The organism is Shinella yambaruensis, assembly GCF_050859155.1.
GTDB lineage: Bacteria > Pseudomonadota > Alphaproteobacteria > Rhizobiales > Rhizobiaceae > Shinella > Shinella yambaruensis.
Genome location: NZ_CP150638.1, coordinates 2,086,191 through 2,142,533 on the forward strand (window position 1 = coordinate 2,086,191; position 56,343 = coordinate 2,142,533).

Consider the following 56,343-nt stretch of genomic DNA (forward strand, 5'->3'; position numbering starts at 1 on the left):
GAGGAACTCGGCGACAACGCCACCCAGGGCCTGAAGAACGAGGTGCGCGACATCCACCTCGTGCAGGGCGACATTGCCGAGGCCTGGCGCGAAGGCGCCGAGGAATACGCCACCGTCGCCATGCGCTACGAGAGCATCGACGTGATGCGCGACCGCGCGACCGGCGCGCTCGTTTCCGGCGATCCGGACAACCTGACGGAAGCCGTCGAGATCTGGACCTTCGTGCGCCGCAACGGCGGCGACTGGAAGGTCTCGGCCATCCAGGGCGTTCACGACGCTTGATCGACTGAGGGGTTTTGCATTGTAAAGCCCCTCATCCGCCTGCCGGCACCTTCTCCCCGCAAGCGGGGCGAAGGGGGTGTGGCACCGACTTCCGCGAGCAAGAAACGACATTCCTTCGTGGCGAAGGTCGACCGTCTTGCTCCTTCTCCCCGCTTGCGGGGAGAAGGTCGCGGCAGCGGGATGAGGGCTTTCGCACCCCCGCATCACCGACAGAAATGCATCAAGAAAATCAGATCGACGCCAGCGTCCAGCCGACGATATCGGCCGTGACCGCGGCAAAGGCCGCGTCGAGCGCCTTCACGAAGGCCGGGTTGCCGGTTCCGCCGACCGGAACCGTCGCGCGAAACACCTTCTGCGCCCGCACCGTGCCGTTGCGGTCATTGAGCAGCTTTGCCGAAATCTCCACCACCGCCGCATCGGCGCCCGCCGTCTGCACCTCGAAGGCGCGGATGTCGGTGACGATCTGGTAGTCGATCGCAAGGCCCTGCCCCGGCATGCCGACGCCGCCGAGGCGGCCGGTGTTCTCGAAGGCCTGCACGAGCTTGGCCTGCACCATCTTGCTCAGGCTGTCGCTCCACTGCGCGCCGGCAAGATACTGGATTTCCGAGGCGGACGGGCGGATGACGATCTGCTCGCCGTCGAGCGCCTTCAGCGCCGAGGGTGGTGGCACGAGGATCTGCCGGCTCCTGGCCGAAGGGCCGTCGGCGGTGGCGACGGAGGTGAGCGCGAACGTATCGTTCTTGGCCTGCGTGCTGCCACAGGCGGCGAGCATTGCCGCCAGAACGGCGACGAGCGCGGCGCGCGCCGCAGTCCCGTTCCGCAACAAACCCTTACCCGAACCCGTCATGTCGTCCTCAAACCCTTGTAACTGCCTGTGTAGCAGCGGCACGACAGGCTGTCACGGCTGCGCGGACGGACAAATTTGCCTTGGACCGCCAGCGGTTGGCAGTTGTGGGGATAGGGCCACACTTTCCGGCCGGTTCAGCGCCGGTTGCGGCCGTCATACTGCTTGACCGTCTCGCCGCCGAAGAGGAGGCGCTGCGGATTGCGCTCGAAACCGGAGATCGCGCTGTCGAGATTCTGGATCGTGCGGCGCGTGTCGAGCACCAGCGCCTCGACGTCACGCAGGCCCGAGCCGGAGAATCGCTGCAGCCCGTCGGCAATCGGGCCGATCCGGCCGTTCAGCGTATCGGCGGCCTGCTTGATCGACTGCAGCGTCGCCTTGGCCTCGGCGAAGAGCGATTCGGAATCCCCCTCGCCCAGGAAACCGTCGAGCTTGGCGAGCACGCCGTCGACGCGCGTGGCGGCCGCGTTCAGCTTGTTGCTCATCTGCTGCACGTCGGTGATGATCTGGTCGATGTCCTCCTCGCGCGCGCCGATGCGGTCGGCAACGCCGGTGACGGAGGCGATGGCCTTGCGGGCATCGGCGGTCGCGACCGAAATGTTGTCGATCGCGCCGCCGACCTTCTGCGTATCGACCGCGGCGATGAGGCTGTCGACCTTGTCGAGCGTCACCGTCGCCTGCCTGCCGAAGGCATCGAAGGTTTCGGCCGTCTTGCGGAAGCCGTCGACGGTGGCCTTGATGTCGCCGGACGCATCCGCGATGTCCTTGCTGATCTTGTCGACATTGCCGACGAAATCCTCGACCTTCTTCGGGTCGACCGCCTTGATCAGCTCGTCGACCGAGGCGAGCGTCGAATCGAGCCGGCCGGAAAGGTTGCGGAAGGTCTCCGAAAGGCCACCGACGCTTTGCAGGAACTCGTCCACCTTCTCGCCGTTGCGGGCGAGCGCGCCGGAGAACTGCTCGGCGTTCTGGATCGTCGTCGTCAGCGGCCCGCGCGCATCGGCGACGAAGCCCTGGATGTCGGTGATCGCCGCGTCGGCCCGCTTCAGGATCTTGTCGGCGGTGGACAGGATGTTCGTCACGCTCGACTGCTCCGCCTGCAGCACGGCCGGAACCTCGCTGTCGACGGCCTGGCGCAGGATGTTCGGATCGCCCGCGCTGCCGCCGGAAAGCTCGATATAGGCCGCGCCCGTCAGGCCCTGGACCTCCAGGACCGCGGTCGTCGACTGCTTGACCGGCGCGCTGGTCGAGACCTCCGTCATGGCGACGGAGAAGCGCGGGTCGTCGGCATCGATGGCAAGGCTGCGCACGGAGCCGACCGGAATGCCGTTGAAGCGCACGGGCGAACCGATGCTGAGGCCGTTCGCCGAGCCCGGGATGCGGATGGCCAGCTGCGCCATCTCGCCGCCGCGGCCATACTGCGACATCCAGTAGACAAAGGCGAAGGCGGCGGCCATGACGAGGACGGTGAAGAAACCGACGAGGGCGTAGTTGGCTTTGGTTTCCATGCTTCGGGCTATCCTGCTCGCAGTTCCATCCGCCGGAGCCTGCCGGCCCCGGACACGTCCTTACGTTTTCCGCACGATCGCTCGCGCGCGCTTGCCCCGGAAATAGGACTGCACCCAGGGATCGTCAAAGGCCAGCATGTCCTCGATCGTGCCTTCGACCATGACCTTCTTCTGCCCGAGGACGGCGATGCGATCGCAAACCGAAAACAGGCTGTCGAGGTCGTGAGTCACCATATACACGGTCAATCCGAGGGTGTCGCGCAGTTTGGCGATCAGCTCGTCGAATTCCGCCGCGCCGATCGGGTCGAGGCCCGAGGTCGGCTCGTCGAGGAAGACGAGGGCCGGATCGAGCGCCAGCGCGCGGGCCAGCGCCGCGCGCTTGATCATGCCGCCCGAAAGCTCGGAGGGATATTTGTTCGCCGCCTCCGGGGCAAGGCCCACCAGCTCGATCTTCAGCCGCGCCAGCTCGTCCATCATCGCCTGCGGCAGGTCGAGATATTCGCGCATCGGCACCTGGATGTTCTCCTTGACCGTCAGCGAGGAAAAGAGCGCGCCATGCTGGAAGAGCACGCCGAGCTTCATGTCGAGCGCCAGGCGCTCTTCCTCGCTCGCCTTGTCGAAATCCAGGCCGAAGATGCGGATCGTACCGGAGCGGCGGCGCAGCAGGCGCAGCACCGTGCGCATCAGCACCGACTTGCCGGTGCCGGAGGCGCCGACGAAGCCGAGGATCTCGCCGCGGTAGATGTCGAGATTGAGCTTGTCGAGCACGATGTTGCTGCCGAAGCCGACGGTCAGGTCCTTGACCGAGAGCATCACATCGTCCGTCTTTGCCGAAACCTGCTCCATGGATGTCCTCAGAAATCGATCGCGGCGTAGAACATGGCGAAGAGGCCGTCGACGAGGATGACGACGAAGATGGACTTCACCACGGCGGCGGTGACGTGGCGGCCGAGCGATTCGGCGCTGCCGCCCACCTTCAGCCCCTCGACCGAGGCGACGATGCCGATGATCAGCGCCATGAACGGCGCCTTGATCATGCCGGACACCACGGTCGACAGGTCGATCGCCTCGCGAAGGCGCGACAGGAACGTGTCGAAGGTGATGCCGGAATAGGACCAGGCGACGAAGGCCGCGCCGCCGAGGGCCGCGAAGTTGGCGATGATGGTCAGGAGCGGCAGCGCGACGGTCAGCGCCACGAGCCGCGGGAAGACGAGGACGCCGACCGGGCTGAGGCCCATGACCTTCAGCGCGTCGATCTCCTCGCGCATCTTCATCGAGCCGATCTCGGCCGTGATCGCGCTGCCCGAGCGGCCGGCGATCATGATGGCGGTGAGCAGCACGCCGACCTCGCGCAGCTGGAGAATGCCGACGAGATCGACGACGAAGACTTCCGCGCCGAAATAGCGCAGCTGGAAGGCGCCCTGCTGGGCGATGATCGCGCCGATGAGGAAGGACATCAGGAGGATGATCGGCACGGCGCGCACGCCCATATGGTCGATATGGTGCACGATCGCCGAGGGCGACACGCCGCTGCGCCGTCCGAGCTTCAGCTGGGCGCCGCGCACCGCCGAGCCGAGGATGAACATGGCGGCGACCGCATCGTCCCAGATCTCCATCACGTTGCGGCCGATCGGCTCGAAGACGCGCTCGAACAGCGTGCCTTTCCCGCCGCTCTCGTCGCGCGGCTCGGCAAGCTTTTCCGGCAATGCCGAAATCAGGTCGGCATAGTGCGTCCCCTCGCGGTCGGTGAAACTCACCGCGCCGCCCTCGCCCTGCCGCTCGGTGATGGCCCGGCGCAGCAGCCAGGCGCCGGCCGTATCCATGGCCGTGACGCCGCCGAGGTCGATTTCCAGCGCGCCGCCCTGCCCGCGGCCGATATCCGCAAGCCGCTTGCTCGCGGCAACCGCGGTCGTGTTCACCCATTCGCCGGAAAGGCGCCAGACCTCCCCGTCCTTGCCGGGCAGCGTTTCGATCGCGATGTCGAGGGGGGAACGGGCGCCGGTCAAGTCTCTTGCATCTTCCCGTGCTTGGGCCAACATGCGCCTGTCTTACCGGCTCGCCGCCCGTCTGTCACCGAACGAACCCGCAAAAGCGGCCTTCCCGCCTCGATTTTTTCAAGCCTGCCAGGATCACTCCCATGCGCCGCACATTGCTCGCCACCACCGAAAGCTTCCCGATTGCCGGCACTTTCACCATTTCCCGCGGCGCCAAGACGACGGCGGAGGTGGTGACCTGCACGATCGGCGGTTCCGGCCTTTCCGGGCGCGGCGAGTGCGTTCCCTATGCGCGCTACGGCGAATCGGTCGCCGGCGTGCTTGCCGCCATCGAGGACATGCGCGGCGCGGTGGAGGACGGCATGGGCCGCGAGGAACTGGCGCGGATCATGCCCGCGGGCGCGGCGCGCAACGCCATCGACTGCGCGCTGTGGGATCTCGAAGCGAAGCTTTCCGGCGTGCCGACCTCACAGGTGATCAACGCCGCGCCGCCGCGGGAGCTCGTCACCGCCTACACGCTCTCCCTCGGCGAGCCCGAGGCGATGCAGCGGCAGGCGGCGCAGGAGGCCGGCCGCCCGCTGCTCAAGGTCAAGGTCGGCACGGCAGACGACGCCGCCCGCATCCGCGCGGTGCGCGCCGGCGCGCCGGAAAGCGCCATCATCCTCGATGCCAACGAGGGCTGGATCCCGGAAAACCTCGCCCGTCACTTCGCCATCTGCGCCGAGGCGCGCATCGCCCTCGTCGAGCAGCCGCTTCCGGCGGGCAACGATTCGGCGCTGCGGGGCGCGGCCCGCCCCGTCCCGGTCTGTGCCGACGAGAGCGTGCACCAGGCGCAGGACGTCCGGGCGCTAGCCGACCGCTACGACGCCATCAACATCAAGCTCGACAAGGCCGGCGGACTGACGGAGGCGCTGGCGCTGCGCGAGGCGGCGAAGGAGAACGGGCTGAAGATCATGGTGGGCTGCATGGTCGGCACGTCGCTCGGCATGGCACCGGCCGTTCTGCTGGCGCAGGGCGCCGATTTCGTCGATCTCGACGGCCCGCTGCTGCTCGCCCGCGACCGGGAGCCGGGTCTCACCTACGAGGGCTCGACCGTCTATCCGCCGGATGCCGCGCTCTGGGGCTGAGCGCGCGGCGCGACGATGCGGCCGGCGACCACCGAGACGAGGCCGGCCGCGGCGACGAACGACATCAGGTAGAAGCCGTGAACGCCGTACCAGCTGAAGGCATAGCCCGAAACGAAGGTGGCGAGCGCCGTGAAGACGCCGGTATAGAAGAAATAGAGCCCCTGCGCCGCCGCTTCCTGCTCCTCCGCCACGCGCTCCACGAGCCGGCTCTGCGCGCTCATGTGGATGAGCGCATAGGTGAAGGCGTGCAGACATTGCAGCGCGAAATAGCCGGAAAAGGACATTTCCATCGGGAAGAGGATCCAGCGGCCGACCGCCACGGCACAGCCGACCGTCATCATGGACCAGAGATTGAAGCGCCGCCGCAACTGGACGGCGAAGAGGAAGAAGACCACCTCGGCAAGCACGCCGGCGCTCCACAGGATGCCGACGTCCACGCCGCTGAACCCCATCTTCTGCCAGTAGATCGCCGAGAAGGCGAACAGCATGGCGTGGCTCGCATTGACGAGCGAGACGCCGATCAGCATGAGCTGCACATCCGCCTGCCGCAGCGTGCTCTTCGTCGGCATGGTGGCGATCGCGGCGATCGGCGACGGGCGGCGCGGCTTGCCGATCCTGGGGGCGATCACCGCGCCGAGCACCGTCAGCACGAAGGCCACCGCCATCGCCGGCAGCACCATGGCACCCCCGTAGAGCCCGGCAAGCCAGCCGCCGATCATCGTCGCGACGATGAAGGCGAGCGAGCCCCACAGGCGCATCTTGCCGTAATCGAAATTCCAGCGCCGTACGCCCGAGAGCATGATCGCCTCGGTGATAGGCACATAGGGCGAATAGACCGCGCCCTGCAGCGTGTAGAGCAGCAGCACCGGCCAGAAGGACCCGGTCGCAAAGAGCGCGAGCGCCGTCGAAAGCGACAGCAGCGCCGACCAGAGCAGCACGATCGAACGCTCGCCGATCCGGTCCGCGATGATGCCGGCCACCGGCGCGGTGAAGACGCGCACGAACATCGGCACGGCAAGGACGATGCCGATCTGGAAATCGCTCATCGACAGCGTTTCCAGCCAGACCGGGAAGAACGGCAGCGCAATGCCGTTGACCATCATCGGCGCGCAGAAGACGAGAGCGATGCGCGCGGCGAAGAACGGCGGCGCGCCGGCGGTCACGGTAAACCCGGAAGGGGCATTCATTGGCGGGGAACCTGCGTTGGAACGCCCCGGCTCTAGCATGCCGACGTACGTACGCCAATGCGCTATTTCTACCCGCGGGCCGGAAGGCCGAACAGGTGAAAGCCGGCTTACGCCGCCTCCGGCTCCCGGGCTTCGATCGCCAGCATCCGGCGTGAGACCGGAACCACCTCGGCAGGGCTCGATGCGAGCATCTGCCAGGTGATCAGCTCCATCTCGCCGTCGTGATGCTCGGCGATCGCCGTGCAGCTCTCCACCCAGTCGCCGCTGTTGATGTAGCGGATGCCGTCGATCTCGGTGATGACGGCGTGGTGGATGTGGCCGCAGATCACGCCGTCGGCATCGTGGCGCCGCGCCTCCTCGACCACCACCTTCTGGAACTCGCCGATGAAGTTCACCGCCGTCTTCACCTGCTGCTTGGCCCAGGAGGAGAAGGACCAGTACGGCAGGCCGAGGCGGCGGCGGATGGCGGCGAAGACGACGTTGATGGCGATTGCCGCGTCATAGGCCCAGTCGCCGAGATAGGCGACCACGCGGGCGTGGCGCACGACGACGTCGAACTCGTCGCCATGCAGCACGAGGTAGCGCTTGCCGTCGGCAGCCTCGTGGATGATGCGGTCAGCCACTTCCACGCCGCCGAAATGGGTGCCCGGGAAATCGCGCAGGAACTCGTCGTGGTTGCCGGGAATGTAGATGATGCGCGTGCCCTTGCGCGCCTTGCGCAGGAGCTTCTGCGTGACGTCGTTGAAGGCCTGCGGCCAGTACCAGTTGCGCTTCAGGCGCCAGCCGTCGACGATGTCGCCGACGAGCACGATCGTCTCGGCTTCGTGATGCCGCAGGAAGTCGATCAGGAAGTCCGCCTTGGCCGCCTTCGATCCCAGATGCACGTCCGAGATGAACAGCGTGCGGAAATGGCGGACATTCGGGTCGGCGAGGGTCGCGGTCATGCGTCTGTCTCCGGGTGGCCGGCCGCCGCGGTGGTCGTCGTAAGGGGCGGCTTTCACCCCGTTGAAAACCAGACTCCTGTTTCAGATTGATGACACACCTATGCCTTTTTCGATGGCAAATAGGCATTGCACAGGCCGCTGATTGCGGCTTTATGGAAGACTCGGAAAACCTCACGTCGCGGCGGTTTCGTGCAAAGAAGGGCCGCAACGAAAACAGCATATGGCAAGGAGCATCATGAGCACGGGTGACAAATCGCGGACGCAGGACGGTCCGGCAAGCGGCGACATCGACCAGCAGGCCCTCTTCTTCCACCGTCACCCCCGCCCCGGCAAGCTCGAGATCAACCCGACCAAGCCGCTCGGCAACCAGCGCGACCTGGCGCTCGCCTATTCGCCCGGCGTCGCCGCGCCCTGCCTCGCCATCCGCGACGACGCCAACACGGCCGCCGACTACACGGCGCGCGCCAACCTCGTCGCCGTCGTCTCCAACGGCACGGCCGTGCTCGGCCTCGGCAATATCGGCCCGCTCGCCTCCAAGCCCGTGATGGAGGGCAAGGCGGTGCTCTTCAAGAAGTTCGCCGGCATCGACGTCTTCGACATCGAGATCGACGCCCCGACAGTCGACGAGATGGTCAACGTCGTCTCCGCGCTGGAGCCGACCTTCGGCGGCATCAACCTGGAAGACATCAAGGCGCCGGAATGTTTCGAGGTGGAGCGCCAGCTGCGCGAGAAGATGGACATCCCCGTCTTCCACGACGACCAGCACGGCACGGCGATCATCGTCGCCGCCGCGGTCCTCAACGGCCTGGAGCTCGCCGGCAAGGCGCTTTCCGACGCCAAGATCGTCGCCTCGGGCGCGGGCGCGGCCGCGCTTGCCTGTCTCAACCAGCTCGTCTCGCTCGGCGCGAAGGTCGAGAAAATCTGGGTGCACGACATCGAGGGCCTCGTCTACAAGGGCCGCGAGGCCCTGATGGACCAGTGGAAGAGCGTCTATGCGCAGGAGACCGACAAGCGCCAGCTCTCCGAGACCATCGACGGTGCGGACGTCTTCCTCGGCCTGTCGGCCGCCGGCGTTTTGAAGCCGGAGCTGCTCGCCCGCATGGCGGAGAAGCCGCTGATCATGGCGCTCGCCAACCCGACGCCGGAGATCATGCCCGAGGAGGCGCGCGCCGCTCGCCCGGACGCGATGATCTGCACCGGCCGCTCGGACTTCCCCAACCAGGTCAACAACGTCCTCTGCTTCCCCTACATCTTCCGCGGCGCGCTCGATTGCGGCGCGCGCACGATCAACGAGGAGATGAAGATGGCCGCCGTGCGCGCCATCGCCTCCCTCGCCCGCGAGGAAGTGTCCGACGTCGCCGCCCGCGCCTATTCCGGCGATACGCCGAGCTTCGGCCCGAACTACCTCATCCCCTCGCCCTTCGACCAGCGCCTCATCCTGCGCATCGCGCCGGCCGTCGCGCGCGCGGCGGCCGAAACCGGCGTGGCGATGCGCCCGATCACCGATTTCGACGCCTATCTCGACCAGCTCAACCGCTTCGTCTGGCGTTCGGGCTTCATCATGAAGCCGATCTTCGCCGCCGCGAAGAACGCTGCCCGCAAGCGCGTGATCTTCGCCGAAGGCGAGGACGAGCGCGTGCTGCGTGCCGCCCAGGTACTGCTGGAGGAGGACATCGCCAAGCCGATCCTCATCGGCCGCCCGCAGATCATCGAGACGCGTCTCAAGCGCTACGGCCTGCGCATCCGCCCGCAGACCGACTTCGAGGTCGTGAACCCCGAGGACGATCCGCGCTACCGCGACTATGTCGACGACTATTTCCGCATCGTCGGCCGCCGCGGCGTCATCCCGGAAGCCGCGCGCACCATCGTGCGCACCAACCAGACGGTCATCGGCGCGCTGGCACTCAAGCGTGGCGAGGCCGATGCGCTGATCTGCGGCGTCGAGGGGCGTTATGCCAAGCACCTGCGCGACGTCAGCCAGATCATCGGCAAGAAGGAGGGCGTGCTCGACTTCTCCGGGCTCAGTCTGCTGATCTCGCAGCGCGGCGCCACCTTCTTCACCGACACCTATGTCACCTTCGACCCGACGGCCGAGGAAGTGGCGCAGATGACGGTGATGGCCGCGCAGGAGATCCGCCGCTTCGGCATCACGCCGCGCGCCGCCCTCGTCTCCCATTCGAACTTCGGCTCGCGCGATTCCGACAGCGCCTTCAAGATGCGCCGCGCCATGGAGATGGTGCACGAGATGGACCCGACGCTCGAGGCGGACGGCGAAATGCACGGAGACGCCGCGATCTCCGAGGCCCTGCGCCAGCGCGTCATGCCGAATTCGACGCTGTCCGGCGAAGCCAACCTCCTGGTCTTCCCCAATCTCGACGCCGCCAACATCACGCTCGGCGTGGTCAAGACCATGACGGACAGCCTGCATGTCGGCCCGATCCTGCTCGGCGCCGCCATGCCCGCCCATATCCTCTCGCCGTCGGTCACCTCGCGCGGCGTGGTGAACATGGCCGCGCTTGCCGTGGTGGAAGCCTCCAACCCGGCCTGACCGATCTAGAGCAATTCCAGCAGAAGTGCGTAGCGGTTTTGCGTCCGGAATTGCGTAAAAACAAACAGATAGAGCGTTTTCGCGATTCGAAGAGAAGCGGAAATGCTCCAGCCTTACGAAACGGTCGCCGCCTCGGCGGCCGTCTTCATTTGCGGCGCCGGGCGCCCGGCATCCCGCGCCTCCCACCAGTCGCCGAGCGCGTCGACCAGCGGCAGCAGCGTCAGGCCGGATGGCGTGAGGTCGTATTCGACCCGCAGCGGATAGCCGTCGAACACCGTCCGCCGCACGATCCCGGCCTTTTCCAGCTTGCGCAGTTCGAGCGTCAGGATGCGGTGCGAGACGGTCGGGTTGTCGCGCCTGAGGTCGCTGAAGCGCTTCGTGCCGTCCTTCAGGTAGTAGATCAGCAGGGTCGGCCAGCGGCCGCTCAAGACCTGCATGACCTCCTCGATCGGGCAGCGGGAAACGAGATCCTTCATGGCGGGCTCCGGCATGGTGACAAAAATGTGCGTAATTTACATGGGGGCAGGCAAGGCTTAGGTCCAGTGTCGCTGCGCAGCGTGGTCAACAGAAATCACGGAGAAGAACATTGGAACCGATCCTCGTCTACGGCTTCCCCGCCGGAAGCTCCATGGGCCTCGTCGCCGCGCTGGAATGGCTGGGAAAGCCCTACCGCCTCTGCCGCGTCGACATGCTGGGCGAAATGCGCGACCCCGCCTATGCCCGTCTCAACGCCCGGCACGAAACGCCCGCCCTCGTCACCGATGACGGCCGGGTGATCACCGAGACCATGGCCATCGCCCACTGGATCGCCGCGCGCGACACCGAACGGCGCGTCAGCTTCGATCCCGCAACGCCGGAGGCCGACCGCATGGTCCAGCTGATGGCCTATCTCAACACCGGCTTCACCGGTGCCTTCAGCCCGCTCTGGGCGGCGCTCGAACTGGAGACGCCGGACCCGGTGCTGGAGGAGTCGCTCCGCCGCTGGGGCCGCGAGGGCGTCATCGAGCGGCACGACAAGCTGGAGGCGATGCTCGGCCACACGCCCTACCTTGCCGGCGACCGCCCGACGCTTGCGGACGGCGTGCTCATCGGCGTCGCCCGCTGGCTCGATTACCACGCGGTCGCCCCGGCAAGCCGCTGGCCCCGCATCGCGGCCATCCGCGGCCGGCTGGAGGCCGACCCCGCCGTCGCGTTCGCCACCGCGGTGGAAAGCGGCGAGACACCGGCCGGCTCGGGCGCCTTCAAGGGCCATGTGTCGCTTGCCGATGTCATCGCGCGTTTCGGCCGGAGCTAGGCGGAACGCGACATCAAGACCGGGTTGAGGACTGCAAGGCCTTCCCCCCGCACGCCTTCGTCATCCTCGGGCTTGCCCCGAGGGTCCACGCTCCGGGCGCGGCGTGGATGGCCGGGTGAGAACCGACCTGACGGAGGAATGGGTGGCGGCCCGGCATCATCTCATATCGCCGAAAGCGCCAGCCGGCGCGTCATGCCGATCGCCGCAAGAAACGCCTCGTCGTGGCTGACGACGAGGAGCGCGCCGTCATAGGCCCGCAGCCCCGCCTCCACCGCCTCGATCGAATCGATGTCCAGATGGTTCGTCGGCTCGTCGAGGATCAGCAGCGCCGGCGGCGTGTCTCCGCCGAGCACGCAGGCAAGGCCGGCGCGCAAGAGCTGCCCGCCCGAAAGGCTGCCGGTGACCTGCAGGGCGGCATCCGCGCGAAACATGAAGCGCGCCAGCGCCGCCCGGCAGGCATTCTCGCCGGCCTCGGGATTGATCCGGCGAAAATTGTCGCGGATCGACAGGGCCGGATCGAGCAGGCTCACCTTCTGGTCGAGCATGGCGGCGTCCGCAAGGAGGCGCACGCTGCCCCGCCAGGGGGCGAGCGCGCCGGTGACGAGCGCCAGAAAGGTCGTCTTGCCCGAACCGTTCGGCCCCGTCACAGCCACCCGCTCCGGCCCGGTCATGGTGAAGGACAGGTCGCGGATGACCGGGTGATCCGCCCGGTAGCCGGCGGTGACGCCGTCCATCCGGAGCACCGTCCTGCCGGCGGAAAGATGTGTCGGCGGCACGGCGACGGTCAGCGGCTGGAGGATCTCGATGCGCTCGCGCGCCGCCGCCACCGCCTCGCCCGCCTGCGCCTGCCGGTCCTCGGCAAGCCGCGCATTCGCGCCGCCCGTCAACTCGCTGCGCTCCTTCATGGCGCCCAGCATGATGCGTGGAATGTCGCCGCGCGCCCTCTTGCGGCGGCCGGCGCTGTCCTTGCGCGCCTTGCGCTCGGCGACGACCTGCATGGTGCGCGCCACCTCGGCGGCGTGCTTTTCCGCATCCGCAAGGTCGCGATGGGCGGCGGCGAGCTCCAGCGCCTTGCGTTCGCGATAGGCGCTCCAGTTGCCGCCATAGCGGGTCGCGCCGAGCGTCGTCAGCTCGACGATGGCATCCATGGTCTCCAGCAGCGCGCGGTCGTGGCTGACGACGATCGCCCCCGCCCGCCAGCCGGCAAGGAGATCGATGACCGCCTGCCGCCCGTCGCGGTCGAGATTGTTCGTCGGCTCGTCGAGCAGCAGGAAGTCGGGCTCGCGGAAGATGAGGGCGGCGAGCGCCGCGCGGGTGCGCTGCCCGCCGGAAAGGGCGGCAAGCGGCGTCCGCGGCTCCGCCTCCAGCCCGACGCGGGCAAGCGCGGCGGCAAGCCGCGCCTCCAGCGTCCAGTCCGCATCGGCAAGGGCGTCGGCGTCCGCCTCCCCGCGCGCGGCGCGGGAAAGCAGGTCGAGCGCCCCGGCGATGCCGAACAGGCTGGCGACGGTTTCCTGCGGGCTGACCTGCACGCTCTGGCGCAGGAGCCCGAGCGTGCCGTTCACGGTGACGCTGCCGGCCTGCGGCACCAGCGCGCCGGCCACGAGCTTCAGCAGCGTCGTCTTGCCGACGCCGTTGCGGCCGATGAGGCCGGCGCGCTCGGCGCCGAAGGTCAGGTCGAGATCGGAAAGGAGGGGGTGGCCGTCAGGCGTGGACCACCGGATTTTCGAGAGGGTGATGGAATGCGGCATGGATACGGATTTCCCCGAGGACAAAACGAAGTCGGTTTGCGGTCGGGTTGAAATCCATGGTGCACCATCCGGTCGGCATTGCGTTGCCGGAAATCTAGGGACGAACCGGCCGCGTTGCAAGGGCGGCAGCCGGGTCGTCCGGTCTTAAGGCTCAGGCCGAGGGCTGCTTCAGCCGCTTCGACCACTCATCGGCCTTGCCCTGGCCGGCATCCTTCCAGGGCGAGCCCTTGAGGCCGAGCTTTGCGCGAAAACCCATGGCGGAGATGATCAGCCGGTTCATGCCGGAGGCGATGAAGGGCAGCGAGGCGATGTGCAGGCCGGTGAATGGCAGGAAGGGGTTGCGGCGCAGCGAGCCGTAGATCTCGATGCGTGTCGTCGTCTTGTAGCTCGGGCTGCGGGCATGGAAGCCGTGGGTGTCGGCGACGACCAGGGTGTTCGCCTTCACCGTCATCTTGACCGGCTGGCCATAGCCCAGCGCCGTCAGCTCGTCCGGCATGATGCGCAGCGAGCCGCGCGCAGAATACTTGTTCTCGATCGCATCGGCATTCTCGCTGATGCGGCGCTCCCAGGCAAGGCGCTGCGGCGTCATCTCGTGCGAGCCCGGCACATAGGCGAACGGACCGTCCTCCTCGCCGACATCGCGCAGGAAGAGCCATGCCTTGGCCGTCGGCTGGAACGTGTCGCTGTGCAGCGCGGTCTGCGGATCGGTCGAGCCCTGCGTGACGACGGACGGCAGCGCCATCACCACCTGCACGACGAGCAGCGGCTGGCCGGCATGGGACGAGACGTAGCGCAGGAGGTTGGTGATGCGCGGGTCGTTGCGCGCCGCCTTGAAGCCCGGCAGGCTTTCGAGGTCGCGGTCGTCGATGATCGCGCGGCGCGTGACGGTATCGCCCTGCAGCATGTCGTAGCGCTCGAAATCCCGCTCGGCGATCTCGCGGGTGACCGCCTCGAAGACCTCCGGCGACAGGAAGTTCTCGATCTTCACGAACCCGTTCTCGGCATATTGCCGGCGGTATTCCGGGGCGACGAGGTTCTCCAGCTTCCTGCGGCGCCAGGCGGCCATGCGCATGGCGAGCGAGACGCGCTTTTCGTGCAGGCCCTTCCGGTTCAGCCATTTGCTGCCGATGATGGGATTGTCCGCGAAGGATTTTGCGCCGGACGCGAGCTGGAGCGCGTACCAGGGGCTGAGCAAGATGGACGAAATGCGCATGATGACCTGCCTGCAAGGGCCGGTTTCCGCCAGGGGCGGTTGCGCGGCAAGGGCGCAGACCGGCTGTTGAGTTTGACGAGAGTGCTACACCAAGGCCCAGGGGAGATCAATTGCGGGGCACGGCCAAAAAGATGAATACGCAACTCATATTTTATGACCGGCGTTAATCACAAATCCGGGAGCGCGTTGCGCTTCCCCCGCCACGGCCTATGATAGGGCCGTACGTGCGGCCGATCGCGGCCCATCCACATTCACGGGATCGATGATTTGAAAGGGTCTGTCCGCCTCCTCCTTGCCATTGCGACCGGGCTGACGCTCGCCTTTTCGGGCGGCCCGGCGGCGGCGGGCGTGTGCGAGCGGCTTCAGGCGGAGCTTGCCAACCTGCCCAAGGTGGTGGTCGACACTGCAAGCGCCCGCAAATATGCCGGCGCCATCGCCCGCCAGAACATCCAGCTGCGCAAGGCCAGGAGCGACCAGCGCCGTCTCGGCTGCTCGAGCGGCAGCATCATCGTCATCGGCGGCGCGAATGCCGAGGCCTGCGGCACGCTCGCGACGGTCATCGGCAAGATGGTGCGCAACCTCGAAATCCTCGACAAGAAGCGCCGCGAATTTGCCGGCGGCACGTCCTCGCAGAGCAAGCGCAACCGCCTCACCGCCCTCCTGGAAAGCAATGGCTGCGGCGACGAGGCAAGGGTCATGCCGGTCGCGGCGACGGAAACGCTGCGCACGCTCGACGACAGGCGCACCCTGCCGCTCGGCACCGCCCCGGAAGGCAGCGAGCGCCTGCAGCTGCGCACGCAAGGCGGCAGCAACGGCCATGGCAACCTGCGCACCGTCTGCGTGCGCACCTGCGACGGCGGTTTCTTCCCGATCTCCTCCGGCGCGACGCCGCTCGACTTCCGGCGTGACCAGAAGGTCTGCGCGATGATGTGTCCGCAGACCGAGACGGAGTTGTTCTACCAGTCGATGACCAGCGGCCAGGAAACCGAGCAGATGACCTCCACCGTCACCGGCCGGCCCTATTACGAGATGCCGAACGCCTTCTCCTACCGCACGCGCGACCTCTCCAAGCCCGGCACCTGCGGCTGCAATCTTTCTGCCTATTACCAGGAGATGATCAAGCGCGAGAAAGCGCTGAAGGGCGAGGGCGAGACGGCCCGCGCCGGCGCGGGAGACGAGGCGGAGACCGGCTCGATCACCACCATCCGCACCCTGCCCAAGAAGGTGGAAACCCCGGTCAAGGTGCCGGCGAAGGTCGAGGAACGCGACTACGACCCGGCGAACAGCAAGGTGCGCACGGTCGGCCCGGTCTTCCTGCCGGCCAACGAATCCGCCATCGACCTCGGCCGCCCGGTGGATGCCGGCGTCAACTGACGCCCTCCCCCGGCCAGCGCTCCTCGAACACCAGCTCTTCCAGCGGCAGGCGCTGCCGCCATCCCTTCACCGCCAGTTCCGGCTCGCCATAGAGCCGGTCGACGAAGCCGACGCAGAGCCAGGCAACGATCTCCACATGCTCGGGGATGCCGAGGATCGAACGGATGTCGCTGTCGTGGAAGATGCTGACCCAGCCGACGCCCACGCCTTCCGCCCGCGCCGCCAGCCAAAGGTTCTGCACGGCGCAGACCGTGGAATAGACGTCCATGCGCGGATTGTGCGTGCGCCCGAGCACCACCGCGCCGCCGCGGGTCGGATCGCAGGTGACGCAGATCGACAGCGGCGCCTTCAGGATGCCCTCGAGCTTCAGCGCGCGATACTGCGCCTGCCGCTCCCCTTCGAACATCGCCGCCGCCTCGCCATTGGCCTTCAGGAAGGCCGCATGCACCGCCCGCCGTGTCTCAGCGCCGCGCACCAAAAGGAAGTTCCACGGCTGCATGAAGCCGACGGACGGGGCATTGTGGGCGGCCTGCAGCAGGCGGCCGACGAGATCGTCCGGCAGCGGATCGGGCAGGAACTGGTCGCGCACGTCGCGGCGCGTTTCGATGGCACGGTAGACGGCCTGCCTTTCCTCGCGGGAAAAGGCGCCCGCCCGGACCAGAGGGCCCAAGGGTTCGCTTCGCATCGTCATCTCCCCAACAATGCGTCACGACCTGCCGCCGTCCGCGCGGTTCGGTCTATCGTGCCAGGCCGGTCTTCTGACTTCGGGTCACGCGGCCGACGCCTGCCTTCCCGGTTGAACAACCAGTGGCAAAAGCCTGAATCGATTCAGGCTTTCATGGCGCAGACCATCCCCGTCACAGCGTTGGGCACGTTCCGGACCTGGGCTTTCCGCCCGCACCGGATTCCCGATTCTCCCGCCGGAGCGGGCACCTGACGCGGAGGATATGCGCACGACGCGCGGGCGCGATCAAGCCCGTCCGCGCCACACGTCGCCGCGTCTGCGCCTCAGAGCGGCGCCTCCGGATGGGGCGAGCCGTCATAGGCGCCCCAGACCGACTGGTCGAAGCAGATCACCGAGCCGGTCATCAGGCCGGATTCCGGCGAGGAGAGATAGGCGCTGGCCCGCGCCACCTCGGCCGGATCGACGAGCCGCCCGAAGGGCTGGCTTGCCGCGGCCTTGGCCAGCCAGTCGTCGGCCGCGCCGTGGAATTCGCGCTGGATGCGGTCCTCGCCCTCCGAGGCCATCCAGCCGATATTGAGGCCGTTGACACGGATGCGGTTGCGCAGCACGGCATAGGCCGTGTTCTTGGTCAGCGTCTCCAGCGCGCCCTTGGAGGCGCAATAGGCGGAAATGAAGGGCTGGCCGGCCTTGGCCGACATCGAGCCGATATTGACGATGGTGCCCTCGGTCTTCTCGCGCCGCATCACCTTGATCGCCTCCTGCATCAGGAAGAACGGCGCACGCACATTGACCGCGAACATGCGGTCGAAGAGCTCGGGGCTCGTATCGAGGATCGTGCCGCGGTCGGTGATGGCCGCGGCATTGACCAGCGCATCCACACGGCCGAAGGCCTCGTCGCAGGCGGCAATGACCGCGCGCGCATCCTCGACCGCGCCGAGATCGGCCTTCACATAGAGCGTCGCCACGCCCGTCGCGCCGGAGATCTCCCTCGCCTTCGCCTCGCCCTTGGCGGCATTGCGCCCGCAGATGACGAGGCCCGCCGCGCCCCGCTCGGCAAAGAGCCGGGCGATCGTCGCGCCCAGTCCCTGCGTCCCTCCCGTGACGACGGCGATCTTGCCGTCCAGCCGCGCACCCTCGCTCATGCCATGCCTCCCTCGCAAACCGGCCGGCGCTTCCCGGCGAACCGCAAGAAGCCGACCGGCACCTGACTCACTTCAGCAAGCAAAGCCTCTATCCAACTGTTTCTCAACTCATTTCTGGAGGCCGAAGCGAGCTGGCCCGATTGCCTTTGCCGAAGGTCAGCCGCGATGTGAGAGACCCCTGACCAGAAAACCTGTGGAAACAAGGCGCTAGGGAGCTTCAGCACAAGCGGCCTCAAGCCGCGCGCGCCGTGCCGGCCTCGGCAACCGCATCGCGGCCCATATCGCCCGCATGGACGGCGCGGTTGCGCCCGCCATTCTTGGCCGCATAGAGCGCGGCATCCGCCATCACCATCACGTCATGCAGGCCGCTGCCGTGGTCGGGGAACTGGGCGATGCCCGCGCTGCCGCCGATCGCCAGAAGCTGCCCGTCATGCGCGATCGGCGTCTGCGCATCCCGCACGAGGCTTTCGGCGAGATCGAGGAGCGCCTCCCGGCTGAAGTCGCCGGTGAGCAGCACGGAAAACTCGTCGCCGCCGAGGCGCGCCACCGAGCCGAGCGTGCCGATGCGCTCGGAAAAGCGCCGGGCGACGGTCTGCAGCACCGCATCGCCCGCCGCATGGCCGTACCGGTCGTTGACGGCCTTGAACCGGTCGAGGTCGAGCGCGAGGATCGAGAAGGGCCTAGCCTCGCCCTTGCGGATCGCGCGGCGCACCTCCTCGTCGAAGCCGCTGCGGTTCTTCAGTCCCGTCAGCGGATCGTGCCGCGCGAGGAAGGCGTTCTGCGCCTCGCTGCGCTGCAGCGCCTTGACGAGCGCGGAAAAGCGCAGCGTGACGAAGAGCATGACGCCGGCAAAGACCAGCACGAACATCGCGATCTGCGGCAGCGCCGATTTCCACACGAAGGTGCCGGGCATGTTCGGCCGCCAGGAGGCGACCATCGGATTGTAGGTGTCGGCGCCGACCGGCGTCATCACCAGCCCCGGCTCCTGCGTCACGATGGGCGTGAAGCCGAGATCGTGCACGCCGAGCCGCCGCTCGGTGTTCAGAAGCATCTTCTGCGAGACGGGCTTGACCGTGATCAGCAACGTCGGCTGCATCCGGCTTGCGGGAATGTAGAGCGACTTCGGAATGACCGCCTGCACGACGACGATGCTCATGACCCGGTCGATGAGGCGCATGCCGGAGACGTGGATTTGCGGCAGCGCCGGCGTCAGGAGGTCGGGATCCTCCCTGGCACCCTCGACCTGCCAGCCGCCGCGGTCGGGCGACAGCGCCTCCCGGTAGGCCCGCTCCGCCTTCAGCGTGAGGTCGCTCACCCAGTGCAGCTTCTCGCGTGCCTTGCGTTCGGAGACCTTGTCGCCGCGATGGACGCCGAGCACCTTCTCGCCGCCCGGCGTGGTGAAGATCATCCAGGAGAACCCGAAGTCGGCCCACATCCAGTCGCGGATCTGGTCACGCACGAAGGCATCGCCCGGCATGCCGTCCTTCAGTTCGTCGAAGGTCTTGTCCCAGAAGGAAATCTGGCTCTGGTACTGCACCACCTGGTCGATCTGGTGGCTGAACTCGTTGCGTACCAGCGTGCGCTCCGTCTCGGCGACGAAGCTGTCGGCCCGCTCGATCGCATAGTCGAGCACGAGATAATTGGCGGCCCCGAAGAGCAGGACGATCATCACCGCCGCCGTGCGGATCGCCAAACCAACCCCGCGTCGCCGCGTCGCGCGGCCCCCTTGCGCCTTGCCCGTCATTGTTTCCCTGCCTGTCCCCCGCCGGTTTGCCCGGCTTTGTTGAACGAAGGCTAGCTGACAGACGGCAAAATTCGCTTAAGCGGGCTGGTGAGCGAAAACTTAACTCCGGCTGGCCGGATCTGGGAAGCCCGCCGGCTCCCTCTCCTCGCCCGCCGAGAGTTTCCGGCAGATCGACTGCATCAGGACGAGGTTGCGCTGGTCGCGCCAGGTGGTGACGAAACCCCAGGCGAGGAGAAGCAGGATGGAGAGGAAGGCGACGCCGAGGACGACGAGGCCGCCGGTCGCAAGGCCGTAGAGGCCGAAAACCGCCGGCGTCGCGAAATAGGCGATCTGCGCCGAAAGCTGCCGTCCGGCCGAAAGGTCGCTCAGCGACCACAGCCGGATCAGCCGGATTTCCTCCTCGGTGAAGGCCGGGCGAGCGGCCGGCGCGTCGGCAGGCCCGTCCACGCCCTACCCCCGGTCGCGATAGCGGTTGGTGATCGGGTAGCGCCGGTCGCGACCGAAATTCTTCTTGGTGATCTTCACGCCCGGGGCGGACTGGCGGCGCTTGTATTCGGCGATGTAGAGCAGGTGCTCGATCCGGTGCACGGTCGCCGCGTCATGCCCGCGGGCGACGATCTCCTCGGTGCTCATCTCCAGCTCCACCAGGCATTCGAGGATGTCGTCGAGCACCGGATAGGGCGGCAGCGAATCCTGGTCGGTCTGGTTGGGGCGCAGCTCCGCGGACGGTGCCTTGTCGATGATGTTCTTCGGGATCACCTCTCCCGTCGGCCCGAGCGCGCCCGGCGGCACATGTGCGTTGCGCCAGCGCGAAATGGCGTAGACCTGCATCTTGTAAAGGTCCTTGATCGGGTTGAAGCCGCCGTTCATGTCGCCGTAGAGCGTCGCATAGCCGACCGACATCTCCGACTTGTTGCCGGTCGTGACGACCATCGAGCCGAACTTGTTGGAGACCGCCATGAGGATGGTTCCGCGCGCGCGGCTCTGGAGGTTCTCCTCTGTAATGCCTTCCTCGGTGCCCTCGAAGAGCTCCGAAAGCGAGGAGAGGAAGCCGGTCACCGGCGCCTCGATCGGCACGATGTCGTAGCGGCAGCCGAGCAGCCGGGCGCAATCGGCCGCGTCCTTCAGCGAATCCTTCGACGTATAGCGATAGGGCATCATGATGCAGCGCACCCGCTCCTCGCCGAGCGCGTCGACGGCGATCGCCGCGCAGATCGCCGAATCGATGCCGCCGGACAGGCCGAGCACGACGTTCTTGAAGCCGTTCTTGTTGACGTAGTCGCGAAAGCCGAGCAGGCACGCACGGTAGTCCGCTTCCTCCTTCTCGGGAATGCGCGACGTCGGCCCGCCGTCGCAGACCCAGCCGTCCGCACGCTTCTTCCAGGTGGTCAGCGCGATCGTCTCCTCGAACTGGCTCATCTGGAAGGCGAGCGACTTGTCGGCGTTGAAGGCGAAGCTGGCGCCGTCGAAGACCAGCTCGTCCTGGCCGCCGAGCTGGTTGGCGTAGATGAGCGGCAGGCCGGTCTCGATGACCTGCTTCAGGGCGACCTGGTGGCGGATGTCGACCTTGCCGCGATAGTAGGGCGAGCCGTTCGGCGACAGCAGGATTTCCGCGCCGCTCTCGGCCAGCGTCTCGCAGACGCCGAGATCGCCCCAGATGTCCTCGCAGATCGGGATGCCGAGGCGCACGCCGCGGAAATTGACAGGACCCGGCATCGCGCCCTGGTCGAAGACGCGCTTTTCGTCGAATTCGCCGTAGTTCGGCAGGTCCACCTTGTCGCGCACCGCGATCACCTTGCCGCCGTCGATGACGGCGACCGCGTTGTAGCGCCCCGTCTCGTCCTGCCTTGGAAAGCCGATGATGACGCCGGGGCCGCCCCTGGCGGTATCGGCAGCGAGATCGTCGACGGCGCGCCGGCAGGCCTTCAGGAAGGCGGGCTTCAGCACGAGGTCTTCCGGCGGATAGCCGGAGATGAAGAGTTCGGTCAGGAGCAGCAGGTCGGCGCCCTGCCGGGCGGCGTCCTCGCGGGCGGCGCGCGCCTTGGCGAGGTTTCCGGCGACGTCGCCGACGGTCGGGTTCAATTGCGCAACCGCGATGCGCAGCGTCGCCCTGCCCTGATCTGAGGTCATGTCTTGATCGGAAGTCATGTCTGCGGACCCATCTCCTGCTGGTGCCCGAGCCTGCGGCCGCGCGTCGCTGTCGCACTCTCGAACGGTCGACAAGCTCTTTAGAGCATGACGGGCGTTTTGGGAATGAAGGGCGGAACCTTTGCCGGCGCTTTCGGCGGAAATGTCCGGTTTTCAAGGGGTTCGGCGCGCCACCGCAGCCCTGCGACGCAGGAACCAAAACAGGGGAAGAACGTTGCAGAAAACGTTCATCTCCTGTTCAAGATGACAACCGTATGACAGATACACGAAACTTTCATGAAATCTGGAGACGGCCTTGGCCCTGCTCACCTCCGCCACCGTGGCGATCAATGCAAACGAAGAGATCGCCGCCGAGGCAGGCTTCTTCGCGCGTCACGCCAAGGCGCTCGCCGTCCTGCGTTCGCTTGCCGTTTCCGGGCTTCTCGCGCTCCTCACCGTCGTCGTCGTCGAATTCGTCACGCGCGGCTCGCTCGACCAGACATGGAGTTATTTCACCAATCCCGGACAGCCGGCCTGGACGACGACCGGCGTCTTCTTCCTGCTCTACCTCGCCATCGACGCACTGATCGGCCGCCAGCACAAGGCCGTCCTGCTCGTCTCGCCGCTCGTCGTGCTGATGGGCGTGATCTCCCAGCAGAAGCAGGTCTTCCTCACCGATCCGCTCTATCCGACGGACCTGCTCTTCGGCCGCCAGATCCTGGAGCTGATGCCGGTGCTGGTGCAGGACCGGCCGTGGACGGCCGCCCTTCTCGCGCTCGCCGTCCTCGCCTCGGTCGTCGGCCTCGTCAGCCTCTGGGTCTTCGCCTGGCGCCGTTTCCGGCCGCTGACGAAGAAGGAGCGCCTGACGCGGCTTGCCGTCGCGCTGCCGCTTCTGGCCGGCTTCGTCTCCGTCATGGACTACAACGAGTTCTCCTGGGTCCGCGACCGGCTGAAGGTCTTCCCGATCATGTGGGACCAGGCGGAGAACTATCGCCACAACGGCTTCGTCATGGCGTTCGCCATCAACCTGCCGATGGCCAACGTGCAGACTCCTGCCGGCTACATGACCGAGGCGATCGACAAGATCCCGTCAAAGCCCATGCCGGTCGGCACGAGCCACCGCGGCAAGCCTGACGTCATCGTCGTCATGAGCGAATCGCTGTGGGACCCGACACGCCTTGAAAGCGTGAAGCTCTCGGCCGACCCGATGCCGGTGATCCGCGAGAACCAGGGCGGCGGCGTCTTCTCCCCGGAATTCGGCGGGCTGACCGCCAATGTCGAGTTCGAGGCGCTGACGGGCTTTTCCAACGCCTTCCTGCCGATGGGCTCGATCCCCTACCAGCAATATGTGCGCAAGCCGATCCCTTCGCTCGCCACCTTCTTCCGGGCGGAAGGCTATACCGCGCGCGCCATCCACCCGTTCTCCGGCTGGTTCTGGAACCGCACGAGCGTCTACAAGGCCTTCGGCTTCGAGACCTTCAAGGACGTCGAGAAGATGCCTCCGCTGGAAAAGCGCGGCAACTTCACCTCCGACGAGGCGCTGACGAAGGAGCTCATCCGCCAGGCGGACATGCAGGATGACCCGTTCTTCTTCTTCACCGTCACCCTGCAGGGCCACGGCCCCTATGACGACGGCCGCTACGCGAAGACCGACATCAAGGTCGACGGCAGGCTCGACGCCCGCGACAACCGCATGCTGGCAAGCTACGCCCAGGGCGTCAAGGAAGCCGACAGCAGCCTGAAGATGCTGATGGACTGGGCGAAGGAACGCGACCGCGAGACGATCATCGTCGTCTTCGGCGACCATCTTCCGCCGCTCAACACGGTCTACAGGAATTCCGGCTACATGAAGGGCATCACCGCCTCGCGCAAGGGGTCTCCCGAGCAGATGAAGAAGGAGCACGAGACCCCGCTCGTCATCTGGTCGAACAAATCCGGCGCGCAAAAGGAGATCGGCACGATCAGCCCGGCCTTCCTGTCCTACTACATCCTCAAGGAAGCCGGCTTCGAGCATCCCTACTACACCGGCTTCCTCGGCGCGGTGCACGACAAGCTGCGCGTCATCGACCGCTACATGCTGATCGACGCCAAGGGCAACGGCACGGCCGGCTGGGCGCGCAAGAAGACGATCGACCCGCTGGTGCGCGACTTCCGCTTCCTGCAGCACGACATCATGTTCGGCAAGCAGTACGGTCTCGAGCGCTTCTTCAATTCCCATGCGGAGCTGATGGCGGCAGGCTCCTGATTTCCCGGCCAATCGGCTTTCAGGACGATCGCTGAACGAAAGAGGCGCCCGAAGAGGGCGCCTCGCATTCCATTCCCGGGAAGGATCCGCTGAGTTGAAGCGGAGGGCTCGGTCAGCCCTCCGCCTGCCGCGCCTTCTGCGTGGCGGCAAAGGCCTTGCGCATGTAGCTGTCGCGGTCATAAACGTCGTCGAAATACTCGACCACGCCGTCCTTGTTCGGCCAGGCGGTGAAATAGGCGATGTAGATCGGGATATCCGCCTTGACGTTCAGCGCCTTGTTGCGGCCGGCAGCGATTTCCTTGCCGACCTCCGCCTCGCTGATGCCCAGCACGGCGGCCGCCATCTTGCGGGGCTCGGCAAGGCGCACGCAGCCATGGCTCAACGCCCGCATGTCCCTCTTGAAGAAGCTCTTCGACGGCGTGTCGTGCATGTAGATGGCATGGCTGTTCGGGAACAGGATCTTCAGTTCCCCCAGCGCATTGTCGCCGCTCGGCGGCTGGCGAACGGAAACGCCGGCGGTCGATCCGTACCAGTTGACCGAGGACGAGGCCACCGCGCGGCCGCCGACGGCAACCTCGTAGCCCATGCGGTCGAGATAGGACGGATCGTTCCGGAGCTTCGGCAGCATCTCGTTGATGATGATCGACTGCGGCACGCCCCAATAGGGGTTCACCTCGACGGTCTGCACCTTGTCCTCGAAGAAATAGGTCTGGTTCGATTTCGAGCCGACCACCGTGCGCATCGAGAACTTCTCCGCGCCGTCCTCATGGTAATAGACCTGGAAGGCCGGCTGGTTGATGAAGACGTGGCGGACGCCGAGATCGACCGGCAGCCAGCGCGCCTGTTCCAGCGCCACTTCCAGCTTGGCGATCTTGTCGGCGACCGAATCGCCGCCCGTGAGCTTGCGGATCGATGCCTTGCCGACGACGCCGTCCGGCTTCAGCCCGTTCTCCTTCTGGAAGGCCTCGACGAGCGCGACCAACTCGGGCGTGTATTCCGGCGTGTCCTTGTAGGTGGCGATGGCAAGCGAATGATCGGTCTTCAGCGCATCCGAGCCGTGCTTGACGATGCCCTTGACGACATTGGCAAGCTCCGGGTTGCTCTGGCCCGGCTTCAGCAGCGTGTCCTCGGCGATGACGACGCGGTCCTCGCCCGACGTCTCGGCCCTCAGCTTGGCGAGCTCCGCCTTCAGCGCCCGGAAATCGCCGCTCGCCGGCGAGCGGCTTTCGAGATAGCCCCTGACATTGCTGCTCATCGCCACGTTCTTCAGCGCCGCGACGAGGTTGACCTCCTTGCGCTTGAAGTCGTGGTAGCCGGAAATCCGGTTCGGATCGATGCGGCCGCGCACGGCGTCCTGCACATAGGTGGCGACGGCGGCGGAAAGGCCGACCTCGAAGGCGGCGAGCTCGCTGTAGCGCGCATTCATGGCGGCGCCGTCGAAGCTTTCCGCCGGAATCTTGACCGCATAGTCCCAGGGGTCGAGGCCCACGGACGCCGCATCGGCCAGCACCGCGATGGCGGTCTTCGCCTTGTCGTTGATGCCGGTGCCGTCGATCCAGACGAATTTCCTCTGCGTGCCGTAGAAGGTCTCGACCGCCTTGGCGGCATCCGGCGTCGCACGCACGTCGACGGTGGAGAAGGCGGCGCGCACGCCCGCATCGCCGGCCGGCGCGACATCGGCCGAAATGGAGCTGGTGACGACCGGGTCGGCGAGCGTATCGACGGCGACGCGCTTCAGGGCGTCCGCCTTGTAGGTGTAGTAGCGCGGGCCGGTGACGCGCGGCAGCGGCTTTGCCGCCTGCTTCGTCTCGGCGCCGGGCAGCGCCACGCCGGTCGTGACGCCGGGGAGCGGCTCGGCCTTCTGCTTCTTCTTGCCGTTCAGCCATTCCATGACGGTAAGGGCGTTGGCGGGTGTCGCATGGAGCGAAATGGTGGCGCAGGAGAGAGCCAGCGTGGCGGCCAGCATGGCAGTCTTGGTAAGCTTCATCTGTATTCCATTCCCCGAATGAACCGTACGTCACGGTCTCTGGCGGCGCCCGAACCAGCAGGCCGGTAAGTTATAGGAAAGGATGGTTGATGAAAAGGAAACGCCCCTTCCCGCCCTCTCCGCAAAACCTCACGAATCCGTGACGCCTGACCTGGCAAGCCAGACGGATGAGGCCCCGTAAAAATTTGAATTGCCGGCGATTTTTTCCGCGGGAAGCGCAAATCCCCGAGGACGCGCCCGGAGCGCGAAAAAAACGAGCGGACGATTGTGATGGAAAAGGCACAGCGCCGGAAGCCCCGGCCGGGCCTGCCGGCGACCGCGCGCCGGCCTAATCGATTTTAACCGAAAGTCTCGTCCCGCACGGTCATTCCGCCCCTTGCAACCCCGTCGCAGATGGGCCAGAGATTTGCGCGATTTTTTCGCGCCAGCGCGGGGCCTTGGGGGCACGCGCGTGCCCGGCCTGCCGCCTCCCATGCGGCGGCATCGCCGGCGGCTCACCGAAGCGCATGGGTATTTAGCGGGAAGCACAATGACATCGACGCGCACGGAAACGGATACATTCGGCCCCATCGAAGTGGAGAACAGCCGCTATTGGGGCGCGCAGGCCCAGCGCTCGCTCGGCAACTTCAAGATCGGCTGGGAAAAGCAGCCGCTGTCGGTCGTGCGTGCGCTCGGCATCGTCAAGCAGGCCGCCGCCCGCGCCAACATGGAGCTGAACCGCCTCGACCCCGCCATCGGCAAGGCGATCACGGAAGCGGCCCAGGAAGTCATCGACGGCAAGCTGAACGATCATTTCCCGCTCGTCGTCTGGCAGACGGGCTCGGGCACCCAGTCGAACATGAACGCCAACGAGGTGATCTCCAACCGGGCGATCGAAATGCTCGGCGGCGTCATGGGCTCGAAGAAGCCGGTCCATCCGAACGACCACGTCAACATGAGCCAGTCGTCGAACGACACCTACCCGACGGCCATGCACATCGCCTGCGCCGAGCGCATCGTCCATGACCTGCTGCCGGCGCTGAAGCACCTGCATGCGGCCCTCGAAGCCAAGGTGAAGGCCTTCGACCATATCATCAAGATCGGCCGCACGCACACGCAGGACGCCACCCCGCTGACGCTCGGCCAGGAATTCTCCGGCTACGCCGCGCAGGTCGCCTCCTCCATCAAGCGCATCGAGATGACGCTGCCGGGCCTGTGCGAGCTCGCCCAGGGCGGCACGGCCGTCGGCACCGGCCTCAACGCCCCGGTCGGCTTCGCCGAAAAGGTCGCCGCGCACATCACCGCGATCACCGGCATCGACTTCAAGACCGCGCCGAACAAGTTCGAGGCGCTGGCCGCCCACGATTCCATGGTGTTCTCGCACGGCGCGATCAATGCGGCCGCCGCCGCGCTGTTCAAGATCGCCAACGACATCCGCTTCCTCGGCTCCGGCCCGCGCTCTGGCCTCGGCGAGCTGGCGCTGCCGGAAAACGAACCCGGCTCATCCATCATGCCCGGCAAGGTCAACCCGACCCAGTGCGAGGCCCTCACCCAGGTCTGCGCCCAGGTCTTCGGCAATCACGCCTCCCTCACCTTCGCCGGCAGCCAGGGCCATTTCGAGCTGAACGTCTTCAACCCGCTGATGGCCTATAACTTCCTGCAGTCCGTCCAGCTCCTCTCCGACGCCGCGATCTCCTTCACGGACAATTGCGTCGTGGGCATCGAGGCCCGCGAGGACAACATCAAGGCCGCGCTCGACCGTTCGCTGATGCTCGTCACCGCGCTCGCCCCGAAGATCGGCTACGACAACGCCGCCAAGATCGCCAAGACCGCGCACAAGAACGGCACCACGCTGCGCGAGGAAGCCGTGGGCGGCGGCTATGTCACGAACGAGGAATTCGACGCGGTTGTACGCCCGGAAAAAATGATTATGCCGGGTTGAGGCAGAATTTTCGAAAATTCTTCTACAAGGGCCGCAAATCATTGAATCTGCGGCCTTTTTTGATGTCCGCCTGCCGTTGCGGCACCTGCAACCGTTAATCATTCCCAAAGCATTTATGTCTAATTTTGCGGGTCGGGAGCCAACGAAGGAAATCAGGAGCAGCCGACATGAACACGGCCGTTGCGCAAAAGGTCCAGGTGCCGGATATCGCCGCGCAAGTGACCTATGCGATGCGCATAATGGGGGTCTCTCCCATCCCGCGGAACTACGAGCTGTTCTATGAGGCCTATATCGGTTCCAACCCCAAGCTGACGCGGGAGCTCGCCGCGCTCGGCAGCAAGGCCTCGCAGGAGGAGCTGGACGAGATCGGCGCCCAGTATTTCGGCCATCACCACGGCGCCACCGCCATCGACGGCGTGCACACGCGGATCGCCGGCGAGCTCGAGGGCCTGCTGCGCCTCCTCAAGCAGGAGCAGACCTCGCTCGAAAGCTACAACAAGCTGCTCGACGAGACCTTCGTGCGCATCAGCGGCAAGAGCGCCACCAGCGTCGACATCATCAAGAGCGTCATCGGCGTGCTGACGGAGGCGACCGGCGACACCATCAGCCAGGGCAAGGAGATGGTGCAGAACGTCGCGCAGAAGTCGATCGAGATGGACATCGTGCGCAAGGAACTCGACGAGTACAAGCGCATCGCCAACACGGATTCCCTGACGCAGCTTTCCAACCGCCGCGCCTTCGACGACAAGCTCTCCGCCATCTACAATTCGACCTTGTCGCGCAACGTCACCGCGCTGATCCTCGCCGATATCGACCATTTCAAGAAGATCAACGACACCTATGGCCATCCCGTCGGCGACAAGATCCTCGCCTCCGTCGGCAGCCTGATCCGCGCGAACGTGCGCAAGGACATCCTCGTCGCCCGCACCGGCGGGGAGGAATTCGCGATGATCGTCGAGGGCAATACCGAGGAAGAGGCGATGGCGATCGCCGAGCGCATCCGCATCGCGCTGGAGCACACGCCCTTCAAGAACTCCAAAACCGGCGTCAACTACGGCCCGATCACCATATCGCTCGGCTTCTGCATGGCCTCCTGGGCGGAGGGCCCGGGCGAGCTCTACTCCAAGGCCGACATCGCCCTCTATTGCGCCAAGAACGGCGGGCGCAACCGCACCATGCCCTTCGAGGACGGCATGAAGAAGGATTTCACCAAGAGCTGGCTGATCTACCGCAAGTAGGCGGCCCGCACCTCCCGAAAACGGCGCCTGCGGGCGCCGTTCCGCATTCTGGCCTCCCGGTTGGAACCGCCGCGCCCGCCACGCGTTCCAGGCGCGGGAGGAACACGCCATGCAGACCGGATTTTTCGAACTGACGATGCTGACCGTCCTGATGCTGAGCAGCCTCATCTGGATCCAGCCCTTCTGACAGGGCGAGAGGCCTGTTCCCGCCGGAACATCGCGGCCGGCACCGCTGTCCTACAACGTCCCCATCAGAACAAGGCGCCGGGCATGAAGCCGCCGGCCGGAAACAGGGACCAGGACAATGAAAACGCTCGCCATCGCACTCTTCGCAGGCCTCCTTTCCACCGCAGGCGCTGCCGTCGCCGCCGACAGGGCGGTTGATCCGGTCGAGGTCGCCTCGCTCTCCTCCTCCACCCAGAAGACGGGCTGGCTCCAAGTCCTTTCGGGCGGCAAGCCGGTGAAGTCGGAGAAGAAGATCGCCGCCGTCTCCCGCGCGCCGATCGCCCGCGAGCTCGTCGCCTTCGGCGAGAAGGTCGCGCCGGGCACGATCATCATCGACAATTCGGAGCGCCGCCTCTACCACGTGCTCGGTTCCGGCCTCGCCATGAAATATGCCGTCAGCGTCGGCCGCGAAGGCTTCCTGTGGACCGGCTCGGAAAAGGTGACGCGCAAGGCCGAATGGCCGACCTGGACGCCGCCGGAGGACATGCGCGCCCGCGAGGCGAAGAAGGGCAAGATCCTGCCGGTCTCGATGAAGGGCGGCCTTGAAAACCCGCTCGGCTCGCGCGCCATCTATCTCGGCTCGACCATCTACCGCATCCACGGCACCAACCAGCCCTCCTCGCTCGGCAAGGCGCAGTCGTCCGGCTGCATCCGCATGGCGAACGAGGATGTCGAGCACCTCTATGCCCAGGTCACGACGGGCACGACGGTCATCGTCCGCGATTGATGTCCCGGAAGAGGTGGGCGCCCCCCACGCCCCCCCTCAGCGGCAGGCGGAAGCGCTTGCCGCTTTCGCGATGGCGATGAGGTCCGGGCGATATTCGAAGTGCATCGTATCGTAGTGATACCAGCGCCCGCCCCAGACGAAGCCGTGCCGCTCGAAGATCTCGACGATCTCGAGCGGATATTTGTTGGCGTATCCCGGCACCTTGCCGGGCTTGCCGCCCGACCAGACCCAGTAGTCCGCGAATTTCGTGTTGAGATCGAGCGCCGCGCCGAAACTGTGCACGGACATGTTCTTCGCGCCGGAGACCTTGCGCCAGTTGAAGACGCCCGCCGAGGGCGAGAGATAGCGCTTCAGCTCCGGCCTTGCGGCAAGCGCGTCGCGCACCTTTTCCAGCGCCGCCGCAGCCCCCTGGCGCTTCGTCACGCGCAGCGTCTCGCCGAACCATTCCACCGGCACGAGATCGGCCGAGACCGCCTTCGCCGAGGCCCCGTAGAGCCGCATCATCAGCGCATCGCTGCGGATGCGGCCGGGGTCGAAATCGACCTCCGGCGTCCTCTCGCAGGCGCCGAGCGGGTAGATCTGCCGAAGGCTGTCCTCGACGTCGCCGGTGGCCAGCGCCGTCTGGTGGTCCTTCGTCCTGCCGTCGTCGATCTGAAGCGGCGGGCCGCCGTCCTTGAAGAGGAGCGTGTTTCCCTCGACCCCGGCAAGGCTTTCCGGATAGGCGGCCACCAGCAGCTCCAGGCGGGCCGCAAGATCGGGCTCCGCCGCACCGGCCGGCGACGCGGCCAGCAGAAGCATGGCCGCAGCGAGGCGGCGGCTGGAGCATTTCCAGCAAAAGTGCGAAGCGGTTTTGCGTCCGGAAATGCGGAAAAACAAAGGGTTAGAGCGTTTTCGCGATTCGGAGAAAAGCGGAAATGCTCTAGTTGACCGAGATGTTGATATAGTCGCCTCCCGCGCCGCGCCAGATTTCGACATGGATCTGCACATCGCCATCGAGCAGCCGGCGGGCGGCGCTGCGCTCGATGCGACCGGCGCGGATCATGCGCTCGGCAAGCTCGCGGTTGCGCGGGGACGCGAAGAAGCTGTCGAGGTCGTCACCCGGCTGGCGCACGCCGAAGCGGTGCACGTTGGCGCGGTCCTGGCGGATGACCTGCCAGGGCTGCGTCAGCCGCTCGTTGCTGGAATTGTAGAGATCGTCCTGGCCGATATAGGCACCGTAGCTCTCGATCAGCTCATCCGCCCTGGCCGCGCCGGCCGAAACCGCAAGCACAGCGGCAAAAGCCGCCGCAAAAAGTCCTTTTCGCATTCCCTGCTCCACTTTCCGGCCGAGGCCGATCATTGTCGAAGACAAGACGGGCGACGATGGCTGGATATTCGCCGGCGTTCACCACATGGACTTGGCGGCGCGGCCCGGCCATTCCCGGTCATAGGCAGCGCCGTCAAAACCCTTCTTGGCCGACGCGAGCATCTGCCCGACCGTCGGCAGGCACGCCGTATCGCGGAACTTTTCCGGATTCCAGAGGTCGGCGCGCAGCACGGCGCGGGCGCATTGCGAATAGACCTCCTCGATGGTGATGACGACGACGGAGCGCGGATGTTTCCCGTCCATCACGAAGCGCCCGGTGATCTCCGCATCGATACGCACCACGGCGCGGCCGTTGAGGCGCATGGTCGTGTTGGAGCCGGGAATGAGGAACATCAGCGCGACGCGCGGATCGCGCACGATGTTGGAGAGCGAATCGATCCGGTTGTTGCCGCGCCAGTCGGGCAGCATCAGCGTGCGCTCGTCCTCGATATGGATGACGGCGCCGGCATCGCCGCGCGGCGAGCAATCGAGCCCTTCCGGTCCGACGGTGGCGAGCGCCATGAAGGGTGAAGCCTCGATCATCGCGCGGTATTCCGGCAGCAGGTAGTCCGTCACCTTGACGAGCGAGGCCTCGCCCGGCGCGCCGTAGAGCGCGTTCAGTTCCTCGACCGAAGTGACGATGCTCATGCCTGTCTCCCGTGCTGTGCGCTCGCTGCGGCGCTTCGCACCCTTGCATGACAGGCGCGTGACGGAAAGCCCGTCAGGCGGCGATGCGCGCCGCATCCTCGGCAAGGAATTGCACGATGCGGTCGATCACCGGCTCGGCGGAGACGATGCGGCGATGGCCGAAACCGTTCGCCCATTCGAGCGTGACATTCGGGCCGGAGGCGGCGTAGCGCCGGGCGTGCAGCGCCGGCACCTCCTTGTCGTCCTCCGCATGGAGGACCAGCATGGGGGATTTCAGCCGCCCTGCCCCGCTGGCCGCGTCGAAGGCCGAAAGCGGCGCGCCGGCGATGCGCTCCACATGGTTTTCCAGCGCGACCTGCGCCTTCGGCCCGAGCTTCAGGAAACGGCCGAGGTCCTTGAACAGCCAGGTCATCTCGCTCGGCGAGCCGATCGTCACCAGCCGGCGCGGCCGGTGCGCCGGCACCGACGGCACGAGGCCGCTCGCCGCACAGGCGAGCGAGGCCCCGCCGAAGGAATGGCCGCAGAAATAGTCGAAGCCGCCGAACCGTTGCCAGGCCGCGTCGATCGCCCGGACGGCCATCGGCAGCGTCAGCGTGCGCCCGCGCGCGGCACCGTGCCCCGGCAGGTCGAGCGCCACGACCTCGTGGCCGGCGGCCACGAGCGCTTCCGTCAGCGCCGAAAGATAGGCCGCGCGCGAGCCCCAGCCGTGCACCACGAGCACCCGGCCGGAAAAGCTCTGGCACGGGCGCGCGGCGAAGCGGTGCGCAATCGCCCTGCCGCCGGCAAAGGCGAGCGGCACGCGCTCCGCCTGCCGCATCCACCCCTCGGAACGCGCGAAAAGCTCCTTCTCCTTCGCCGTGCGCGGCCGGCGGCCGGGCGTCGTCGCAAAGAGGCGGAAAGCGACGCGGCCGGCCGCATCCGGGGAAAACCGGGCGACGCCGGACAGCGCCAGGCGGATGACCTTCAATCCAAAGGATGCCATAGTGGGAATCCATAAAAATGTTCAATACTGAACAATAAAGTACAATGATGAACAAAAATCAAGCCTTCCCCTGGGATCATCCGCGCTTTCGCAGCTGGATCGGCGTGGCGCGCGCCTGCCAGCTCATGCAGCAGGCGATGAGCCGGGCGATCGCCGGTCTCGGCATCAAGCCGCCGCATCTCGACATCCTGGTCAACCTCTACCGCTTCGACGGCATTTCCCAGCAGGAATTGGCGCGAAAGCTGCTCGTCGGCCGCTCCAACATGAGCATGCTGCTGCCGCATCTCGAAAAGCGCGGCCTGATCGAGCGCAGGGCCGATGCGAAGGACAAGCGCGTGCTGCGCCTGTCGCTGACAGAGGCCGGCCGCAGCCTCACCGAGGAGGCGATGACCATCCAGACCGGGCTGATCGAACGTGCCCTCTCCCCGACCCCGGCGGAGCGCTGCCTGCAGGTGGCCGAAGCGATGGAAGACCTCATCCACATCCTCCAGACGATGGATGCGGAGGACGAGCCGGACGATGCCTAGAGCAATTCCAGCCGAAGCGAAGTCGCTGGATAATGCGGTAAAAACAAAAATCTAGAACATTTCCGGTGAACCGGCGTTCACCGGAAATGCTAGACCGTCGCGACGTCGTCCGCAGGCGTCGATTTCAGCGACAGGAACTCCCAGAGCGCGACGCCGAGCAACACCGCGGCAGCGGCCATGAAGAGCTGGTAGGGCTCGACGAAGGGCACGATCGCCGAGAGCGCGAGCAGCACGCCGATGCCGGCGAGATGCGACAGCGGCCAGCGGCCGCGGATCGCCGCCTTGAACCAGATGTTGCCCGAAAGGAAGACGACCGGCCCGCCGATGATGGCGCTCGCCGTCTTGGCGTCGGTGGCGCCGTGCGGATGGGCGAGCGCGAACTCCTCGGCCACCGCCGACAGGATGATGCCGGCGACGATGGGGATGTGGGCATAGGTGAAGGCCATGCGCGCGATGCGGCCCGGCGTTGCCGAATGCTCGATGAGATGTGCCGCCTCGCCATGGCCGAAGCGGAAATAGATCCACCACATGGTGGCGGTCGAAAGGAAGGCCGTGGCGAGCAGGATGATGGTGAAGCCGTCGAGCAGCTCCATCCCCGCGACCGTGCGGCCGGTGACGAGGATCGTCTCGCCAAGGCAGATGATGACGAAGAGCGCGCAGCGCTCCGCCATGTGCTCCCCGGAGACCTGCCAGTCGCCGAAGGCCGAGCGCCCGAGGCCCGGAACGACGAAGCCGAGTGCCGGCGAGACATATTCGATGCCGAGCGCGATCAGCCAGAGGACGAGCCGCACCTCCTGCCCGGCAAGGCCGCCCGCCAGCCAGAACACGGCGGAAAGCGCCGTCCAGACGGTGATCCGCGTGAAGTTGAGGCTGTTTTCCGGCCAGTCGCGCCGCATCGCAAAAGCCGTGAAGGCCGAGCGGCCGACCTGCATGGCGACATAGGTGAGCGCGAAGAGCAGGCCGCCGGCGTCGAAGGCGGTGGGGATGGCGATGGACAGCATCAGGCCGAGGAACATCAGGGCGAAGAGCAGGAGGCGTACCGGCGCCTTGTCCGGGTCCAGCCAGTTCGTCGCCCAGGTCGTGTAGATCCATACCCACCAGACCGCCAGCGTCAGCATCGCCGCCTCGGCAAGGCCCAGCAGCGAATAGTGCGCCGCCAGCGAATGGGAGAGCTGGATGATCGTCAGCACGAAGACGAGGTCGAAGAAGAGCTCGGCGAAAGCCACCTTTCCTTCCTGCGCGGTGCCGCGCGCCCGCAGGAAGGCGGAATGGGCGAAACGGTCGTCGGTCGTCGCCGTCATGGCGGCGGTTCCTTTCGCTCGAGGCGTGAAGACAAAGAACTAGAGCGTTTTCGCGATTCGCGGAAAAGCAAAAACGCTGCCGGCAGACGTCACCCGTAAAGACCGGAATGCCCTGCCTCCACGCAGCGCCGCCATCCACGTCATGGCCCCGCGGCAGGCATCGGCAAGCCGAACCGGCAGCCTCTCAGCCGGCCTCTTCCTGCTCGTGGCGATGCCGCTCTTCTTCCGCCGCTGCGCGCTCGCGCGCGGTGCGCGCGGCGACGATGTCGGCCGGCTGGGCGTTGCCGCGGATGAGTTGGCGGCCGGCATAGATGCCGCCGACCATTTCCAGCTCCAGCCGCTCGCGGTCGACGTCGCGGAATTCCTCCACCACCTCGGCGGCAATATCCTCGTCCTCGCCCAGCGCCTTCAGCGTCTCGCGGCTGAACACCAGCGCCGATTCGAAGGTCTCGCGGATCTGGAAGTCGACGCCGGCATGGACGAGGTCGACGGCATGGCCGCGGTCGTAGGCGCGCGCCAGGATCGGCACGAGTGGGAACTCCTCGCGCACCACCTCGGCGATCTTCACCGCCGCCTCCTTGTCGTCGAGGCAGATGAGGATCGCCTTGGCGGTCGAGGCGCCGGCGGCATGCAGGATGTCGATGCGCGCGCCGTCGCCGTAATAGACCTTGAAGCCGAAATCGGCGGCGTCGCGCACGAACTCGGCATCCTTGTCGATCAGCGAGAGCGTGTAGCCGCGGGCGAGCAGCGGCTGGCTGACGATCTGGCCGAAACGCCCGAAGCCGATCATCAGCACCGTGCCCTCGACATTCTCCGGCAGGGTAAGCCCCTCGGTGGACGGCTGCTGCTTCGGCACGATGCGGTCGTGCAGGATGACCATCAGCGGCGTCAGGATCATCGAGATGATGATCGTCGCCGTCAGGATGGCGTTCTCCTCGCCGTTGAGGATGCCGGCGGAAACGGCCGCGGCATAGAGCACGAAGGCGAACTCGCCGCCCTGCGCCATCAGCACGGCGCGCTCCAGGCTTTCGGCATGGCAGGTGCCGAGAAGGCGCGCGACCACATAGATCAGGAGGAGCTTCGCGATCATGTAGCCGACGACGCTCGCCACCACGAGCTGCCAGTTGGCGGCGATCACCCCAAGGTCGATCGCCATGCCAACACCGAGGAAGAAGAGGCCGAGCAGGATGCCGCGGAACGGCTCGATATCGGCCTCCAGCTGGTGGCGGAAGCTCGATTCGGAGAGCAGCACCCCGGCAAGGAACGCGCCCATGGCCATGGACAGGCCGGAGACCTGCATGGCGAGCGCCGAGCCGAGCACCACGAGCAGCGCCGCCGCCGTCATCACCTCGCGCGCGCGGGAGGCCGCCAGCACCCGGAAGAGCGGGTTGAGCAGGTAGCGCCCCGCCAGCACCAGCGCCACGATGGCGCCGATGGCGATGGCGATGGAAAGCCAGCGGTCGGAGGCATCCGTCGCCGCCGCCCCCGTGCCGAGCAAGGTGACGATCGCCAGCAGCGGCACGATGGCGAGGTCCTCGAAGAGCAGGATCGCGATGATGCGCTGGCCCTTCAGCGTCGACATCGTGCCGCGCTCCTGCAGCATCTGCATGACGATGGCGGTGGAGGTGAGGACGAAGCCGGTGCCGGCGACGAAGGAGGGAACGAGCGGAAAGCCCATCGACACGCCGATGCCCGTCAGCGCCGCCATGGCGCCCATGACCTGGATCGCGCCGAGCCCGAATATGTCCTTGCGCATGCCCCAGAGCCGGGAGGGCTGCATTTCAAGCCCGATGATGAAGAGGAACATCACCACGCCGAGTTCGGCGACATGGATGATCGCCTGCGGATCGGCGAAGAAGCCGAGCCCGAAGGGGCCGATCACCAGCCCGGCGGCCAGATAGCCGAGCACCGAGCCGAGGCCGATCTTCTTGAAGACCGGCACGGCCGCCACGCCTGCGGCCAGGAGCACGACGACCTGGGTGAGATCATTTGCATTCGCTTCGCCTGCCAAGGGGCATCTCCCGTTCGTTTGGGGGTGGACGCTACCTTCGCCAGGCAGTCCGACATGTTACCGCGGTTTCTCCGAAATATCGCGGCTCATGCCTTTCTCCGCAAGCTCGCGCTCATAGGCGGCGAACAGTTCCGCGCCTTTTTCCCCGAGTTCCCGGAGATAGGACCACGTATAGATGCCGGTATCGTGAAGGTCGTCGAAGCCGATGCGCACGGCATAGTTGCCGGTCGGCGTCATCGAGATGATCGCGACATTGCGCTTTCCCGGCACCGTCACTTTCTGGCCCGGCCCGTGGCCCTGCACTTCCGCCGAGGGCGAGAGCACGCGCAGGAGCTCGGCGGAAAGATCGAAGCTCAAGCCGTCGTTGAAGGTCACGACGAGGCGCTGGCGGTCCTTCGAAACGCGCAGCTCGGTCGGCCACAGATCGCTCATCCCGTTTCCTTTCCATCTGTTTTCGCGAAGGACTATGCGCCATATCAAGGATGCGCAAGGCGCAAAATGCTGTCATAATCGCCGCACCGGCTTGACGCCGCGCCCCCGGCGCACGACATGTCGGCAATGGAGGACGTGTTTTGAATTCGTATGCAGGCCCGCTGGGTGGCGCGAACCTGATCGCGCAGTCCGACGCACCGATGATCGACCCCTTCGGGCGCGCCATCACCTATCTGCGCGTATCGGTGACCGACCGCTGCGATTTCCGCTGCACCTATTGCATGGCGGAGAACATGACCTTCCTGCCGAAGAAGGACCTGCTGACGCTGGAAGAACTGAACCGGCTCTGTTCCACCTTCATCGCCAAGGGCGTGAGAAAACTCCGGCTGACCGGCGGCGAGCCGCTGGTGCGCAAGAACATCATGCATCTCGTGCGCGAACTCGGCCGCCAGGTGCATGACGGGCGCCTCGACGAACTGACGCTGACGACCAACGGCTCGCAGCTCGCCCGGCACGCGGCCGAGCTTGCCGATTGCGGCGTGCGCCGCATCAACGTCTCCCTCGACACGCTCGACGCGCAGAAGTTCCGGACCATCACCCGCTGGGGCGACCTCTCCAAGGTTCTGGAAGGCATCGACGCCGCGCAGGCCGCCGGCCTCCACATCAAGATCAACGCCGTGGCGCTGAAGGATTTCAACGACCGCGAGATCCCCGATCTGATGCGCTGGGCGCATGGCCGCGGCATGGACCTCACCCTCATCGAGACCATGCCGATGGGCGAGATCGAGGAAGACCGCACCGACCGCTACATGCCACTGTCGGAGATGCGCGCCCGCCTCGAAGACGGCTTCACCCTGACGGAGAACGCCTACCGCACCGGCGGCCCGGCGCGCTACGTCACGGTCGCCGAGACAGGCGGCCGCCTCGGCTTCATCACGCCGATGACGCACAATTTCTGCGAAAGCTGCAACCGCGTGCGCCTCACCTGCACCGGCACGCTCTACATGTGCCTCGGCCAGAACGATGCGGCGGACCTGCGCCTGCCGCTGCGCGCTTCCGACGACGACGCCCTGCTCTCGCAAGCGATCGACGAGGCGATCACCCGCAAGCCGAAGGGCCACGATTTCGTCATCGACCGCCGCAACCGCCCGGCCGTCGCCCGCCACATGAGCGTCACCGGCGGCTGACCCCGCCAAAAGCGAGGTTTTGGTGAACGTCCTTCCGGCCCTCCTCCCCGCCCTCCTCCTTGTCGCCGCCCTACCCTCTCTCGCCCTTGCCGCCGAGCGGCCGGAGGGCATCGCCGCCGCCGAGGCGATCGCCAGGGCCGCCCTCGGCGCGGACTGCGACATGAACGGCATGGAGGACGTGCCGATGGCCGGGCCGGAGGCGGAAGGGTTCGGCCACGCCCTCTACCGCTTCGCCTACAAGCCCGGCTACGACCCGAACGGACCCGACATCGAGGCCGAGCTCTACCAGCTGTTCTGCGGCTCGGGCGCCTACAACATCCGCAACGCCTTCGTCCTGAAGACCGGCGACAGCGACACACCGAAACTCATCGCCTTCGCCACGCCGGACCTTGCCTATGCCTATGCGAACGAGGAGAACAGCCGGCTGGCCGCCGACCCCAGGATCGACGGCTTCCGCGCCACCGCCCTGCTGGTCAATGCCAGCTTCGACGAGAAGACCCGGACCATCACCAGCCACACCGCCTGGCGCGGCATCGGCGACGCCTGGGACAGCGGCGAGTGGGTCTTCCGCAACGGCGATTTCAGGCTGACCCGCTTCGAGTTCGACCCGACCTACGGCGACCCGGACCCGACGGTGCCGGAAAGCTACGTGGTCTACGAGGCCGGCAAGTAAGGGAATGGCGCAAACGAAAACGGCCGGGCCCCACCGGCCCGTGAGACTGCCGAGAAAGTCCCGCAAACCTCTCCTCCGTAAGGCTAGGGCCTGACCCGGTTGCGGCTGAGGATCCTCGGCTCAAGGCCGAGGATGACGTCGGTGGGTGGGAAAAGGTTTGCCGACCCGTTGAAAGAGCCGAACGACCCTCTTTGCTCACCGGCAGGACCACCGCCCTCTCCCCGTCATGGTCGGGCTTGACCCGACCATCCACGCTCCGGGTGCGGCGACGGATCCTCGGCTTACGGCCGAGGCGACGGAGGGCGTTTGTCGTCAAACGGAAAGCGTGCCCGTCACGCCGCGTCGTGCTGTCCGTAATAGCCGCCCTCGCGCGTATCGAGGTCCCGCGTCTTGAAGTGGTCGATCTTCTGGTTGAGGACTTCGACGCGGTGGCGCAGGCCGTGGATCTCGGCCGTGTTCTCCTCCACCATCGCCGCGTTCTGCTGCGTGATGAGCTCGACCTGGTGCACCGCCTGGTTCACCTCGTTGATGCCGTCATACTGGGCGGCGGCGGCCGCCTCGATCTGGCCGACCAGCGCATGGATCGAGGAGATGTGCTCGTTGATGACGGTCAGCGCCTCGCCGGTCTCGGTGACGAGCGCGACGCCGTTCCGGACCTGCGCCGAACTGTCGGAGATCAGGCCCTTGATCTCGCGGGCGGCGCCGGCGCAACGCTGGGCAAGCTCGCGAACCTCCTGCGCGACGACGGCAAAGCCGCGGCCCGCCTCGCCGGCCCGCGCCGCCTCGACGCCGGCATTGAGCGCAAGCAGGTTGGTCTGGAAGGCGATCTCGTCGATGACGCCGATGATCGTGCTGATCTTCTCCGACGACCGGTTGATCTCGCCCATGGCGTCCACCGCCTTGGCCACGACCTCGCCGGAGCGTTTCGCATAGCTGTGCGTCTCGTCGACGGACACCGCCGTCTTCTGGGCGCTTTCGGCCGTCGAGCGCACGATGTCGGTGAGCTGGCGCAGCGCGCGCGAGCTCTCCTCCAGCGCCGCCGCCTGCTGTTCGGTGCGGCGGGCGAGATCGTCGGCGGAGGTGGCGAGGTTGCCCGTGCCGCCGTTGATCTCCATCGTCGTCGCGCGCACGTCCGACAGGGTGACGCGCAGGGCCTCGACCGCATTGTTGTAGGTGCGCGCCATCGCGACATATTCGGCGGCAAGCGCCTCCGTCATGCTTTCCTCCAGGTTGCCGGCGGCAAGCTGGCCGAGCACGTCCGACAGGGCCGTGAGCGCCTCGGTCTGCTCCGCCTCGATGCGGGCCTGCTCGCTGGCGCGGCGCGCCTGCTCCTCGGCCGTCATCTGGCGCTGGGCCTCGGCCTCCTGCTCCAGCCGGATGTTTTCCCGCGCCGCATCGCGGAAGACGGCAACCGAGCGCACCATGTCGCCGATCTCGTCGCCGCGGTTGCGGCCGTCGATGCTGATGTCGAGGTCGCCGCTCGCCAGCCGCGACATGGCTTCGGTCACCCGCTTCAGCGGGCCGCGCAGGGTTTCGACGAGCATCAGGCCGCCGATGATGGCGAGCAGCGTGCCGGCGACCATGGCGATGATCGAGACGTTGGCGGAGCGCTGGCTGTCCTTCTTGCCCGCCTCCTGGGCGCTGGAAACGAACTGCTCCAGCGTCTGGCTGGCATCGGCGACGGAGGCATAGGCGGCGACGCGCGCGGCCTGCCACTTCTCGCCGACGGAGATGAGGTCCTGGGTGCCCTGCTCGATCCTTGCGAGCGACGGCGCGAGCTTCTGCGAGAGGTCGCGCAGGGCGGCGTTCTTCGTGCCGAGCTTGGCAAGCTCGGCGGCGCTGCCGGCAACGGCCTTCACGTCCGCCAGCACGGCGTCGCGGCTCGGCTGGTCGAGCTTGCGGTGCAGCTCGCTGATGTGCAGGCGCGTCTCGTCGATGCCCTTGAACGTGTCGCCCATCAACGTGATCAGCGTCTTCAGGAGCGCGATCTCCGCATCCATGCCGACGAAGCGCTTCGCCGCCGTGTCGGAATTCTTGCCCGCCTCCTTGAGGAAGTCGGCGTCGAACTTGGCGAGCTTGCCGAGCACCGGCACGAACTTCGCCTTCTTGGCGTCCGCGTCGTCGCTGCCGGCAAGGATGTCCTTGATCGCGGCCACCTCCGCCTCGAAGGGCTTGATCTGCTCCAGCGCCTTCGGCGAGGCGATCGCCTTGGATTCGTCGAGCTGCTTGAGGAGCTGCGGCAGGTAGGTCGTCGCCGCCTTGACCTTGTCCTCCGCCTTCATCGCCAGCGCGACGGGCTTGCGGAACTTGCCGATGCGCTCGGCAAGGCCCTGGTAGGCGGCGGCGTCGAACAGCAGCGCCTTGGCGAAGGCTTCCTTCTCGCCCGATTCGTTGCGGATGACGCCGATCTGCTTTTCGGCGAAGGCCCCGTCCCTGGCCATCGTCGCCAGCGCCTCCTCCAGCCCTGCCGTCACGGCGTTGCGCTCCTGGTCGATCGACCAGAGCGTTTCGCTCTGCCCGCGCATGGTCCCGGCCAGCGCCACGACGGACGCGATCTTCGCCTTCTCGGCCGCATCGGGCAGAAGAGCGTCAAGATCGTTGATGCCGGCCTCCTGCTCGTCGATCCGCGCCCCGAGCGCCGCCCGCGTCTCCTCGCCCGGCTTGTCGACGAAGTCCTGCAAGCCGGTTCGGAGGTTCTGGAAATGCGACAGGCTGTTGATCGTCTCGCGCGTCACCGTCATGTGGCCGTTCAGCGTGCTCGCGGTGAAGTAACCGACGAGGCCGATGCCCGCGATCAGCGCGACGAGAGGGATGACGAACAGCAGCACCTTGGTGACGATGCGGCGCTGCTGGAGCAGGCGGTCGATGAAGGACATGGGTTCCCCGACGTTTTATGACGACCAAGATCCCGTCGGGTGTTCCTCAAAGCCGAAGCGGCCGCTCGGGCTCGCAGCGCGAGCGCGGCCGGCATCCGATACCGGGGCTTTGGCCGATCTTGCATCAGGCGGCCCGCCCCCCACCCGTCGCATCATGCGATCGCTCATTGGGATGACGCAACGATAGGTGGGGAAGCTTAATGAATTCCTTCGGCAAAGCGGCAGAAATTCAAGCTGTTGCGCCGGAATCATCATACTTTCTGCCCAATTTTCATCCAGTCGCCGCTTCGTGCGGCAATCACCCCGTTTGTTCCACCCTCCATGGTGGTGGAATGCGGCGGACAATCCGCCTAAGAAGAACGAAGACACGCCTGGAATCACCTGCATGACCCCCACCGCCAACGCCAAGGGCGCCCTGTTCATGGCCATCGCCATGGCCGGCTTCACCTGCAACGACGCGCTCGTCAAGTCCGTCACCGGCGCCATGAACACCGGCCAGATCCTGTTCGTGCGCGGCCTGATGACGACGGTGCTCGTCGTCGCCATCGCGCGCTGGATGGGGGCGCTCGGTTCCTGGCGGGTCGTGCTGCAGCCGGCCGTCGCCCTGCGCATGACCGCCGAGATCATCGCCTCGCTCGCCTATGTCTCGGCGCTCGGCGCCATGCCGCTCGCCAACACGGCCTCGATCCTCCAGGCCCTGCCGCTCGCCGTCACGCTCGGCGCGGCGCTCTTTCTCAACGAGAAGGTCGGCTGGCGGCGGTGGCTTGCCATCATCGCCGGCTTTGCCGGCGTGCTCATCGTCATCCGCCCCGGCCCGGAGGGCTTTTCGCTCGCGGCGGTCTACGTCATCGCCTCGGTCGTCGGCGCTGCCGCGCGGGACCTCTGTACCCGCCGGATCGACCGCGCCGTGCCCTCGCTGTTCATCAGCGTCATCACGGCGGTGTCGATCACCGTCACCGGCGCCGTGATGATCGTGCCCATGGGGGGCTGGCAGCCGGTCTCCGGCGAGGCCTTCGTCCGCCTTGCCGCCGCCAGCGTGCTGCTGCTCGTCGGCTACCAGACCATCGTCATCGCCATGCGCACCGGCGAGATCTCCTTCATCGCGCCCTTCCGCTATACGAGCCTCATCTGGGCGATCGCCATCGGTTTCCTGTTCTTCGGCGAAGTGCCGGACTTCTGGATGACGATCGGCGTCATGATCATCGTCGCCTCCGGCCTCTACACCTTCTCGCGCGAGAACCGCCGCCAGGTGGCGGAGGCCGTGGCGCAGGAGTCCAAGCCCGAATCCCCCTGACAGGGTTGCGGCCCGCAGCCGCACCGACTAGACCGGAAAGGCGAAACGGACGGCGGGAGCGAGATGACAGCGGCGCATGCGATAGTGGGCGTGATCCTTGCCGGCGGCCTGTCTTCCCGCATGGGACAGGACAAGGCGCGCATCCGCCTCGGCGGCGCCGCCCTCATCGACCGCGCGGCCCGGCGCCTCAAGCCGCAGGTCTCGGCCATCGCCGTCAATGCCAACGGCCCGGTGCTCTTCGAGCGCGGCGAGGAGCTGCCGGTCTTCGCCGATCTCGATGCCGCCCGCGCCGGCCCGCTCGGCGGCGTGCTCGCCGCCCTCGACTATGCCAGGCGCCACCACCCCGAGGCGAGCCACGTCGCCACCGTGCCGACGGACAGCCCCTTCTTCCCGACCGATCTCGTCGCCCGCCTGTCGCGCGTCGTCGACACGCCGGAGCGCATGGCGGTCGCGCGCTCGGTCAGCGGCCTTCACCCGGTCTTCGCCCTTTGGCCCGTCACGCTCGCCGCAGACCTTGCCGAATGGCTGGCCGGCGGCGGGGCACTGCGCGTGCGCAGCTATCTCGAGCGCCACCAGGCCCGCGAAATCACCTTCCCGCTGATCGAGACCCCGCGCGGCGAGTTCGACCCCTTCTTCAACATCAACACGCCGGACGATCTCGACGAGGCGGAAAACTGGCTCTGGGTGCTGGAACGATGACGCGACCGAAGATCTTCGGCATTGCCGGATGGAAGAATTCCGGCAAGACGGGCCTTGCCGTGCGCCTGGTGAGCGAGCTCGTCTCGCGCGGCTACCGCGTCTCCACCATCAAGCACGCCCATCACGACTTCGACATCGACAAGGTCGGCGCCGACAGCTACCGCCACCGCCAGGCCGGCGCGCACGAGGTCACCATCGTCTCCGGCACGCGCTACGCCATCATGCACGAGCTGCGCGGCGCCCCGGAGCCGAGCTTCGAGGAAATCCTCGCGCGCCTCGCGTCCTGCGACCTCGTGCTCATCGAAGGCTACAAGCGCGAGCCGATCCCCAAGATCGAGGCCCGGCGGCTGGAGGCCGCCAACCGCACGCCGCTCGCCCCCGGAGATCCCCACATCGCCGCCATCGCCGCCGACCACCCCGTCCCGGACACGACCCTGCCCGTCTTCGACCTCGACGACACGGTGACGATCGCCGACTTCGTCGTCGCGGTGACGGGGTTGAAGAAACCGGAAAACTGAGCCGCAACGAAAAAGGCCGCGGGCAAACCCGCGGCCTTGCGTTCGTCAGGGCCGGCCGATCACTCGGCCATCGCCACCGGCTTCACCAGCGGGGTGACGCGGCGGATGGTGACGCGGCGGTTGAGCTGTTCGGCGGCGTCCGTGTCGATCTTCAGGAAGCGCTCGCCGTACCCCTGCGTGGCGAGGTTCTCCGGCGGAATCTCGTAGACGTCGGTCAGGACGTTGGCGACGGCCTCGGCGCGCTCGTCGGAGAGCACGAGGTTCGATTCGTCCGAGCCGACCGCATCCGTATGGCCCTCGATCAGGAAGGTCTCGCCGGGATCCTTGTCCAGGATCTCGTTCATCGCCTCGGCCACCCTGCGCAGCGTCGAGGCCTGGTTCATCGAGATCTCCGCCGAGCCCGTGGCGAAGGTGATCGTGTCGAGGTCGATACGGCGCACCTTGTCGCGGATACGGGCCGAATACTTCACCTCGTCGAGCGAATAGACACGCTCGACCGGCTCGACCGGGGGCCGTCCCAGGAAGTCGCGATAGTCGATGCTGTCTTCCGCGGACGTGTCGACGATATATTCATCGACCGGGATGGTCAGGCGCATCGGCGGCAGCCGCTCGCCGGGATCGACGAAGGTCGGCCGGCTGTCGCGGTCGATTTCCGGCGCATAGAACATCACATATTCCCGGCCCCGGCGGTCGATGCGCGAGCGCTGGATGATTTCGCCGTAGCGGTTGCGGATGGTGACGACGCGGTCACCGTTCGGCCGCTCGATGACCTCGCGCACGCGGCCGTTCGGCAGATCCTCGTAATAGGTCTCCGTGGCGCGGCGCGACAGGCGGCGGCCGTCGTCGGAACGCACGATGATGCGGTCGCCGAAATTGATCACGAAGCGGTCGTCGACCTCGCGCTGGACGCGCCAGCCGTCGCGGTCCTCGTAGCGCGGCCGGCGGTCGCGGCGCTCGCCCCGCTCCCGGTCGCCCGGCTCGTAGCGGACGCGGTCACGCCCTTCCCAGCCGACCTGCGCATCGCGGTCGGATTCGGGAACGCGCACGCGCACGTCGCGGCGCTTCTCCTCGCGTTCGCGGCGCAGTTCCTCGCGCGAGCGGTCGCGGCGGTTGTCCCAGTCCTTGTCGCTGTCGAGAACCGCGGCGCCGTCGATGAACGGCAGCTCGATCGTCCCGGTCGTGCGCGACGGGTCGCGGGCGATGCGCTCGCGCTCCTTGTCGCGCTCGCGGCGGGGACGCCCCGCCGTCTCGTCCGGGCGCTTGCGCTCCCGTTCGGCCTCGCGCTGGCGCTCCTCGCGGTTGCGCTGCCGCTCCTCGCCCTGGCGCTGCTCGTCGCGTTCGGCATCACGCTGGCGCTGGCGGCGTTCCTCGCGCGCCTTCTGCTGGTCGTCCTGCCGGCGCTGTTCCTCCCGCTCGGCGTCGCGCTGCTGCTTGCGGCGTTCCTCACGGGCGCGCTGCTGGTTCTCTTCCTGGCGCTGCTGGTCGCGCTCCGCATCGCGCTGGCGCTGGCGGCGCTCCTCGCGCGTCTTCTGCTGGTCGTCCTGCCGGCGCTGTTCCTCCCGCTCGGCGTCACGCTGTTTCTTGCGGCGTTCCTCGCGGTTGCGCTGCTGGTTCTCCTCCTGGCGCTGCTGGTCGCGCTCGGCGTCACGCTGGCGCTGGCGACGTTCCTCGCGCGCCTTCTGCTGGTCGTCCTGCTGGCGCTGTTCATCGCGCTTGCGCTCGCGGCGCTCCTGGCGGGCACGGTCGAGCTGTTCCTTGGCTTCGCGGTTGTTCTTGCCGCCACCGTCATCCTCGCGGTTGCGCTTGCGCTCCTGCCGGCCCTCGTTGCCGTTGCCCTGGTCCTCGCGGTTGCGGCGCTTGGGAATGAGCAGGTCGTCGCCGAACTGCCCTTCCTCGGCCTGCACCGGAACGACACGCGCCGGACCGGCCAGCGGCAGCACGGGCATCATGGCGGCCTCGACCGGCTGCCAGATAAACGACAGCGAAGCGATGGGCAGGGCCACCGTTGCCAGAAGTCTTGTTCTCTTAAGCATTGGCGTTTCCTCGTTTGCCAGCGTTCGACGCTATTGCATCAGGGTTTGGGGCGAATTTGTGTTTCCGCGCAAGCCGCCCGCCTTCGTTATCAGACGCTAATTCATGTGAGATGAATCTGCGCTGAATGCGTGAGGGCCGCCGGCGGCTGCCGGCGGCCCTCACCTAAACGCATGAAGATGCGATCAGTTCGCCCGCGCCATGGGGCGCACCAGCGTCGTGACGCGGCGGATGGTGACGCGGCGGTTCTGCTGCTCGGCAATCTGCGTCTTCACCTTCAGGAAGCGCTCGCCATAACCCTGCGTCTGCAGGTTTTCCGGCGGAATGCCGTAGACGTCCGTCAGGAGGCTCGCGACCGATTCGGCCCGCTCGTCGGAGAGGACCAGGTTGGACTTGTCGGACCCCACGGCATCCGTATGGCCCTCGATCAGGAAGGTCTCGCCCGGATCCTTGTCCAGCACCTTCTGCATGGCCTCGGCGACGGAGCGCAGCGTGCGGGCCTGCGACATCGGCACGTCGGCGCTGCCGGTGGCGAAGGTGATCGTGTCGAGGTCGATGCGGCGCACCTTGTCGCGCAGGCGCGCGGAATGCTTCACCTCGTCGATCGTGTAGACCCGCTCGACGCGCTCGACGGGCGGCTCCGCGAGGAAGTCGTAATAATCCCGGTCCGGATTGCTCGACGTGTCGATGATGTAGTCGCTGACGGGAATGCGCAGGCGCATCGGCGGCAGCTCGTAGCCGACGTCGATGAGGCCCGGACGCGGGGCGTCGCCCTCCAGCTCCGGCGCATAGACGAGGATGTATTCCCGTCCGTCACGGCCGACGCGCGAGCGCTGGATGATGTCGCCGTAGCGGTTGTAGATCGTCACGATCTGGACGCCGCCGGGACGCACGATCGTCTCGCGCACGCGCCCGCGGGCGAGGTTGTCGTAATAGACCTCTTCCGAATCACGGCGCAGGCGCGGGCGGTCGTCGCCGCGCACGATCAGCCGGTCTCCGGCCTCCAGCACCGTGCGGTTCTCGAAGCGCTCGACGACATTCACCTCGGTGACGCTGTTGTCGATCGTCGTGTTGTTGACGGTGTTGTTGTTGATGACCGTGTTGTTGATCACGGTGGTGTTGATGATGTTGGTCGTCTCCGGCACCGCGAAGTCGGGCGCCTCCTTCACGCGCTTGCCCTCTTCCTTGATCGCGGCCTCGATCCTGCCGGGCACGGCCTCGCGCACCTCCTCGGAAATCGTCGCCTGGGCGGCATCGTCGGTGTCGGGAACCGGCACGTCCTCCTCCTGCGCGCGCAATTCCTCGCGCTTCTTGCGGCGCTCCTCGCGGCTGGCCTGGCCGCCGGCATTGTCGGCGTCCTTGTCGCTGTCGAGCACGGCGGCGCCGTTCTCCACCGGCAGCACCACCGTCTCGTCGGTCGTGGCCGGATCCTCGGCGATTTCCTGCTTCTCCTCCTCGGTCATCGTCTCGACGACCTCCGGCACCGGCTCGACCGCGGGCGTCTCGCCGGTCTCGGCCGTGGCGGGCTGGTCCGTGCCGGTTTCGGCCGGGCTTTGCTCGCCGGCGACCGCCGGCTGTTCCCCCTCGCCCGTCATCGGCTGGTCGCTTTCCCCGGTCGTCGCCTGATCGCTTTCATCGGTCGCCGGCTGGCCGCTTTCTCCGGTCATCGGCTGGTCGCCGGCCGTCGTTTCGGAGGTGCCGCCGTCCTGCTGCGCGGGCTGTTCGGCCTGCTCCTCCCCGGCCGGCTTCTGCTCGTCCTGCGCCTTCTGCTCTTCGGCGGCCTTGCCGTCGTCGGCCTGCCGCTGCTGTTCTTCCTCGGCGGTGCGCCGGGCCTCGTCCTCGGCAGCCTTCTCTTCGGCCGCTGCCTTCTCCGCCTCTTCGGCCGCCTTCTGCCCTTCGGCCTGGCGCTGCCCTTCTTCCGCGGCCGCGCGTTGGGCTTCCTCTTCGGCCGCCTTCTCTTCGGCTGCAGCCTTCTCGGCGTCTTCAGCCGCCTTCTGCTCCTCCGCCCGGCGCTGCTCCTCGTCCGCCGCCGCGCGCTGGGCGTCCTCGTCCGCTGCCTTCTGTTCGGCGGCGGCGCGTTCCGCCTCTTCGGCGGCCTTCTGTTCCTCGGCCTGGCGCTGCTGCTCTTCCTCGGCGGCGCGCTGCGCCTCGTCCTGCTGCTGCTGCTGTTGCTGCTGCTGGAGCAGCAGCTCCTCTTCGCTCGGCTGGCCTTCGCCGGTGCTTTCCTGGGCAACCTCGAACGGCTTCATCAGGGCATCGGCCAGTGCCGGCGTCGCGATCAGCGCGGTCGACAGGACCGGCAGCGCCACGGTTGCGAAAAGTCTGGAGCGGAAAGTCATCGTTTTGTCCTCACGGTGTCCCGTCTTGTTCTCTGGAGAGGGCCGCCCGGCGCTTCCGGCCGTTTACGTGCCCGTCACAGTCTTCAAAGGCCTAGCCATCGCCGCCTTAACCCCGCCTGAACGACGCGCGGTGAGACGCGAGATAGGCCGCGCCCGCCGTCCGGCCAGAGGGGGCTTGCGAAATTGTCGGGGAAACCGGGCGGAAAGACGGCGCGAATCCAGTTGATTTTTGGGCGAAAACCGGTCGATTATCGGCGCCAAGCGGGCAACCCTTGCCCGCTTCACTTCAAGGCCCGGACAACAAGAAAAACCCGAGCGCCTTCAACAGAGAGGATCAACATGCGTATTTCCAAACGTTTCACGCTCGCAGCCTCGGCTGCGGTCATCGCCCTCTTCGCGTCCTCCGCGATGGCTGAAGGCGAGAAGATCGTGATCGGCACGGAAGGCGCCTACCCGCCCTTCAACAATCTCGAATCCGACGGCACGCTGACCGGCTTCGACATCGACATCGCCAAGGCGCTGTGCGAGGAGATGAAGGCCGAGTGCACCTTCGTCACGCAGGACTGGGACGGCATCATTCCGGCGCTCATCGCCAAGAAGTTCGACGCGATCATCGCCTCCATGTCGATCACCGCCGAGCGCAAGGAGAAGGTCGACTTCTCCAAGAAGTACTACAACACGCCGCCGGCCATCGTCGTGCCGAAGGATAGCGAGATCACGGAAGCCACCCCGGAAGCCCTTGCCGGCAAGACGCTCGGCGCGCAGGGCTCGACGACCCACTCCAACTATGCCGAAGCGCATATGAAGGATGCCGAGGTCAAGCTGTATCCGACGGCCGACGAGTACAAGCTCGACATCGCCAACGGCCGCATCGACGCCGTCATCGACGACGTGGTGGTGCTCTCCGAATGGCTGAAGACCGACGACGGCGCCTGCTGCAAGCTGCTCGGCACGCTGCCGGTCGACCCGGTCATCAACGGCGAAGGCGCCGGCATCGCGGTGCGCAAGGGCGAAACGGCGCTGGCCGACAAGTTCACCGCGGCGATCGCGGCGATCCGCGCCAGCGGCAAGTACCAGGAAATCAACGCCAAGTACTTCCCGTTCGACGTCTACGGCGACTGATCCGCGGCGCATCCCTGTCATGCGGGTTTTTTCTGAACCCATCACCAGAATGCACGGGCGGGAGGGCTTGCTCTCCCGCTCCTTTTGTTTGAGAACGTGCAGATAAGAAAAGACGGATGCATCAGGCAGCCGGACAACAAGCGCAAGGCGCATCGGGGGTTCTTCTGGCATGAGCGGGTTCTTCGCCGCCATCGTCGAGGCGGTATCCGCATTTCTCGGGATCATCGATCCCCTCTGCGGACCGGTCGGCATCTTCAACCTTTTTGCGGGCGACACGCTGCTCGCCTGCGGCAATGCCGGATGGGGCGACGAGATCGCCTTCGGCTTCCTGGTGACGGCGAGCCTTGCCATCGCCACCCTGCCCGTCGGCCTCGTCATCGGCTTCTTCATCGCGCTGGCCAAGCAGTCGGAGGAAAAGTCGCTGCGGCTGTCGGCCAACATCTACACGACGCTGTTCCGCGGCCTGCCGGAGCTCCTGACGCTCTTCATCGTCTATTACGGCCTGCAGATCCTCGTGCAGAACCTGGCGGCCGCGCTCGGCTATGGCGGCGCGGTCGAGATCAACGCCTTCTTCGCCGGCATGATCGCGCTCGGCGTCGTCTTCTCCGCCTATTGCTCGGAAGTGCTGCTGTCGGCCTTCAAGGCCATTCCGCGCGGCCAGTACGAGGCGGGCTATGCGCTCGGCCTGCACCATGGCCGCACCATGCGCCTCATCGTGCTGCCGCAGCTCATCCGCGTCGCCCTGCCCGGCCTCGGCAATCTCTGGATGGCGCTCCTGAAGGACACCGCGCTCGTCTCGGTCATCGGCCTGCCGGATATCCTGCGCCAGACCGGCGTCGCCGCGCGCGTCACGAAGGAAGCCTTCCAGTTCTACGCCATCGCCTGCCTGCTCTTCCTCGTCCTCGCCTTCCTCTCCTCGCTGGTCTTCTCGGCGATCGAAGGCTGGGCAAAACGTTCGGAGGTCGCCCGATGAGCGTCGTCACCACCCTCATCCCGCCGCAGGCCCCGCCGGAAGCCCCGCCAAAGCCCTTCACCGCCGGCCGCTTCTTCGGCAACATCTTCATGGGCGTCTGGCTGGCGCTCACCGTCGGCGTATTCCTGATGATCGTCGGCGGCTGGGATCCGGAAAAGTTCACCCGTTACGGGCCGAGCTACCTCTCCGGCCTCGGCGTGACGCTGCTGCTCGTCGGCCTCTCCGTCGTGCTCGGCGGCCTCATCTCGCTGCCGCTCGCCTTCGCGCGCATGTCGAAGAACCCGGTCTTCTCCTGGCTCGCCTACGGCTATGTCTACTTCTTCCGCGGCACCCCGCTGCTGACGCAGCTCTTCCTCGTCTATTACGGCCTCGGCAGCTTCTCCGCCGAATTGAAGGCCTGGGGCCTGTGGTGGTTCTTCCGCGACGCCTGGAACTGCGCGCTCCTGACCTTCACGCTCAACACCGCCGCCTACCAGGCCGAAATCCTGCGCGGCGCCATCGAGAGCGTGCCGCGCGGCCAGCACGAGGGCGCCGACGCGCTCGGCCTGCCCAAGAAGGTCGCCTTCTTCAAGGTCATCCTGCCGCAGGCGCTCATCGTCGCGCTGCGCCCCTATGGCAACGAGATCATCCTGATGATCAAGGGCTCGGCCATCGTCGCCATCGTCACGGTCTTCGACCTGATGGGCGAGACCCGCCGCGCCTTCTCGCGCACCTTCGACTACCAGGCCTATCTCTGGGCCGCGCTGCTCTATCTCCTCATGGTGGAGCTGCTGCGCAACCTCTGGGCCTGGCTGGAACTGCGCCTGACGCGCCACCTGAAGCGCTGAAACACCTGGCAGCACTCGCGCAAGAGTGCTGCCAACACGCTGATTTCAAAGAAATATTCCCACCTTTGGCCAAATTTAAACCTTTCATTAACCCTGCAGGCGCTCAATCATAGGGACCATCATTCATCACGCGATGAGGTCGCTATGACGAACGACATGGCAATGCAGCTCAAGGGCTACGGCATGACCACGGCCCAGATCCTCTACCGCATGCCGGATCATCCGCAGCTCCTGCAGACCTATATCTGGCAGCACTACGATCTCGCCCCGGAGTTCCCGGAGATGAAGAGCTTCCTGAAATTCTGGCAGGAGAAGCTGGACGGGCCGTTGCACTCGGTGCGTTACGTCCACCGCCGGCTGATCTCGGCGACGGAATGGCGTGCGCTGAAGGGCGAGTTCATCCTCAACTGAGGCGCAGCCATGATCAGACGTGCACGGACCCGTGCGCCAGCTCGCTGTCGGACATGTCCACCTTGAGCGAGAAATAGAGGATCGCGACATAGAACAGCAGCACGAGGGCGATCACCACGCCGCCGGGCACCGGCCCGAGCGCCGCATTGGCGACCACGTGCTCGAAGGCGAGCGTCATGTCCTTGCCCGCCGTCGCCGGCCGCTGCATCATCGAGGAGGAGATCTTCAGCGCCCAGGCGAGCAGCAGGATGAGGTAGAGCCAACAGTAGTTGCGCCGCAGCCGCCGGCAGGCCGCATCGCGGTAGCTGATCAGGAATTCCGGCTTGCGCAGGCTCTTGGCGATCGGCGCGGCCCAGTCGAGGTCCAGCGCGGCGCGCGGATTGAGGATCTCGGCGAAATAGAAGCGCTCGAGCTGGCGCACCCGCGCCCGGTAGACGTCGAAGAACCGGTAGCGCCGCGCCTCGATCATCAGGAGCAGCGAGACCAGCAGCATCGCGAAGAGCAGCACGCCATGGTGGGAGGTCGGCGTTGAGAGCGAGACCGACAACAGCGCCGCCACCACCGTGATCGCCCAGTTCGAGGTGCGGTCGATGCGGTCGCGCCAGCCGGCCATGCGCCCGAGCTCGCCGCGATAGTAGTGCACCATCGTGTTGATCGTCTCCATCGGCGTTGCGGGCAGCGCCGGACTGCCGGTCCGTTTCGTTTCGGTGGAGAGCGGGAAAGGGGGCGTATCGGCGGGCATGTCATTCCTCCCAATGGTCTTTTTGGTTTTGGGAAGAAGATCATGCGCCTCTTTCGGCAATTGATAAATGCCTATTTGCGCCCGAAAGGCGCCATTGCCAAAGCCCTGCCCGGGCCGTAAGAGACGCCTCCATGAAGAAGATCGACGAAGACGCGCTCGCGGAAGCCTACAACCGCGCCCTTTCGCTGGAAAAATCCGGCGATTTCGATGCCGCCGCCAAGGCCTATGCCGAGGTTCTGGCGCTCGATCCGGAAGACCATGGCGGCGCCGCCGTGCGCCTTGCCGCGATGGGCCGCGGCGACACGCCGGAAAAGGCGCCCGACGCCTATGTCACCACGCTCTTCGACCAGCATGCCGAGGTCTTCGACAACGTGCTCGTCGACCAGCTCGGCTATTGCGTGCCGCTCACCGTGCGCCAGCGCTTCCAGGCGCTGGGGATGGGTCCGTTCAAGCGCGTGCTCGACCTCGGTTGCGGCACGGGGCTGACCGGCGGCGCGCTGCGCGACATGGCGGAGGACATCACCGGCATCGACCTCTCGGAGAATATGGTCGAGATCGCGCACGACAAGGATCTCTACGAGACGCTCTATGTCGCCGAGGCCGTCGATTTCCTCGACGACAACGACGACGAGCCCTTCGACCTCATCACCGCGACGGACGTGCTGCCCTATCTCGGCGCGCTCGAACCGCTGTTCTTCGGCGCGGCCGAAAACCTCGTGCCCGGCGGCCATTTCATCTTCTCCTCCGAGACCCTGCCCGACGAGACCTTCGCCGGCCGCCCCTTCATGGTCGGCCCGCACCAGCGCTTCGCCCATGCCGCCGCCTATGTCCGCCAGCGCTTAGAGGAGACCGGCTTCGACATCGTCGAGATCACCGACATCACGGTGCGCCTGGAAGAAGGCGAGCCCATCCCCGGCCATCTCGTGCTGGCGAAATACCGCGGCTGACGCGGCCGTTTGCGGATGACGACCGATCCTCGGGTCGAGCCCGAGCAGCATCACCCTCCCTCCGTCATCCTCGGGCTCGACCCGAAGGATCCACCGCCGCACCCACCGCATCCGACGAGAAGCACTTTCCCAAAAACCGTTGATCCGCTACACCTCCTGCCAAGGATTGCAGGAGGTTACAGCATGGCGAAGGTTGCATTCATCGGTCTCGGCGTCATGGGCTATCCCATGGCGGGGCACCTCAAGGTCAAGGGCGGCCAGGAGGTCGCGGTCTACAACCGCACCTTCGCCAAGGCGGAGAAATGGGCCGCCGAATTCGGCGGCAAGGCCTTCCGTACCCCGGCGGAAGCCGCCGAGGGTGCCGATTTCGTCTTCACCTGCGTCGGCAATGACGACGACCTGCGCTCCGTCACCGTCGCCGAGGGCGGCGTCTTCGACGGCATGAAGCCCGGCGCCATCCTCATCGACAACACCACCGCCTCCGCCGAAGTCGCGCGCGAGCTCGACGCCGCGGCCCGCGAAAAGGGCTTCGCCTTCGTCGACGCGCCCGTCTCCGGCGGCCAGGCCGGCGCGGAAAACGGCGTCCTGACGGTCATGTGCGGCGGCGAGAAGGACACGTTCGACAAGGCGCGGCCGATCATCGACGCCTATGCCCGCATGGTCGGCCTGATGGGTCCGGCGGGGGCCGGCCAGCTTGCCAAGATGGTCAACCAGATCTGCGTCGCCGGCGTCGTGCAGGGGCTTGCCGAGGGCATCCATTTCGGCATGAAGGCCGGGCTCGACATGGAGGCGGTCATCGAGGTCATCTCCAAGGGCGCGGCCGGCTCCTGGCAGATGGACAACCGCCACAAGACGATGATCGCCGGCAAGTACGACTTCGGCTTCGCCATCGACTGGATGCGCAAGGACCTCGGCATCGTGCTTTCGGAAGCCCGCCTCAACGGCGCGAAGCTGCCCGTCACCGCGCTGATCGACCAGTTCTACGGCGACGTGCAGGACATGGGCGGCAACCGCTGGGACACGTCCTCACTGCTCGCGCGCCTTCAGGAGAAATGACGTGGCGCTCCGCCGCGCCCTCCTCGCCCTGACCGCCGGGGCCGCGCTTGCCGCCCCGGCGCTGGCGGACGACGCGGGCCGGCAGGCGCTCGCCGCCGCCCTGCACGGCAAGATCGCCGCGTGCTGGCTGCGGCCCGCGGACCTGCCGGACCATGTGCAGGCGGTCCGGGTGAAATTCTCGCTGACGGAGGCGGGCGAACTCGACGGCTCGCCGGCAATCGACGGCCCGGTCGGCGGCGATGCCGCGACAAAAACCTTCGTCGCCAGCGCGGTGCGCGCGGTCGTGCGCTGCGCGCCCTTTGCCGGGCTGGCGAAGCTTGCGCCCTATGACGCCTGGAAGACCGTGGTCGTGACCTTCAAGCGGCCGGATTCCTGAAAGCCCGGCCGCAGCGGCGCAAAGCGCCTATTCCTCGCCGCTCTTCTGGTTGTCCACGACCATGTAATCGAGCGGCAACTCGGTCGTGTACTTGATCTGCTCCATCGCGAAGGCCGAGGAGACGTCGCGGATCTCGATGCGGGCGATCATGCGCTTGTAGAAGGCGTCGTAGGCGGCGATATCGGGCACGACGACGCGCAGCAGGTAATCCACCTCGCCGCTCATGCGGTAGAATTCCACCACTTCGGGGAATTCGACGATCACCTCGGAAAAGCGCTTCAGCCATTCCGTGGAATGGGCGTTGGTGCGGATCGACACGAAGACCGTGACCTTGGTGTTGATCTTGACCGGATCGAGCAGCGCGACGCGCTTGCGGATCACGCCGTCCTCTTCCATCTTCTGGATGCGCCGCCAGCAGGGCGTGGTCGAGAGCCCCACCTTCTTGGCGAGATCGGCCACGGCGAGCGTGGAATCTTCCTGCAAGAGGCGCAGGATTTTGCGGTCCAGACGGTCCATTGACTTCCCCTACGAAATTTAATTCCCTCATATACCGCGATTGCAGCAAATTGAAAGAATTGCATTTCATTCCGTAAGGGTTTTCACCCGCTTTCGCAACTCGGGCAGAACCTCCGCCTCGAACCACGGATTGCGCTTCAGCCAGCCGGTGTTGCGCCAGCTCGGATGCGGCAGCGGCAGCACGGCAGGCCCCGCATTGCGGTGGAGGTGCCGGCGCCAGTCGCGCACCGTCTCCGTCATGCTGGCGGCCTTCGCCGTCCCCAGATGCCAGGCCTGGGCATATTGGCCGATCGCCAGCACCAGGTCGATCTGCGGCATGGCGGCGATCGCCCGGGCGCGCCAGAGCGGCGCGCATTCGCGCCGCGGCGGCAGGTCGCCGCCATGGGCGTCGTAGCCCGGGAAACAG

At 66.5% G+C, this 56,343-nt stretch carries 50 protein-coding genes and 1 riboswitch (2 of these 51 running past the window's edge); of the genes, 22 read left to right on the plus strand and 28 right to left on the minus strand.

Annotation, left to right across the window (positions count from 1 at the left end; translation table 11 throughout):
- A protein-coding gene (locus WMC41_RS10345) for a Tim44 domain-containing protein (protein WP_432348012.1) crosses the window boundary here: on the plus strand, positions 1–282 show its final stretch. The gene continues 690 nt to the left of window position 1, outside the view; only the last 282 of its 972 coding nucleotides appear in the window; its start codon lies beyond the left edge, outside the window; it ends in the stop codon at positions 280–282.
- A gap of 229 nt (positions 283–511) precedes the next feature.
- Here WMC41_RS10345 and WMC41_RS10350 read toward each other — a convergent pair whose 3' ends face one another.
- The 4 genes from WMC41_RS10350 to WMC41_RS10365 form a co-directional block, all read right to left on the minus strand.
- Positions 512–1,129: an ABC-type transport auxiliary lipoprotein family protein gene (locus WMC41_RS10350; protein WP_244769659.1), complete on the minus strand. Its 618-nt coding sequence runs from the start codon at positions 1,127–1,129 to the stop codon at positions 512–514.
- A 134-nt stretch (positions 1,130–1,263) separates the two neighbouring features.
- A complete protein-coding gene (locus WMC41_RS10355; protein ID WP_244769658.1) occupies positions 1,264–2,634 on the minus strand; it encodes an MlaD family protein in 1,371 nt (456 codons plus the stop codon).
- 60 nt (positions 2,635–2,694) lie between these two features.
- Entirely contained in the window at positions 2,695–3,480 is a 786-nt protein-coding gene (locus tag WMC41_RS10360) for an ABC transporter ATP-binding protein (RefSeq protein WP_244769657.1), read from the minus strand.
- An 8-nt stretch (positions 3,481–3,488) separates the two neighbouring features.
- On the minus strand, positions 3,489–4,673 hold the full coding sequence (locus WMC41_RS10365; protein WP_272805627.1) for an ABC transporter permease: 1,185 nt from the start codon (positions 4,671–4,673) through the stop codon (positions 3,489–3,491).
- A gap of 98 nt (positions 4,674–4,771) precedes the next feature.
- On the opposite strand from WMC41_RS10365, the gene dgcA reads away from it, so the two are divergent.
- Positions 4,772–5,755 (plus strand): N-acetyl-D-Glu racemase DgcA, encoded by a 984-nt coding sequence (gene dgcA / locus WMC41_RS10370; protein ID WP_432348015.1) that lies wholly within the window; start codon positions 4,772–4,774, stop codon positions 5,753–5,755.
- Here the strand turns inward: dgcA and WMC41_RS10375 are convergent.
- Both WMC41_RS10375 and WMC41_RS10380 read right to left on the minus strand, forming a co-directional pair.
- Positions 5,725–6,942, minus strand: coding sequence for an MFS transporter (locus WMC41_RS10375; protein ID WP_244769654.1), 1,218 nt, complete (start codon positions 6,940–6,942; stop codon positions 5,725–5,727). The genes dgcA and WMC41_RS10375 overlap by 31 nt on opposite strands.
- 107 nt (positions 6,943–7,049) lie before the next feature.
- Positions 7,050–7,886, minus strand: a complete 837-nt coding sequence (locus WMC41_RS10380) for a UDP-2,3-diacylglucosamine diphosphatase (protein WP_432348017.1) — start codon at positions 7,884–7,886, stop codon at positions 7,050–7,052.
- A 235-nt stretch (positions 7,887–8,121) separates the two neighbouring features.
- Between WMC41_RS10380 and WMC41_RS10385 the strand changes: the two genes are divergently transcribed.
- Positions 8,122–10,434, plus strand: coding sequence for an NADP-dependent malic enzyme (locus WMC41_RS10385; RefSeq protein ID WP_432348019.1), 2,313 nt, complete (start codon positions 8,122–8,124; stop codon positions 10,432–10,434).
- A 113-nt stretch (positions 10,435–10,547) separates the two neighbouring features.
- Here the strand turns inward: WMC41_RS10385 and WMC41_RS10390 are convergent, their stop codons facing one another.
- Positions 10,548–10,910 carry a winged helix-turn-helix transcriptional regulator gene (locus WMC41_RS10390; RefSeq protein ID WP_432348021.1) on the minus strand — a complete coding sequence of 121 codons (363 nt, stop codon included), beginning with the start codon at positions 10,908–10,910 and terminating at the stop codon, positions 10,548–10,550.
- Between the two features lie 110 nt (positions 10,911–11,020).
- On the opposite strand from WMC41_RS10390, the gene WMC41_RS10395 reads away from it, so the two are divergent.
- On the plus strand, positions 11,021–11,728 hold the full coding sequence (locus WMC41_RS10395) for a glutathione S-transferase family protein (RefSeq protein WP_432348023.1): 708 nt from the start codon (positions 11,021–11,023) through the stop codon (positions 11,726–11,728).
- A 161-nt stretch (positions 11,729–11,889) separates the two neighbouring features.
- On the opposite strand, the gene WMC41_RS10400 is transcribed toward WMC41_RS10395, so the two are convergent.
- Entirely contained in the window at positions 11,890–13,476 is a 1,587-nt protein-coding gene (locus WMC41_RS10400) for an ABC-F family ATP-binding cassette domain-containing protein (RefSeq protein WP_432348025.1), read from the minus strand.
- A 151-nt stretch (positions 13,477–13,627) separates the two neighbouring features.
- On the minus strand, positions 13,628–14,689 hold the full coding sequence (locus tag WMC41_RS10405; RefSeq protein WP_432348027.1) for a phytanoyl-CoA dioxygenase family protein: 1,062 nt from the start codon (positions 14,687–14,689) through the stop codon (positions 13,628–13,630).
- Positions 14,690–14,956: 267 nt separating this feature from the next.
- On the opposite strand from WMC41_RS10405, the gene WMC41_RS10410 reads away from it, so the two are divergent.
- Positions 14,957–16,063 carry a DUF2865 domain-containing protein gene (locus WMC41_RS10410; RefSeq protein WP_432348029.1) on the plus strand — a complete coding sequence of 369 codons (1,107 nt, stop codon included), beginning with the start codon at positions 14,957–14,959 and terminating at the stop codon, positions 16,061–16,063.
- On the opposite strand, the gene bluB is transcribed toward WMC41_RS10410, so the two are convergent.
- From bluB to WMC41_RS10435, 5 genes are all read right to left on the minus strand, one after another.
- A complete protein-coding gene (bluB, locus tag WMC41_RS10415; protein WP_432348031.1) occupies positions 16,056–16,748 on the minus strand; it encodes a 5,6-dimethylbenzimidazole synthase in 693 nt (230 codons plus the stop codon). The genes WMC41_RS10410 and bluB overlap by 8 nt on opposite strands.
- Before the next feature lie 46 nt (positions 16,749–16,794).
- A riboswitch (cobalamin riboswitch) is annotated at positions 16,795–17,015 on the minus strand.
- 56 nt (positions 17,016–17,071) lie between these two features.
- Positions 17,072–17,890, minus strand: a complete 819-nt coding sequence (locus WMC41_RS10420; protein ID WP_432348033.1) for an SDR family oxidoreductase — start codon at positions 17,888–17,890, stop codon at positions 17,072–17,074.
- 232 nt (positions 17,891–18,122) lie between these two features.
- A complete protein-coding gene (locus WMC41_RS10425; RefSeq protein WP_432348035.1) occupies positions 18,123–19,583 on the minus strand; it encodes a diguanylate cyclase domain-containing protein in 1,461 nt (486 codons plus the stop codon).
- Between the two features lie 150 nt (positions 19,584–19,733).
- Positions 19,734–20,081 carry a hypothetical protein gene (locus tag WMC41_RS10430; protein WP_432348037.1) on the minus strand — a complete coding sequence of 116 codons (348 nt, stop codon included), beginning with the start codon at positions 20,079–20,081 and terminating at the stop codon, positions 19,734–19,736.
- A 3-nt stretch (positions 20,082–20,084) separates the two neighbouring features.
- Positions 20,085–21,764 (minus strand): NAD+ synthase, encoded by a 1,680-nt coding sequence (locus WMC41_RS10435; protein WP_432348039.1) that lies wholly within the window; start codon positions 21,762–21,764, stop codon positions 20,085–20,087.
- A gap of 313 nt (positions 21,765–22,077) precedes the next feature.
- Between WMC41_RS10435 and WMC41_RS10440 the strand changes: the two genes are divergently transcribed.
- The gene (locus WMC41_RS10440) at positions 22,078–24,006 is read left to right on the plus strand and encodes an LTA synthase family protein (protein ID WP_432348041.1); all 1,929 of its coding nucleotides are present in this window, start codon (positions 22,078–22,080) and stop codon (positions 24,004–24,006) included.
- Between the two features lie 112 nt (positions 24,007–24,118).
- On the opposite strand, the gene WMC41_RS10445 is transcribed toward WMC41_RS10440, so the two are convergent.
- A complete protein-coding gene (locus WMC41_RS10445; RefSeq protein WP_432348042.1) occupies positions 24,119–25,993 on the minus strand; it encodes a L,D-transpeptidase family protein in 1,875 nt (624 codons plus the stop codon).
- Positions 25,994–26,465: 472 nt separating this feature from the next.
- Between WMC41_RS10445 and fumC the strand changes: the two genes are divergently transcribed.
- The 3 genes from fumC (at position 26,466) to WMC41_RS10460 (ending at position 30,104) form a co-directional block, all read left to right on the plus strand.
- On the plus strand, positions 26,466–27,914 hold the full coding sequence (gene fumC / locus WMC41_RS10450; protein ID WP_432348044.1) for a class II fumarate hydratase: 1,449 nt from the start codon (positions 26,466–26,468) through the stop codon (positions 27,912–27,914).
- A gap of 167 nt (positions 27,915–28,081) precedes the next feature.
- A complete protein-coding gene (locus WMC41_RS10455; protein WP_432348046.1) occupies positions 28,082–29,152 on the plus strand; it encodes a GGDEF domain-containing protein in 1,071 nt (356 codons plus the stop codon).
- Between the two features lie 304 nt (positions 29,153–29,456).
- Positions 29,457–30,104, plus strand: coding sequence for a L,D-transpeptidase (locus WMC41_RS10460; protein WP_288077758.1), 648 nt, complete (start codon positions 29,457–29,459; stop codon positions 30,102–30,104).
- A gap of 36 nt (positions 30,105–30,140) precedes the next feature.
- Here WMC41_RS10460 and WMC41_RS10465 read toward each other — a convergent pair whose 3' ends face one another.
- The 4 genes from WMC41_RS10465 to WMC41_RS10480 form a co-directional block, all read right to left on the minus strand.
- Positions 30,141–30,902 (minus strand): M15 family metallopeptidase, encoded by a 762-nt coding sequence (locus WMC41_RS10465; RefSeq protein WP_432348048.1) that lies wholly within the window; start codon positions 30,900–30,902, stop codon positions 30,141–30,143.
- Positions 30,903–31,023: 121 nt separating this feature from the next.
- Positions 31,024–31,410 (minus strand): hypothetical protein, encoded by a 387-nt coding sequence (locus tag WMC41_RS10470; protein ID WP_288077761.1) that lies wholly within the window; start codon positions 31,408–31,410, stop codon positions 31,024–31,026.
- A 78-nt stretch (positions 31,411–31,488) separates the two neighbouring features.
- Positions 31,489–32,097, minus strand: a complete 609-nt coding sequence (locus tag WMC41_RS10475) for a pyridoxamine 5'-phosphate oxidase family protein (protein ID WP_432348051.1) — start codon at positions 32,095–32,097, stop codon at positions 31,489–31,491.
- Between the two features lie 73 nt (positions 32,098–32,170).
- Positions 32,171–33,079 carry an alpha/beta hydrolase gene (locus tag WMC41_RS10480; protein ID WP_432348053.1) on the minus strand — a complete coding sequence of 303 codons (909 nt, stop codon included), beginning with the start codon at positions 33,077–33,079 and terminating at the stop codon, positions 32,171–32,173.
- 47 nt (positions 33,080–33,126) lie between these two features.
- On the opposite strand from WMC41_RS10480, the gene WMC41_RS10485 reads away from it, so the two are divergent.
- Entirely contained in the window at positions 33,127–33,606 is a 480-nt protein-coding gene (locus tag WMC41_RS10485; RefSeq protein ID WP_432348055.1) for a MarR family winged helix-turn-helix transcriptional regulator, read from the plus strand.
- Between the two features lie 89 nt (positions 33,607–33,695).
- Here WMC41_RS10485 and WMC41_RS10490 read toward each other — a convergent pair whose 3' ends face one another.
- From WMC41_RS10490 to WMC41_RS10500, 3 genes are all read right to left on the minus strand, one after another.
- Positions 33,696–34,907: a low temperature requirement protein A gene (locus tag WMC41_RS10490; RefSeq protein ID WP_432348057.1), complete on the minus strand. Its 1,212-nt coding sequence runs from the start codon at positions 34,905–34,907 to the stop codon at positions 33,696–33,698.
- A gap of 184 nt (positions 34,908–35,091) precedes the next feature.
- A complete protein-coding gene (locus WMC41_RS10495; RefSeq protein ID WP_432348059.1) occupies positions 35,092–36,918 on the minus strand; it encodes a monovalent cation:proton antiporter-2 (CPA2) family protein in 1,827 nt (608 codons plus the stop codon).
- A gap of 57 nt (positions 36,919–36,975) precedes the next feature.
- Positions 36,976–37,350 carry a gamma-butyrobetaine hydroxylase-like domain-containing protein gene (locus WMC41_RS10500; RefSeq protein WP_244769630.1) on the minus strand — a complete coding sequence of 125 codons (375 nt, stop codon included), beginning with the start codon at positions 37,348–37,350 and terminating at the stop codon, positions 36,976–36,978.
- 200 nt (positions 37,351–37,550) lie between these two features.
- On the opposite strand from WMC41_RS10500, the gene moaA reads away from it, so the two are divergent.
- Both moaA and WMC41_RS10510 read left to right on the plus strand, forming a co-directional pair.
- Positions 37,551–38,537 carry a GTP 3',8-cyclase MoaA gene (gene moaA, locus WMC41_RS10505; protein ID WP_244769682.1) on the plus strand — a complete coding sequence of 329 codons (987 nt, stop codon included), beginning with the start codon at positions 37,551–37,553 and terminating at the stop codon, positions 38,535–38,537.
- Between the two features lie 22 nt (positions 38,538–38,559).
- On the plus strand, positions 38,560–39,210 hold the full coding sequence (locus tag WMC41_RS10510; protein WP_432348061.1) for a DUF1176 domain-containing protein: 651 nt from the start codon (positions 38,560–38,562) through the stop codon (positions 39,208–39,210).
- 332 nt (positions 39,211–39,542) lie between these two features.
- Here the strand turns inward: WMC41_RS10510 and WMC41_RS10515 are convergent, their stop codons facing one another.
- On the minus strand, positions 39,543–42,086 hold the full coding sequence (locus WMC41_RS10515; protein WP_288077769.1) for a methyl-accepting chemotaxis protein: 2,544 nt from the start codon (positions 42,084–42,086) through the stop codon (positions 39,543–39,545).
- Positions 42,087–42,471: 385 nt separating this feature from the next.
- On the opposite strand from WMC41_RS10515, the gene WMC41_RS10520 reads away from it, so the two are divergent.
- The 3 genes from WMC41_RS10520 to mobB all read left to right on the plus strand — a co-directional run bounded on the left by WMC41_RS10520 (position 42,472) and on the right by mobB (position 44,597).
- Entirely contained in the window at positions 42,472–43,380 is a 909-nt protein-coding gene (locus WMC41_RS10520) for a DMT family transporter (protein WP_432348064.1), read from the plus strand.
- 63 nt (positions 43,381–43,443) lie between these two features.
- Positions 43,444–44,079 (plus strand): molybdenum cofactor guanylyltransferase MobA, encoded by a 636-nt coding sequence (gene mobA, locus WMC41_RS10525; RefSeq protein WP_244769626.1) that lies wholly within the window; start codon positions 43,444–43,446, stop codon positions 44,077–44,079.
- The gene (gene mobB / locus WMC41_RS10530; RefSeq protein WP_432348066.1) at positions 44,076–44,597 is read left to right on the plus strand and encodes a molybdopterin-guanine dinucleotide biosynthesis protein B; all 522 of its coding nucleotides are present in this window, start codon (positions 44,076–44,078) and stop codon (positions 44,595–44,597) included. Before mobA ends, mobB begins: the two co-directional genes overlap by 4 nt.
- Before the next feature lie 59 nt (positions 44,598–44,656).
- Here the strand turns inward: mobB and WMC41_RS10535 are convergent, their stop codons facing one another.
- Positions 44,657–46,630 (minus strand): OmpA family protein, encoded by a 1,974-nt coding sequence (locus WMC41_RS10535; RefSeq protein WP_432348067.1) that lies wholly within the window; start codon positions 46,628–46,630, stop codon positions 44,657–44,659.
- A gap of 183 nt (positions 46,631–46,813) precedes the next feature.
- A complete protein-coding gene (locus WMC41_RS10540; RefSeq protein WP_432348069.1) occupies positions 46,814–48,967 on the minus strand; it encodes an OmpA family protein in 2,154 nt (717 codons plus the stop codon).
- Positions 48,968–49,306: 339 nt separating this feature from the next.
- Here WMC41_RS10540 and WMC41_RS10545 point away from each other — a divergent pair, with 339 nt between their 5' ends.
- The 4 genes from WMC41_RS10545 to WMC41_RS10560 all read left to right on the plus strand — a co-directional run bounded on the left by WMC41_RS10545 (position 49,307) and on the right by WMC41_RS10560 (position 52,300).
- Positions 49,307–50,089: an ABC transporter substrate-binding protein gene (locus tag WMC41_RS10545; RefSeq protein WP_288077777.1), complete on the plus strand. Its 783-nt coding sequence runs from the start codon at positions 49,307–49,309 to the stop codon at positions 50,087–50,089.
- 169 nt (positions 50,090–50,258) lie between these two features.
- Positions 50,259–51,062: an ABC transporter permease gene (locus WMC41_RS10550; RefSeq protein WP_244769621.1), complete on the plus strand. Its 804-nt coding sequence runs from the start codon at positions 50,259–50,261 to the stop codon at positions 51,060–51,062.
- Positions 51,059–51,889 (plus strand): ABC transporter permease, encoded by an 831-nt coding sequence (locus tag WMC41_RS10555; protein ID WP_432348070.1) that lies wholly within the window; start codon positions 51,059–51,061, stop codon positions 51,887–51,889. The genes WMC41_RS10550 and WMC41_RS10555 overlap by 4 nt, the downstream gene beginning before the upstream one ends.
- A gap of 144 nt (positions 51,890–52,033) precedes the next feature.
- Complete coding sequence (locus WMC41_RS10560; protein WP_244769619.1) at positions 52,034–52,300, plus strand: usg protein; 267 nt, start codon at positions 52,034–52,036, stop codon at positions 52,298–52,300.
- Between the two features lie 13 nt (positions 52,301–52,313).
- Here WMC41_RS10560 and WMC41_RS10565 read toward each other — a convergent pair whose 3' ends face one another.
- Positions 52,314–53,042: a DUF2270 domain-containing protein gene (locus WMC41_RS10565; protein ID WP_398431444.1), complete on the minus strand. Its 729-nt coding sequence runs from the start codon at positions 53,040–53,042 to the stop codon at positions 52,314–52,316.
- Positions 53,043–53,173: 131 nt separating this feature from the next.
- On the opposite strand from WMC41_RS10565, the gene WMC41_RS10570 reads away from it, so the two are divergent.
- From WMC41_RS10570 to WMC41_RS10580, 3 genes are all read left to right on the plus strand, one after another.
- Positions 53,174–53,989 carry a class I SAM-dependent DNA methyltransferase gene (locus WMC41_RS10570; RefSeq protein WP_272805655.1) on the plus strand — a complete coding sequence of 272 codons (816 nt, stop codon included), beginning with the start codon at positions 53,174–53,176 and terminating at the stop codon, positions 53,987–53,989.
- A 183-nt stretch (positions 53,990–54,172) separates the two neighbouring features.
- On the plus strand, positions 54,173–55,045 hold the full coding sequence (locus WMC41_RS10575) for an NAD(P)-dependent oxidoreductase (RefSeq protein ID WP_432348071.1): 873 nt from the start codon (positions 54,173–54,175) through the stop codon (positions 55,043–55,045).
- A gap of 1 nt (position 55,046) precedes the next feature.
- Positions 55,047–55,421, plus strand: coding sequence for a hypothetical protein (locus WMC41_RS10580; RefSeq protein WP_432348072.1), 375 nt, complete (start codon positions 55,047–55,049; stop codon positions 55,419–55,421).
- A 27-nt stretch (positions 55,422–55,448) separates the two neighbouring features.
- Here WMC41_RS10580 and WMC41_RS10585 read toward each other — a convergent pair whose 3' ends face one another.
- Positions 55,449–55,937, minus strand: coding sequence for an Lrp/AsnC family transcriptional regulator (locus WMC41_RS10585; protein ID WP_064329937.1), 489 nt, complete (start codon positions 55,935–55,937; stop codon positions 55,449–55,451).
- 66 nt (positions 55,938–56,003) lie between these two features.
- A protein-coding gene (locus WMC41_RS10590; protein ID WP_432348075.1) for a uracil-DNA glycosylase family protein crosses the window boundary here: on the minus strand, positions 56,004–56,343 show its 3' portion. 305 nt of this gene lie beyond the right edge of the window; only the last 340 of its 645 coding nucleotides appear in the window; its start codon lies off the right edge, out of view; its stop codon occupies positions 56,004–56,006.

Bases quoted from the DNA above. Each gene is read 5' to 3' on its own strand.
- WMC41_RS10460 (WP_288077758.1), top strand. From the start codon at position 29,457: ATGAAAACGCTCGCCATCGCACTCTTCGCAGGCCTCCTTTCCACCGCA.
- dgcA (WP_432348015.1), top strand. From the start codon at position 4,772: ATGCGCCGCACATTGCTCGCCACCACCGAAAGCTTCCCGATTGCCGGC.
- WMC41_RS10355 (WP_244769658.1), bottom strand. From the start codon at position 2,634: ATGGAAACCAAAGCCAACTACGCCCTCGTCGGTTTCTTCACCGTCCTC.
- WMC41_RS10445 (WP_432348042.1), bottom strand. From the start codon at position 25,993: ATGAAGCTTACCAAGACTGCCATGCTGGCCGCCACGCTGGCTCTCTCC.
- WMC41_RS10470 (WP_288077761.1), bottom strand. From the start codon at position 31,410: ATGCGAAAAGGACTTTTTGCGGCGGCTTTTGCCGCTGTGCTTGCGGTT.
- WMC41_RS10585 (WP_064329937.1), bottom strand. From the start codon at position 55,937: ATGGACCGTCTGGACCGCAAAATCCTGCGCCTCTTGCAGGAAGATTCC.
- WMC41_RS10475 (WP_432348051.1), bottom strand. From the start codon at position 32,097: ATGAGCATCGTCACTTCGGTCGAGGAACTGAACGCGCTCTACGGCGCG.
- mobB (WP_432348066.1), top strand. From the start codon at position 44,076: ATGACGCGACCGAAGATCTTCGGCATTGCCGGATGGAAGAATTCCGGC.
- WMC41_RS10490 (WP_432348057.1), bottom strand. From the start codon at position 34,907: ATGACGGCGACGACCGACGACCGTTTCGCCCATTCCGCCTTCCTGCGG.
- WMC41_RS10545 (WP_288077777.1), top strand. From the start codon at position 49,307: ATGCGTATTTCCAAACGTTTCACGCTCGCAGCCTCGGCTGCGGTCATC.
- bluB (WP_432348031.1), bottom strand. From the start codon at position 16,748: ATGCGAAGCGAACCCTTGGGCCCTCTGGTCCGGGCGGGCGCCTTTTCC.
- WMC41_RS10480 (WP_432348053.1), bottom strand. From the start codon at position 33,079: ATGGCATCCTTTGGATTGAAGGTCATCCGCCTGGCGCTGTCCGGCGTC.
- mobA (WP_244769626.1), top strand. From the start codon at position 43,444: ATGACAGCGGCGCATGCGATAGTGGGCGTGATCCTTGCCGGCGGCCTG.
- WMC41_RS10570 (WP_272805655.1), top strand. From the start codon at position 53,174: ATGAAGAAGATCGACGAAGACGCGCTCGCGGAAGCCTACAACCGCGCC.
- WMC41_RS10565 (WP_398431444.1), bottom strand. From the start codon at position 53,042: ATGCCCGCCGATACGCCCCCTTTCCCGCTCTCCACCGAAACGAAACGG.
- WMC41_RS10455 (WP_432348046.1), top strand. From the start codon at position 28,082: ATGAACACGGCCGTTGCGCAAAAGGTCCAGGTGCCGGATATCGCCGCG.
- WMC41_RS10420 (WP_432348033.1), bottom strand. From the start codon at position 17,890: ATGAGCGAGGGTGCGCGGCTGGACGGCAAGATCGCCGTCGTCACGGGA.
- WMC41_RS10360 (WP_244769657.1), bottom strand. From the start codon at position 3,480: ATGGAGCAGGTTTCGGCAAAGACGGACGATGTGATGCTCTCGGTCAAG.
- WMC41_RS10555 (WP_432348070.1), top strand. From the start codon at position 51,059: ATGAGCGTCGTCACCACCCTCATCCCGCCGCAGGCCCCGCCGGAAGCC.
- WMC41_RS10540 (WP_432348069.1), bottom strand. From the start codon at position 48,967: ATGACTTTCCGCTCCAGACTTTTCGCAACCGTGGCGCTGCCGGTCCTG.
- WMC41_RS10485 (WP_432348055.1), top strand. From the start codon at position 33,127: ATGAACAAAAATCAAGCCTTCCCCTGGGATCATCCGCGCTTTCGCAGC.
- WMC41_RS10350 (WP_244769659.1), bottom strand. From the start codon at position 1,129: ATGACGGGTTCGGGTAAGGGTTTGTTGCGGAACGGGACTGCGGCGCGC.
- fumC (WP_432348044.1), top strand. From the start codon at position 26,466: ATGCGGCGGCATCGCCGGCGGCTCACCGAAGCGCATGGGTATTTAGCG.
- WMC41_RS10375 (WP_244769654.1), bottom strand. From the start codon at position 6,942: ATGAATGCCCCTTCCGGGTTTACCGTGACCGCCGGCGCGCCGCCGTTC.
- WMC41_RS10380 (WP_432348017.1), bottom strand. From the start codon at position 7,886: ATGACCGCGACCCTCGCCGACCCGAATGTCCGCCATTTCCGCACGCTG.
- WMC41_RS10365 (WP_272805627.1), bottom strand. From the start codon at position 4,673: ATGTTGGCCCAAGCACGGGAAGATGCAAGAGACTTGACCGGCGCCCGT.
- WMC41_RS10535 (WP_432348067.1), bottom strand. From the start codon at position 46,630: ATGCTTAAGAGAACAAGACTTCTGGCAACGGTGGCCCTGCCCATCGCT.
- WMC41_RS10390 (WP_432348021.1), bottom strand. From the start codon at position 10,910: ATGAAGGATCTCGTTTCCCGCTGCCCGATCGAGGAGGTCATGCAGGTC.
- WMC41_RS10405 (WP_432348027.1), bottom strand. From the start codon at position 14,689: ATGCGCATTTCGTCCATCTTGCTCAGCCCCTGGTACGCGCTCCAGCTC.
- WMC41_RS10500 (WP_244769630.1), bottom strand. From the start codon at position 37,350: ATGAGCGATCTGTGGCCGACCGAGCTGCGCGTTTCGAAGGACCGCCAG.
- WMC41_RS10435 (WP_432348039.1), bottom strand. From the start codon at position 21,764: ATGACCTCAGATCAGGGCAGGGCGACGCTGCGCATCGCGGTTGCGCAA.
- WMC41_RS10515 (WP_288077769.1), bottom strand. From the start codon at position 42,086: ATGTCCTTCATCGACCGCCTGCTCCAGCAGCGCCGCATCGTCACCAAG.
- WMC41_RS10550 (WP_244769621.1), top strand. From the start codon at position 50,259: ATGAGCGGGTTCTTCGCCGCCATCGTCGAGGCGGTATCCGCATTTCTC.
- moaA (WP_244769682.1), top strand. From the start codon at position 37,551: ATGATCGACCCCTTCGGGCGCGCCATCACCTATCTGCGCGTATCGGTG.
- WMC41_RS10575 (WP_432348071.1), top strand. From the start codon at position 54,173: ATGGCGAAGGTTGCATTCATCGGTCTCGGCGTCATGGGCTATCCCATG.
- WMC41_RS10465 (WP_432348048.1), bottom strand. From the start codon at position 30,902: ATGCTTCTGCTGGCCGCGTCGCCGGCCGGTGCGGCGGAGCCCGATCTT.
- WMC41_RS10385 (WP_432348019.1), top strand. From the start codon at position 8,122: ATGAGCACGGGTGACAAATCGCGGACGCAGGACGGTCCGGCAAGCGGC.
- WMC41_RS10400 (WP_432348025.1), bottom strand. From the start codon at position 13,476: ATGCCGCATTCCATCACCCTCTCGAAAATCCGGTGGTCCACGCCTGAC.
- WMC41_RS10520 (WP_432348064.1), top strand. From the start codon at position 42,472: ATGACCCCCACCGCCAACGCCAAGGGCGCCCTGTTCATGGCCATCGCC.
- WMC41_RS10560 (WP_244769619.1), top strand. From the start codon at position 52,034: ATGACGAACGACATGGCAATGCAGCTCAAGGGCTACGGCATGACCACG.